This window comes from Actinomadura sp. NPDC047616, assembly GCF_040642915.1.
In the GTDB taxonomy this organism is placed as follows: Bacteria; Actinomycetota; Actinomycetes; order Streptosporangiales; family Streptosporangiaceae; genus Spirillospora; species Spirillospora miaoliensis.
The window spans coordinates 55475-111176 of record NZ_JBEYTB010000018.1; the positions used below are offsets into that span (position 1 = coordinate 55475).

Consider the following 55702-nt stretch of genomic DNA (forward strand, 5'->3'; position numbering starts at 1 on the left):
CCACCATGATCACCGGAAGAGGTGGACGTCTGGTCGCGGCCGCAGGGTGAGTGCTGCGCGCCCGGGGGAGAGAGACATGCCGGCGCCGGGTGCCGCCGGGCCGATGACTACTGCCTCGCACTATCCGGAGAGCTGGCAGACCCGCACTGGAACGAACCTAGAAGGGCACGTGACGCGGACCGGCCCGGATTACGCCTTCTCGGGCGTCGCCGGTCTGTTGAACTCGACATAGCCGCCGTGGCGCGTCGGTGCGTGGCCTCGGCGACGGACAGGTAGATCTGGGCCCAGGTCAGTACCTCGTCGCTGGTGATGTGGAACGCCTGGCGGACGGCCGCCGTGTTGGCCAGAAGCCCGGTGGCCGCGGGCGAAGTGGGGCAGCGGCGCCGCGCGGTGGCCGCCTCACCGGCGGGAGTGCGGGAGCGGCTGGCGCGGACATCAGGTACGGCACGCCCGCCGCGTACATGATCACGGTGCATGGTGCCGACCGTGCGGACCGGGTGCGCCCGCCGACCCGTTGTGGCCGGACGCGTTCGCGCCGAGGAGCGGGTAGCGCAGCGCCTTGGCCTGGAAACCGAGGGCGCACTGGCCCTGGTCACCGCCGACCAGGGCGCCGCCGGTGGAGTGGAGCATGGCGAACTCGCCGAGGATGCCGGGGCGCAGCAGCGCGGGACGGTCGTCCGAGCCGGACACCGCGGCCGCGTACATCGCGGCCAGCCCTCGGGCGCTGCCCACGCCCCCGGCCGAGGCCTGGCCGAGTACGCGTCTTCGAGTGGGAGGGCGGCGAAGGGGCCAGCGTTGGGCGCCCGGGGAGCCGCGCTGGCGGCGACCCTCGTCAGTGCGGCACGTCGGTGCGGGGTGTCGACCGGGGAGGAGAACGGCGCGGCGGTGCTGCGGGTGGCCAACACGGGCCGGCGTCCATCCCGTGGAGGGCAGCGGAGTGTGCGGCTGAGGAGAGGGACCGGCGGGCGCCACGTACAGGGGGACGCGGTGGGGTCATGCCTGGGCGGGGCAGCGACCGAACCATCTACTTAACATAATGTGCATTATCGACCATCCGTCGAGCCTGGGCGAGAGGGGCTCTGAACGGGCGCAACGCGCACCAGTCCGCCGGCGACGTTGAACCCCCGCGCGCGGAGTCCTGTGTGCGGAGTCGTCTTGCCCGCCCGGACGAGTCGACGGTTGCGACGTGCCCGCGGCGGGAATCGCCGGGGCGACGCCGCGCACGGCCAGTGCGGCATCCGGCTGCGCCAGGTTCACCAGGCTCGGGCATCAACGGCTTCAGTCGGACGGCAACTGTTTCGCTTCGTCGGGTGTGGGCGTGGTTGTCCTTGCCGTCCTGCAGCCACCCCGTGCAGCGCGCGACGGCGTGATCGGCGTGGCGGGCGTCAGGGTGTGGCGCGGTGTGGCTGCAGGGCGTTGATGTAGTCGACGAGCCTGACGCCGATGTCGAACGGCACGTCGGGCCCGTCCAGGTCGGGATCCAGCCAGGTCTCGGAGATCCGCCGCCACGTCGTCCGACCCAGGAACGCCCCGGCGACCGCGTCGTCGCCCAGGGCGGCCCGCCACCGCGGTTCGCGGGCGCGCAGGCCGTCCAGCAGCGCCTGGTTGTCGGCCTCGCGGGGATGTTCGGCGTGCCAGCCGATCTCCAGGGCCCTCACGCGGGCGTCGGTGACGATGTCGGCGGCCACGATCTGCGCCTCGTAGTGCTCCCTGGGCGGCGCGGCGTCGCCGTACCAGACCTTGACGCCGCTCGGGCGCACCTGCACGCGCAGTTCCCCGGCCGTTCTGGGCGCCGATCCCCTGACCACCTCGCCGACCTGGTCGAACAGTTCCTGGTCCGCCATCGCGCCGCGCCTCCCCGTCCCCCGTCCGCAAGGCGGCGCCGCCGTGCCGGTGATGCCGTGGCGCCCCTTCCATGATCTCATTCCGGCAAGGTGATCAAACCATACAGAAGATGGATTCTGAGTGGTTTATTGCGTTTTGTCGGGTTTGTGGGGGTGGTGGGGTCTGTCGGTGGCGGGCGGTAACGTGCCGCGGTGTGCGTCCCCGTGATGTCGAGCGTGTCACCGTCGCCCAGGCCGTGGACCGGTACGCCGAGATGGTCCGCGCCAAGTCCGTCACCGGCGCGTTGGCGCCCGGCAGCGCCGAGGTGTACGTGCGTGACGTGCACACCTTCGCCGAGCTGGCCGGGCCCGGCCGGGTGCTGGACGACCTGACCGGCGAGGACGTCGACCAGGTGCTGCTGGCGTTCGCCCGCAAACCCGACGGGCGGCGCCGCGGCCCCTCCCCCTCCCCCGGCGGCGGTGAGCGGGCGGCGGCCACGCAGAGCCCGGCGTCGCAGGCGCGGTTCCGCCGGTCGGTGTCGGCGCTGTTCCGGCACGCCGTGATCGCCGGGTGGGTGCAGCTGGACCCGATGGAGGCGGCGACGGTGCGGCCGCGGCAGCGGGGCGGGCTGCGCGCCGAGCGGCGGGCGCTGACCGCCGAGCAGGCCGAGGGGCTGCTGGGCGCGGCGCGTCGGCTGGCCGAGACGCCGGCCGAGCAGGGGCGGCGCCGTGACCAGCGTGTGGAGCTGCGGGACGGGCTGATCGTGCTGCTGCTGGCGGCGGTGGGGCCGCGGGTGTCGGAGCTGACCCGCGCCGACGTGGAGCACTTCTTCGTCAACGACGGGGTGCGGTACTGGCGGGTGTTCGGCAAGGGCGGCCGTACCCGGGACGTGCCGTTGCCGCGTCCGGTGGCGGAGGTGCTGGACGCCTATCTGGCCGAGGGGCGTCCCCTGCTGGATCGCGGCCGTGAACCCAGGGCGTTGCTGCTGTCGTGGCGGGGACGCCGGCTGGCGCGCGGTGACGTGCAGGCGGTGATCGACCGGGTGCAGGCACGGGTGGATCCGGAGCGGCGCCGTGCCGTCACCCCGCACGGGCTGCGGCACACCACCGCGACGCATCTCTTGGCGGCCGCGACCGACATGGACGCGGTGCGGCGTGTGCTGGGTCACGCCGACCTGTCGACGCTGGGCCGTTACCGTGACGAGCTTCCCGGGGAGTTGGAGGCGGCGATGCGGGTGCATCCGCTGCTGGGGCGCGTCGACTCGCGGCCCGCCGACCAGGAGCGGTGACGGGAGGTTAAGGGGGGCGCGGCGGGGGGTGGGTCAGATCCAGCCGAGCTGGGAGGGCTGGGGGAAGCCGCCCTGCCACAGGCCGTAGGCGGTCAGCAGGAGCAGGGCGCTGGCGAACGCGGTGACCAGGACGCCGCCGAGGCGGGTGCGCGCGGTCCAGCCCCAGGCGGTGAACGCGGCCGCCACGGCGATGCCCATGACGGCGGTGCCGCCTTCCAGGGAGTTGGTGGTGAACGTCACGCCGGTCAGCAGCGCGGCGGTGTGCGCCAGGACGCGTCCGGTCGTGCCGTGCGGGGCCGGGTGGTGCGCCAGGGCCGCGGCGAGGGACGCCACGACCAGGGCCACTCCCCCGTACCAGATGTAGTGGCCGGCGGTTTCGTCCCACAGGTGTGCGATGTCACTAGGTGCGTGGTTGCCGACGGAGTTGGCGGCCAGGTGGATGCCGTGGCCTTCGACGTAGGTGAGGGCGCCGGTCAGGTAGAGGGCCCAGGTGCGGCGGCCCGCTCCCCCGGTGTGCAGGGCGGCGGCGGTCGGGAGGAGGACGGCGTAGGGGGTGAGCAGGTCGATCCAGTCGGCCCAGCGGGTGGGGCCGACGGTGCCGAGCCAGGCCATGGCGACGCCGACGTGGTGGGTGAGGGCGTAGGTGATGGCGGTGACGGTCAACCAGAACAGGGGGCGTGCGTAGGCGGGCGCGGCGGGGGTGGTGGTGCGTGCGGTGTCGGCGGTGGACGGTGGGGGCATGGGCAGGGCTCCGACTGGTTCGGCACCGTGGGCGTGGGCGTCCATCATGGCGTCGCCGTGGCGGCGGCGGAACCGGGCGTGTGATTCCCCCCGGGCGTGAGTGCTGGGATGGGGGTGGTCGGGGCGCTGGTGGGCGGGTGGTTGGCCTCACCGTGCCGGGGTGCAGGTGGCGCCCATGGACCCGGTGGACCCGGCGGGATCGGCGGGGATCGCCAGCGTGCGGGTCGGCGGCGTGGGCGCCTCGGGCTGCGCCCTGAGTGTCGGCCGCGCCCGCAGGCACCGGCGCATTTCACACGGAGTGGCCCATGGCAGTGCCCGCCACCCGACGGCGGCTTCGGGTCGGCGGCGTCGTGTGGGGGGTGCGGGTTCGGGGCTGCCGGAGTGGGGCGGCGTGGTCGGTTTTCGGGGGCCGGGTGGCGGCGGTGGAGGGTGGGTGGTGTGGGTGTGCGGGGTGGTGTGCGTCTGGGCGGTAGCGTTTTCTCGTGTCGTCACCGTCTTCTCCTGCTGCTCGTACGTCGGTGTGGTTGCGTCCGGAGCGGCCGCCGCGTGACCGCAGGTTGAGCCGGGAGCGGATCGTCGGTGTCGCGGTGGGGATTCTGGACGCCGAGGGGCATCAGGGTCTGTCGATGCGGCGGGTGGCCACCGAGCTGGGGGTCACGGCCGGAGCGCTGTACTGGTATGTGGCGAACAAGGGCGAGATGCTGGAGCTCGCGCTCGATGCGGTGTTGGGTGAGATCTCGGTGCCCGCGCCGGATGTGGAGTGGCGGCGTGCCCTGGCGGACCTGGCCGGTAGTCACCGGCGGATGCTGCTGCGTCACCCGTGGGTGCTGACGGATCTGGCCGCACAGCCGAATCTGGGGCCCAACGCGCTGGCGTTGAGCGAGGCCGGGCTGTCCATCTTGGTCAGGGCGGGGTTCGCCGACGCGGATCTGGACGCCGCGCTCGCCGCCGTCAACGATCACGTGGTGGGGGCCGTGAGCGCCGAGCTGGCGTGGCGGGCGGCGATGGGGCCGGCCGAGGGCGGTCCGCAGGAGTGGGCGGAGCAGATGGACGGCTACCTGCGGCGTCTGCGAGCGGAGCATCCCCTGCTGGCCGGGCGGATGGCGGCGGCTTCGGGGGTTGACGTGCACGCCGAGTCCGAGCGTCGTTTCGGGTTCGCGCTGGAGTGCCTGCTGGACGGGTTGGCGGCGCGTCTCCCGCACTCGTAACGCCCCCTCGCAGGCGCCCCCTTGCGCGGACGCCCTCGTGGGCCCCTCGTGGCGGGTGTGCGGTGGCCGGGCGGGTGGCTACCGGGATAGGAGGGTGCGGGCGAGGTGGTAGGCCTCGGTGAGGTCGCCGCCGCGGTAGTCGAGGCTGGCCAGGCCGGACAGGTGGTGGTCGGCGTTGACGGCGACGGTGTGGGTGAGGTGGCGGAACAGCGGCGCGTCGGACATCGAGTCGCCGTAGGCGACGCAGCGGTCGCGGGGCAGGCCGTGGCGGCGGCGCAGGTCCTCGGTGAGGTGGACCTTGTCGTCGGGGGTGAGGATGGCGGCGGGGTCGAGCGGGGCGGTGAACGGCGGTGGGGGGAAGCGGGAGGCGATGACCTCGTCGAAGCCGAGGTCGAGCAGGTGGCGGGCGAAGAAGTCGGGTGACATGGTGATGACGGCGCTGTGTTCGCCGCGGGCGCGGATGTCGGCGCAGACGTCGGCGATGCCGTCGAGCCAGGGGGCGGCCGCGTAGGCGGCGGCGACGGCGTCGGGGGTCAGGTCGCGCCACAGGCGGTGGATGGCGGCGGAGAAGCCGCGGGTGTCGAGGGTTCCGGCGGCGAAGCGGGCTTCCAGTTCGTTCAGCTGCGGCAGGGTGCCGAGCTGGCGGGCCACTTCGAGGTTGGCGGTGGAGCCGGCGAGCAGGGTGCCGTCCATGTCGAAAATGTGCAGGATGCTCACAGGTGGGTCAGTGTGGACGGTGCGTGTGGTGGGGCGCCACCCTATTTCGCCGTGGCGTCGGGGCCGCCGGGGTCGTGGTGGTCCTTGTCGCGGGGTTTGTCGGGCCACACGGCGTAGGAGATCAGGACGGCGGCCCAGATGCCGAGGGGGGCGGCGGGCCAGTAGGTCTTCCACTCCCCCGCCTGCAGGCTGGTGGCGGCCCAGATGACGGTCATGATGAGTGCGCCGGCGGCCCAGTAGCCCCATTCGTCGAACCAGGCGCGTTTGTCGGCGCGGGCGCGTGCGGCGCGGCGGGCGGCGGCGGCCTTGGCCTGGGCGGCGCGGGAGACGGGCAGGTCGGCGGTGAGCGGGGCGAGCTGGGCGGTGGTGACGGCGGTGGCGGCCGCGTCGAGGCGGCGCTGGTATTCGGTGGTGTCGAGGGCGCCTTCGGCGAGGGCGTCGCCGAGGCGTTCGATGACGGCGGTGCGGTCGGCGTCGGAGGCGCGCATCGCCGGCGCGTGCGGCACGCCGTCCGGGGCGTCGTGCGGGGCGCGGTGCCGGGCGTCGTGTGGGAGGCCGTACGGGGCGCCGTGGGGGGTGTTGTGCATGGGGTGGTTTCTCCTGGGGGCCGGCCGTTGCTGTTGGGCGGTGGTGGCGGGGTGGTTCCAGGATGTGGGGGGCGGGAGCGGTGGATCGTCCTCCGGCATGAGGAACCTGGTGTACATCGTTCGCAGGACGCGGCGTGGACCTGACGAAAGTGGGGGGTGGTGGGCGCCGTTCGTCCGATGCCGCCAAGGGTGATCGTTTTCTAGCGTCAGTCGGCATGGACGCAGTGACGGATCTGGTGGGGCAGGTGCTGCACGCCGCGGTGACCTCTCCGTGGTTCTACGTGGCCCTGTTCGCGGTGGCGGTGATCGACGGGTTCTTCCCGGCGGTGCCGAGCGAGAGCATGGTGATCACGGGGGGTGTGTACGCGGCGTCGGGTGAGCCGGACGTGGTGGCGGTGGTGGTGCTCGCGGCGCTGGGCGCGTTCGTGGGCGACCACGTGTCGTATCTGGTGGGGCGTCTGTGGGGTGGGCGGCTGGTGGCGCGGGTGCCGCCGGGGTCGCGGCGTGGCCGGGCGCTGGGCTGGGCGCGTGGGGTGCTGGGTGAGCGGGGCGGGTTGATCCTGGTGGTGGCGCGGTATGTGCCGGGCGGGCGGACGGCGGTGACGATGACGATGGGGTCGGTGGGTTATCCGGCGCGGTCGTTCACCTTGTTCGCGGGGGTGGCGGCGGTGAGCTGGGCGGTGTACGGGACGGTGCTGGGCTACGTGGGCGGTGTGGCGTTCGAGCACGACCCGGTCAAGGGTGTGGCGATGGGGCTGGGGTTGGCGCTGGCGGTGACCGTGGTGGTGGAGGTGGTGCGGTATCTGCGGCATCGCCGTGGCGGCCACCGTCGTGGCGGGGAGGCGTCCGCGGGGCCGCTGGTGGACGTGGTGGAGGCGGACGCGGTCGCCGCCATGGCCGAGGACGCCGAGGACGCCGAGGACGCCGAGGACGCTGCGGGCGCGACCGGGGACGTGACCGGGGACGTGACCGGGGACGTGGCGGGTGTGGCCGCGGGCAGCGGCGGGGCCGCGGCGGGCCGGGAGACGGACGTGGGGCGCGTGCCGCCCCGCTGATCAACAAAGCCGGTGTTACGTGACATTCTCGACATAATCGTGAACGTCGGGTGAACTTCAGCAGTCTGGTGCAGGATCACATTTCGATGTGGATGTCACATCAATCGCTCCGAGCGTGAGGGAGAGCATGCGCGCGCCTGAGTTCAGCGCTGACTGGTACCGCGAGATCACCGAGTTCGCCCATGGCACGCCGTCGTGGGTGCATTCGGTCGCCGAGATCGGCACGGACGCGGGGCTGCTGGTGTTCGCCGCGTTGTTCGTGGCGGGCTGGTGGCGGGCCCGTGGCGGCGACGCGCGGGCGATGGGGCTGGCGTTGCTGGCGCCGGTGGCGGTGGTGGCCGCGTACCTGGTCAGTGAGGTGTCCAAGAGCGCGTTGCAGGAGGAGCGGCCGTGCCGTGCGGTGGCGGGCGCGATGAACATCGTCGCGTGTCCGGCGCCGGGCGACTGGTCGTTCCCCAGCAACCACGCCACGATCGCGGCGGCGTCGGCCGCGGTGATCGTGGTGGCGTGGCGGGCGATGGCGTGGCTGGTGCTGCCGCTGGCGGCGGTGATGGCGTTCTCCCGCGTGTTCGTGGGGGTGCACTACCCGCACGACGTGGCCGCCGGGTTCGTGCTGGGCGTGGTGGCGGCGCCGCTGGTGGCGGTCGTGCTGGTGCGTCTGGTCGCGCCGCTGGTGGTGGCGTTGCGGGGCGTGGCCGCGGGTGCGGTGCTGCTGGGCACCGGGGTTCCGGTCGAGACCGTCCCGGCCCCGGTCGTGGCGGGCGGGGTCGCGCACACGCCGCCGGCCGGCGACCCGGGGACGGCGGTCACCATGCCGGATGTGATGGCCGTCCCCGGCCGCAACCCCGAACCGCCGCGTCGCTGACCGCCCGCCACCACCGCGCCCGTGTACGTGCGCGGCGCACGGGCAACGGGGCGGACGCCGAAGACAAGGGGCCGTTCTCGCGGGAGCCTTCCCGCGAGAACGGCCCCTGATCGTTGGTCGAGGGGTGACCGGGGACGCGCAGGTCAGGGGGCGGAGGCGTCGTCGCCGACCAGGCCGGCCTCGTAGGCGACGATCGCGGCCTGCACCCGGTTGCGGACCTCCAGCCGCGTCAGGATCGTGCTCACGTACGCCTTGACGGTGCCTTCCACCACGTGCAGCCGGGAGGCGATTTCGGCGTTGGACAGTCCGGCGCCCACCAGCGCCAGCACCTGCCGTTCGCGCGGTGTGAGCGCGTCGACGCGGCGGCGGGCGTGCGCGCCGTGCGCCATGCGCCCGCCGCGCATCTCGGTGATGACGCGGTGGGCGACCTTGGGTGACAGGTAGGCGGCGCCGCCCGCGACGGCCCGTACCCCGGCGATCAGTTCGTGCGGGTCGCCGGACTTCAGCAGGAACCCGCTGGCGCCGCCGGACAGGGCGCGGGCGATGTACTCGTCCTCCCCGAACGTCGTCAGGATGACCACGGCGGTGCCGGGGGCGGCGCGGCGCAGTTCGGCGGCCGCGGCCAGGCCGTCCAGCCGGGGCATGCGGATGTCCAGCAGCGCCACGTCGGGGCGGTGGCTGCGGGTCAGCTCGATCGCCTCGCGTCCGTCGCCGGCCTCGGCGACGACCTCGATGGCGGGGTCGGCGGTCAGGATGGCCCGCACCCCGGCGCGGATCATCGCCTCGTCGTCGGCGAGCAGTACGCGGATCACCTGGTTCCCTTCCCGGGCGGCCGGCCGTTGGTCGTGCGGTCACCGGCCGTCGTGCGGTCATCGTGCGGCATCGTACGGTCATAGACGGTCGTGGATCGTGGACGGTCGTGGGACGCCGCGAACGTGCGGCCCGGCCGTCTCTCCTACCGTCCCGTCCCGTCTCGTTCGGGGGTGTCAGGGGCGTTCGGGGGCCCGGGGCCGCCGGGTGCGTACAGCACCTGTTTGGACGACAGGCGCCTGTCGGCGAAGCACAGCCGGTACACCTTGTACAGGCCCAGCACGTTGGCGTCCGGCCGGTAGTAGTGGCAGTCCGCGCCGGGCGGCTCGGGGTACCAGGTGCGGTAGGCGTCGGGGTTCATCAGCTCCTCGCGCGGCAGCACCTGCATCACCTGGGCGCTGTCGTCGCCCGCGCGCAGCGCGGCGAAGTCGGACGGCCGCAGCACCGAGTTGAGCGTCATGTAGACGTAGTAGCCGACCATCACGGCCGACAGCGCCGCCAGCAGCGCGGCCGGCACCGCGATGGCGTGCACGAGCCGCTGCTGCAGCTGGCGGCGCTGCCTGGCCAGGTGACGCGCCGACTCCGACACCGCCCCCGCGCCTGAGCCTGAGCCTGGGGCTGGGGCCGGTGCAGGGTCGGCGGGGGTGGCGGGCAGGTCGGCGGTCACCTCGAACCCGCCGCCGCGGGGGGGACCGGCGCGCAGGACGCCACCGGCCAGGCGGACCCGCTCGGCCAGCCCGGTCAGCCCGTGCCCGCCGCCCGCCGGCAGCGGCCGCGTCCCGGTGGGCGGAGCCTGGTTGGACACCGTCACCGTCACCCCCGACGCGTGATGCCTCACCCGGACCCGCACCGGCGCGCCGGGGGCGTGCTTGGCGGCGTTGGTGAGGGCCTCCTGCACCACCCGGTACACCGCCAGGCGCACCATCGGCGCCAGGTCCGCGGGCTCCTCCCCCGCGCCCGCCGTATCCCCAGCCGCATCCCCGGGAGGGGCGGCCGGCGAGGGGTCTTCGACGAGTTCGACGGGTATGCCCGACGCGCGGGCACGCGCGGTCAGCTCCGCCACGGCGTGACCGACCGGTACGTCCCGCACGGGCGGATCGTCGGCCGGCACTCCGCCGGCGGCGCCGGGCGGGGCGTCCTCGCGCAGCACGCCGATGATCTGCCGCAGGCGTTCGGTGGCCTCGGCCGCGCCGGCGCGCAGGTCGGCGGCCGCGGCGCGGTGGTGGTCGTCCAGGCCGGGCGCGACCTGCAGGGCGCCGGCGCGCACCGCCAGCAGCGCCAGTTCGTGGCCGAGGGAGTCGTGCATGTCCTGGGCGATGCGGGCGCGTTCGCGCAGCCGTTCGCGTTCGGCGACGATGCGTTGCTCGCGTTCCAGCTGCTCGGCGCGTTCCCACCCGGCGTGCAGCAGCTGGCGGTACTGGCGCCAGTAGCGGCCGACCATCCAGGGCAGCACGCCCAGCAGCACCAGCCAGATCGTCAGCGGGAACCAGACGGTGACGTCGATGCCGCGGATCAGGTTCAGCGTGGTGCCGGCCACGAAGATGCCGGTGAACCCCCACAGGACCGGGCGGGCGTGGGTGCGGCGCAGCCCGGTCTGATATGCCAGGACCGGCAGGGCGAACACGAAGTTGCCGTGGACGGCGATGAGCGCCGTCCCGGTCACCAGGGCCGTCAGCGGCCAGGCCCGGCCGACCGCGATGGCCGCGCCCAGCACCAGCACCCCGGCGAACTCCAGCCACCAGCGGGCCTGGCCCGCACGCGCGGGCAGCACGGTGCCGACCACCATCGGGAACGACAGCGTCGCCCACAACAACAGGTCCAGCCACGCCGCGCGCCGCGACGGCCGCGCCAACAGCCCCGCCGGCACCCCCCACCAGTCCCGCCGCTGCCGCCGATCCGGCCGCGGGTCGCCGTCGCGGGGTGGCCGCGGGGACGCCGCAGACGCGTCGGGCGGGGCGGGACCAGGCCGCGGCAGGGCCGGGGAGGTCGGGTCGTTCATCCGGCCCACGGTACAGGCCGTCCAACTGCGGTGATACTGCCGAAAGTCAAGCCCTGCCCGCCGGGGCGCGGGCGCCCCGGCACAGCATGTCGGCTCGCCCTGACGCACCCGGTCCGCGGCGGGATCCGGGCCGTTCGAGGGTTGATCACTGGTGGGGGCGCCGCTCAACTACGGTGGTGCCGTGACAGTGACCCGATGGGCGCGGGGACGCACCGCCGACCTGCTGGTCGCGGCGGCCACGACGGTGGTCTTCCTTGGGTGGTCGGCCGCCGTCGCGCGCCCGCAGGACCGGCCGCTGTGGCCGGGCGGCGCCGTGCTGATCGTCCTGATGTGCGGGATCTGGGCGCTGCGGCGGCGGCACCCGGTGCTGGTGGTGGCCGTGGTAACGCTGGCCGTGCCGCTGTACTACCCGATGGGCTACCCCGACGGGCCCGTGGCCCTCGTGCTGCTGCCGGCGCTGTTCAACGCGGCGACGCGCTGCCGCCTGGCGGTGCCGCTGGGCGCCGTGATCGTCGTCAACTGCGGGTTCGTGGTCGTGGGGGTGCTGCGCTCGCAGGGCCGCCTGGACGGCCGTGAGGCGGTCGTCAACGGTGAGGCGGTCGGCGCGCTGGGCGTGGTGCTCCTGGTCACCGTGGGGATGGGCCAGTACGTGCGGGCGCGCCGCGCCGAGCTGGCGGCCGCCGAGCGGCGCGCGGTCGAGGCCGAACGCGACCGCGAGGCCGAGGCGCGGCGCCGCGCCACCGAGGAACGGCTGCGCATCGCGCGGGAGCTGCACGACGTGCTCGCCCACCAGATCTCACTGATCCACGTGCAGGCCGGGGCGGCGCTGCACCGCCGTGACGACGCCGACCAGGCCTACGCGTCGCTGGAGGCGATCAAACAGGCCAGCAAGGACACCCTGCGGGAGCTGCGGGCGGTGCTGGGCGTCCTGCGGCACGTCGACGACACCGGCCCCTCACCGGCGTCCAGCACCACACCGCCGGCGCCGCCGGCGGGAACGGTGGGGACGGTGGGGACGGCGGTGGGGGCGCCGTCGCTGGAACTGGCCGGGCAACTGGTCGCGCGGACCCGCGCCGCAGGGCTGGCGGTGCGGCTGACCGGCGACACCGACCCGGAGTTCCTGGGCTCCCTGCCCGCGCCGGTGTCGGCGGCCGGGTACCGCATCGTCCAGGAGGCGCTGACCAACGTGGTGCGGCACGCGCACGCCTCCTCGGCGACCGTGCGGATCACCCGGGCCGACGGCGCGGTGGTGCTGCAGGTCGACGACGACGGCGCCGGGCCGTGCGACCCGGCCGCGCTGGAACGCGGCAACGGGCTGCGCGGCATGCGCGAACGCGCCGCGGCGGTCGGCGGACGCGTCAGCGCCGAGCCCGGGCCGTCCGGCGGGTTCCGCGTCCACGCCCGCCTCCCCCTCCCCCACGCCCCGCAACCGACGACCAGACCGGCGACCAGACCGGCGACATGAAGGAGAACAGTTGATCCGGGTGCTGCTGGCCGACGACCAGACGCTGGTCCGGGCCGGATTCCGCTCCATCCTCGAGGGCGAGGACGACATCGAGATCGTCGCCGAGGCCGGAGACGGGCAGACCGCCGTCGACCTGGCCGCCAGCCTGCGCCCCCGCGTGGTGCTGATGGACATCCGCATGCCCGTCCTGGACGGCCTGGAGGCCACCAGGCGCATCGTGTCCGACCCGCGCCTGACGGACGTCAAAGTGGTGATCTTGACGACGTTCGACCTGGACGACTACGTCTACGGCGCGATCAAGGCCGGGGCCAGCGGCTTTCTGGTCAAGGACACCGAACCGCCCGAACTGATCCACGGTGTGCGGGTGGTGGCGCGCGGGGACGCGTTGCTGGCGCCCACGGTGACGCGCCGCCTGATCGCCGAGTTCGCCGCCCGCATCACCCAGCCCCCGCCCGCCGTCGAGCTGAACCTGCTCACCGACCGCGAACGCGAGGTGCTGGAGCTGGTCGCCGCGGGCCTGTCCAACGAGGAGATCGCCGAACGGCTCGTCCTCAGCCCCGCCACCGCCAAGACCCACGTCAGCCGCATCCTGGCCAAACTCCACGCGCGCGACCGCGCCCAGCTGGTGGTGCTGGCCTACGAGAGCGGCATGATCCGCCCCGGCTGGCTCAGCTGAAAAGCACGACCCGCCCCCAACCCGCTGACAGATGCCAGCAGGTGGGGGGCGGGCCACGCGGAATGCGGTCAGGCGTCCGGGCCGGCGTCCGGGCGGGCTTCGGGGCGGCGGCGGATCTTGCGCCAGGCGGTGCGGATGTAGCCGTTGATCCGTTCGCTGACGCGCCGCGCCGCGGGGAACTCGGTGCCCAGCAGTCCCAGCCCGGCCAGGATCGCCACCACTCCCGGGCCCGGCAGCACCAGCATCGCCACACCCGCCGCGATCAACGCCACTCCGGCGATCGCGACCGCCACCTTGCGCAGCAGGCGCCAACCCATGGCACGGCCCGTCCGCGGCGCCGACGCGACCTCACCGCCCCCCTCGGCGTTCCCCGCGCCGGAATCGGCGGCGGGGTCGGCGGCGGGGGCGGGGTCGGCATGGTGGCGGGTGTGGGTGGCGGTCACAGGGCCTCCTCACTGGGACGACGGGCATCACGACTTGCTCCTACAGACGATCGAAACCGTCCCCGCGGCCCCCACCGCACCCCGTCTGTGACCATCACCACACCCCGCCGCGCCTCTCCCTGGCCCGCTCACCGAACACCGGGCACGGGACCTCGGGTACGAGACGCCGGGCACGGGACAGGGACACAGGTCGGGACAGGCAGGTGAAGGGGGGCGCGGTCAGGGGACGGGGACCTCGACGTAGCCTTCGGCGCCGCGACGCAGCTCGGCGCGTCCCCCCGTCACCTGCGCCACCCACGCCCCGAAATCCTCCAGCTCGGCCACCGCGACCGGCACGTCGGCCTCCACCAGCCGCCCGTAACGCACCTGGGAGGGCTCACGGCCCCGCCCGTGCAGGTCGCCCAGCAGCCGCCCCGCCAGCGCGTGATCGGCGCACACCGTCACCGTCACCACCGGACGCAACTCCACCACGCCCACCGCGTCGACCGCCTCGGCCACCGCCTGCCCGTAGGCGCGCACCAGCCCGCCCGCGCCCAGCTTCACCCCGCCGAAATACCGGGTGACCACCGCGACGACCCCCGTCAGGCCGCGCCGCACCAGCACCTCCAGCATCGGCACGCCCGCCGTACCGGACGGCTCCCCGTCGTCGCTGCTCTTGGTGATCTCTCCGTGCTCGCCCACCACGTAGGCGGTGCAGTTGTGCGTGGCGTCGCGATGCGCCCGCCGGTGCGCGGCGATGAACGCCACCGCCTCGGCCTCGGTCCGCACCCGGGCCAGCGTGCAGACGAAACGGGACTTGCGGATCTCCAGCTCGTGACGACCCGCCTGCTTGATCATGCGCATGGTGTGACCTCGAGTCTACGCCTCCCGGCCGCTGCATGCCGTTGACGACATATTCCGGCAGCGGCATATTGGGTGCGGCGCGGGCGCCTCACGGTGAGGGAGAGGTCATGACCGACGACGGCACCGCCCTGCACGGGAGCGGCGACGACGAGCGGGCCCTGAGACGCCGCTACGCCGACCTCATCGGCTGACCGCCGCCCCGCCACGGACAACACCGTCCGGACGACGCACTCAAGGCGGTGTCGTCAGGACGCCGGGCCGCCGTCGATCATCCCGATCACGTCGGCGATCGACGGCACCACGTGCGAGGGACGGAACGGGAACCGCTCCACCTCCTCCTTACGCGTCACCCCGGTCAGCACCAGGATCGTCTCCAGCCCGGCCTCCACCCCGGCCACGATGTCGGTGTCCATCCGGTCACCGATCATCGCCGTGCTCTCGCTGTGCCCGCCGACCACGTTCAACGCCGTGCGCATCATCAGCGGATTGGGCTTGCCGACGAAGTACGGCTGCACCCCCGTCGCCTTGGTGATCATCGCGGCGACCGCGCCGCACGCCGGCAGCGACCCCTCCATCGACGGGCCGATCGGGTCCGGGTTGGTCGCGATGAACCGCGCGCCCCGCTCGATCAGCCGGATCGCCTTGGTGATCTGGGAGAAGCTGTAGGTGCGGGTCTCCCCCAGCACCACATAGTCCGGGTCCAGGTCGGTCAGCACGTACCCGACCTCGTGCAACGCCGTGGTCAGCCCCGCCTCGCCGATCACGTACGCCGACCCCTCCGGACGCTGGTCCTGCAGGAACCGCGCCGTCGCCAGCGCCGAGGTCCAGATCGACTCGACCGGCACGTTCAGCCCCACCGCCGCCAGCCGCGCCGCCAGGTCCCGGCGGGTGTAGATGGAGTTGTTGGTCAGGATGAGGAAGCGTTTGCCCGAGGCCTCCAGCCGCCGGACGAACTCGTCGGCGCCCGGAACGGGCTGCCCCTCATGTACCAGGACACCGTCCATGTCCGACAGCCACGACTCGATCGGCTTACGCACACTCATGTCCTCATTCTCGCAGGTCTGGATCTTTCCCCGCACCCCTCGCGCGCCGCCGGCACCCGGAGTGCGACACCACACCCTGCCCCCTCGCGGCCCTCCCATGCCCGCCACCGCGATCCCGTCACCGAAAGTTCGCCGCCCCGCCGCCCGCCGTCCCGGGCCGCGGGGACCCTGCTCGCGAGTATTAGCGCTAGGCCGTGACAGCTCGTGCTGGCCGGAGCATTCGCTCGTCTTCGCTGGTCAATGCGTACGGCGGCGGGGTGCCAGGACCTCGGTGACGGCATCGGCGCCGGGTTTGACGTAGCGCAGAGCGGTGCGGGGGTTCTTGTGCCGAGTCTTGCCCATGATGAGCTGCAGCGGCACTTCGGCGTCGCCGAGGTGGGTGGCGTCGCCGTGGCACAGCTGCTAGTCGACCTGATCGGCAACCAGATCGGTGACCGTACTGGAGGCGTCAGTAAGACGGACGGACAGACGGGCACCCTTGTCAGCCTCGGTGAACACCAGCAGGGCCTGGTTCTCGCTTACTTGTCCCGAACCCAAGGCGTGGGCTGCGTGCAGTTCCCAGCCGACAGCTGCCCGAGCCGCTGCGGGCGGCCGGCGAGGACTTCCTGCCGGGCGTCGTGCGGCGCAGGCGGCCCGCCGGAGCGGACCGCCGCGACGCTCACCGCCGCCGGGCGTGCCGCCTTCGCCGCCTACCGGGCGGAGCGGCGGGCCACCGCGGAGAGCAAGGGGAACTGGCTCTGAGCCGCGAAGGCCGGCGCTACGGAGTGAGGACCACCTTGTTGCACTCGTCCTGCTTGTTCTTGAACAGCTCGAACGCGCGCGGCGCCTCGCTGAGCGGCATCCGGTGCGAGATGACGAAGCTCGGGTCGATCTCCCCCGCGCGGATCCGGTCCAGCAGCGGCCCCGTGTAGCGCTGCACGTGGCACTGGCCGGTGCGGATGGTCAGGGACCGGTTCATGACGGTGCCCATCGGGAACTTGTCCACGAACCCGCCGTAGACGCCGATGACGGACACCACGCCGCCGTTGCGGCAGGCCATGATGGCCTCGCGCAGCACGTAGGGGCGCTCGGTCTCCATCCGGGCGGCCTGCTTGCCGCGGTCGTAGGCGTACATGGCCGGAGTCGGGTGGTGAGCCTCCATGCCGACGGCGTCGATGCAGGCGTCGGGGCCTCGCCCGCCCGTCATGTCGCGCAGCGCGTCCAGCACGTTCACCTCCTCGTAGTCGAGGACCTCGGCGCCGGTCTGCTGGGCCCGCCTGAGCCGGTACGGGAACCGGTCGATGACGATGACCCGGTCCGCGCCGAGCAGGAACGCGCTGGCCGCGGCGAGCTGCCCGACCGGCCCCGCACCCCAGATCGCGATCGTCTGGCCCGGCTTGATGTCGCACATCTCCGCGCCCATGAAGCCCGTCGGGAAGATGTCCGACAGGAACAACACCTTCTCGTCCGGCAGGCCGTCCTCGATCTTGACGGGACCGACGTCGGCGAACGGGACGCGCACGTACTCGGCCTGCCCGCCGGCGAAGCCGCCCAGCATGTGGGAGTAGCCGAAGATCCCGGCGGGCGCGTGGCCCATCAGCTTCTCAGCCATCCCGGCGTTGGGGTTGGAGTTCTCGCACAGCGAGTACAGCTCGGCCTCGCAGGCGAAGCAGGCGCCGCAGGCGATCGGGAACGGCACCACGACGCGGTCGCCGGCGCGCAGGTTACGCACACCGGGGCCGACCTCGACGACCTCGCCCATGAACTCGTGGCCGAGCACGTCGCCCTTCTTGACGGTCGGGATGTAGCCGTCCACGAGGTGCAGGTCGGAGCCGCAGATCGCGGTGGAGGTGACGCGGACGATCGCGTCGCGCGCGTTGAGGATCTGCGGGTCGGGGACGTCGCGGACCTCCAGGTGGTTGCGGCCCGTCCACACGTTGGCCTTCATGCCCGTCCTCCAATCGGCTGTGCGGGATGCTGGCGGAGCTGGCGCAGGGCGCGGTGGCCCTCGGGGCTGCCCTCGGAGCGGACCACCTCGCCGGTCTCCATGACCTGCTTGAAGCGGCGCAGGTCGTCGCGGGCCTGCTGCTCGGGGTGCTCGCCGAACATCCGGGCGACGGCGGCGGCGAGCTTGCGCCCGTGCATGCCGTACTCCAGCGAGACGTCCACGACGGTGCCGCGCCCGCCGGGCCCGTCGGTGAAGCTGACCCGGCCGGCGGTGGGGACGCCGGTGCCGGGCACGGACCGCCAGGCGATGAGGTCGCCGGCCCGCTCGTCGATGATCTCGGCCTCCCACTCCAGGTCGACCACCGGGCCCTTGGCCTTCCAGCGGGAGCGGCGCTGGTCGAGGGAGCGCACCGAGTCCAGGTGGACCATGAACGAGGGCAGGTTCTCCAGCTCCCGCCAGAAGCGGTAGACCTCCTCGCGCGGCTTGTTGATGGTGATGGAGGCGCGCACCTGCAGCGGGCCCTTGGCCTTGGCGGTGCCGCGCCGGGCGCAGACGGCGTCGAGGGCGGCGATCCCGGCGACCGCGCCGAGCGCAGCCAGCGCGCGGGCGCGGCGAGTGCCCGCGCGGTTGGCGGCGGCCCTGCCGAGGACGCCGAGGTCCATCGTGTCGCCGGCGACCCTGGTCCACGCCCACCGGGCGGGGTTCTTGGCGCCGAGCAGCAGCGCGGCGTGCAGGAGCTCGCGCCCGCCGACGAGCCTGGCGACGGTCGCTGCCCCGGGCGCGTCGTCGACGCCGCACAGGCTGGTCACGGCCCTGGGCGCCGCCAGTTGCGCCGTGCCCAGCGCGAGGCTGGTCCACCCGAGCGCACGGGCGAATCTGTCGGTCATCATGCGTCCTAACACAGGTTGTGGTGGCATGTGTGTACGCCGCAGGCGGCCCCCAGTCAGCCGGCGCCCCTGCGTCCTCCGTCCCCTGCCCCTGGCAAAACCGATGACACCAGGGGATCCAGGCACGAAATTGCACGTCGCCTGAATTACCGTCCACGGCGGGCTGCACATCCCGCGCCCGGCCCCGCCCTCGCTCCTCCGCAACCACCGCATCATTACCGGGGCGGCGCCATGACGCCTGAGGTCCTCCACCAGCCGCTGCGCGCCGGCGGCCTGTCCCTGTGGGAACTGGGCGACCTGCTCGGCATTCACCCGCACCAGCTCCACCCCGACGAGCTGGCGGACCGGCCGGTGCGCGTCCTCATCGACCTGATCCCCGCCCTGGACGCCGTCCTGGGCAACCAGCGCACACCCCACCCGCACGCCCCGACGACACCTCAACCGCCGAGAGCGTCCGCATCCGCGACGCCGAGATCGTGCTCACCGCGCTGGCTGCCGCGCACCCGCAGCCCCTCAGCGCCGACCATCTGGCCGATGCCCTCGGCCGGCCCCTGCCCCGCCTCCACCACGCCCTCGCGCATCTACGAGCAGCAAAGCGCCCCCCACCGGATCGCCACCTGAGACCCCTCCGAGCCAACCGACCACCGCTGGCAGGCCTACTGCACCGCCGCACGCGTCGAGATCGACATCCACCGGCCACACCACGCCCACGCCACGCCCACGCCACCGAACTCATCGACGCCGTCGTCTCCATCAAGGCCGTCCTCCGCCGCGGCGAGCCGACCTCCGCAAAGGTCACGCCGACACCGGACCCGCCGCCCGTCGACGCACACGCTGACCCGCCACGTTGGCGATTACCGCCACGATCAGGTCCGACTCCTCCTCGGAGGCCCGCCTGCCGACGTCGCAGGAACGCCGACACGGTGGGGCGGAACGCCGGCACGGTGGGCGGCGGAGGTACGGTGACGCGGAAGATCGCTGGCCATGGGGGCGGGGCGCCTTCTACAGTGGCCCCTCGTTGATCGCGGACGGGTGGTCGGGGCGCGGGCGCCGCCGACCGGTCCCGGCCCGCGACCGCACCGTCCTGCCCACGTCGAAAGGGAACAGCCCGTGAGCGAGCCGTCCGGTGAAACCGTCCCCGGCGTTCGTGCGATCAACCCGCCGGAGCTGGCGCCCGGCCCCGGCTACAGCCACGTCATCAGCGTCGACACCCCGGGCCGCCTCGTGGTGATCAGCGGGCAGATCGCCCTGGACGCCGACGGCGCCCTCGTCGGCCCCGGCGACCTGCGCGCCCAGACCCGGCAGGTGTTCACCAACCTGCACACCGCGCTGACCGCCGCCGGCGCCGACTGGCGGCACGTGATCAAACTCGGGTACTTCGTGCGGGACGCGTCCCAGGTCATCGCCGTCCGCCAGGTCCGCGACGAGTTTCTGCCGCCGGGGGTCGCGCCCGCCAGCACCCTGGTGGAGGTGGCCCGCCTGTTCCGCGACGACCTGCTCATCGAGGTCGAGGCGCTGGCCGTCGTGCCCGCCTGACCCGCCCCACCTGCCCTGCGCCGCCGCCACAGCGCGCCGGAAAAGACAGCGCGACGGAGAAGAAAAAAGGGGGGTGCGCGGCGTGATCGCCGCGCACCCCCCCGCGCTCTGCGCCCCCGAGGACCCGCAGGCCCAGGATCAGACACGCACCCCGTAGTCGGAGGCGATGCCCGCCAGGCCCGAGGCGTAGCCCTGCCCGACCGCGCGGAACTTCCACTCGCTGCCGTGACGGTAGAGCTCACCGAACACCATCGCGGTCTCGGTGGAGGCGTCCTCCGACAGGTCGTAGCGGGCGATCTCGTTGTTGTCGGCCTGGTTCACCACCCGGATGAACGCGTTGCGGACCTGGCCGAAGTTCTGCTGGCGGCCGTCGGCCTCGTAGATGGACACCGGGAACACGATCTTGTCGACCTCGGCGGGCACCGTGGCGAGGTTGACCTTGATCTGCTCGTCGTCGCCCTCGCCCTCACCGGTGAGGTTGTCGCCGGTGTGCTCGACCGACCCCTCGGGGCTCTTGAGGTTGTTGAAGAACACGAAGTGCTTGTCCGACAGGACCTTGCCGTCCTGCGAGCACAGCAGGGCGCTGGCGTCGAGGTCGAAGTCCGTACCGGTAGTGGTCCGCACGTCCCAGCCCAGACCCACCACGACCGCGGTCAGTCCAGGAGCCTCCTTGGTCAGCGAGACGTTGCCGCCCTTGCTCAGACTGACTCCCACTGTGTCTCCCTCCATATCGGTGTCCGCGCGGGCCGCCTCGCCCGCGCGGTCTGTGTTGGGTCAAACGGTAGTCACCCGGCCACGGTTCCCCGGTGCACTTGGCAGATCTCCGCGCGCCGGACGACACGCCGTACGAAACGCCGGACGACACGTGCCCGACGATACGCCGTGGGCGGTCAGGGCACGTCAGGCGTCCAGGACGAACGAGGCCGGGGCGGTGATCTCGGCGGGCAGGTCGAGGGCCTGGGCGTACTCGGCCGCCCGCGGCATCACCTCGTCGCACACCCGCCGCCGCAGCTCCTCGACACGGTCCAGCAGCCCGGCCGCCGCCACCCCCTTGTTCAGCAGCGCCCCGGCGCGCCGCTCGGCCCACCGCAGCGCGTACAGGCGCAGCAACGGCGCCACGGCCGGGTCCGACGCGCACGCCTCGGCGGCGATCTCCAGCAGGACGCGGTCGGCGCACGCCGTCGCGGTCCGCGCGGCCAGCGCGAGGTTGTCGTTCCAGGCGGTGAAGGCGTCGGCTCCGTCCCGCCGCGCCGCCCGCACCCGCGCCGCCAGCCGCTCGCGCGACGCCCGCTCCAGCGAACGCGCCAGATGCGCCCGCCCGATCAGCGTCTCGGCGGACGGTGGGGCGGCCTGCAGCAGCGCCATGCCGCCGCCGTGGCCGTGCCGGGCCAGCACGCGCACCGCGCCCACCGCCAGGCGCGCGCCGTCGGTGACGCTGAACGCGCCCGCGCACACCAGCGCGGCGATCTCCCCGAAGCTCTGCCCGACCGCGAACGCCGGGGCCACGCCGCCCGCGCGCAGCACCCGCTCCACGGCGACCGAGGTGGCGTAGTCCGACAGCTGCGGCACGCCGGGCGTGGCGGCCGCGGCGCGGTAGGACGCCGGATCGTCCAGCAGGACGCGCCGCAGCGACGGCCATCGGCGCGGCAGCCCTTCCTGCACGGCGTCCAGCACGTCGGCGACGATCCTGCGCGCGGCGCGACCGGACCCGGCCAGCGCCCAAACCGCCGGCGCACCGGCCGCCCCCGTCCCCGGGAACAGCAACGCCCACCCGTCATCCGGCAGCGCGCCCGGTCGCCCGTCCGGTGGCGTGTCCGGCAGCGTGTCACGGGGTCTTGATCCGGGCGGTGACGGGGAGTGCAGGGACGACACGGCGGTCTCCTCACTCCGGCGGCCGGTCACCTTCGCAACTAAAGTGCGCAGAGCCGCCGAATATGGAGCAAAAGTTACAGGCGATTACTCACTCGCGAAATCGGCCTGACAACCGTCCGTACGGCACGACTTCCCGGCACCGGCGAACACCCCGGCCGACCGGCGGAAGGAACCGCCGCCCGTACCACCTTCCCCCCTTCGGGGTTCCCGCCGCGCGCCGCGAGTCAGGACTGCTCGGGAGGGGTGGTGTAGAAGGCGAAGACCCGGTCGGCCGCCGCGCGGGCCGCCTGCGGGTCCGTGCCCGCCTGGACGCTGGCCTCCCGCCACCGCTCGCTGCTCTCCTGGTAGAACCGCACGCCCTCCGGCGAGGTCATCCAGGCCGCCGCCTCCTGCTGGTCGACGGGCCGGCCCGTGGCCATGTGCAGCGCCAGGCCCATCAGCGCCCCGTCCCACCCGATGCCGACGGCGCCGGGGCCGAACCGCGCCCACATCTCGTCGTCGACGTGCGCGACGTGCTCCAGCTCCAGCCGCGTGCCGCCCTCCTCGGCGGGGGTCAGCCGCACCTCGATCCAGCTGACCTCCCCGCCGAACTCCCAGGTGGCGGTGAAGCTCTTGGGCGGGTCGCAGCGCTCGATCGTCCCGCCGGCGTTGCCCTCCAGCTGGAAGCGGCCGCCGGCCCGCAGGTCACCGGTGACCGGCAGGAACCAGCGCGGGATGCGCTCGATGTTGGTGCAGGCGTCCCACACGTCCTCCATCGGCGCCGGATAGGTCTGCGCGATCGTCAGCACCCGCGCCTCCCCCGCCTCCAGCGTCCGGGTGCCGATGGTGCGGGTCACCGCGTTGATCTGCTCACTGACCTCGATCATGAGGGCTCTCCTTGTCAGAGTCGATGGCGCCGCGGCCGGTGTCACCGCGACCCCCAGTCACCAGGGTCACCGCGACCCGGGTCCCTGCGACCCGGATCACGGCGCCGTGTCACCGCGCCCGGTGTGGTCACCGCGACCGATGTCGTCACCGCGGCCGGCGGACTCGCGCAGGCGGCGTTCCCGCCGCCCCCGCGCCAGCTCGGTGCCCAGCGCGTCCAGGTGCGGCGTCCAGAACCGCCGGAACCGGTCCAGCCAGGCGTCCACCTCCCGCAGCGGCGCCGAGTCGACCGCGTACAGGCGGCGGGTGCCCTGCGCGCGCACCGTCGCGAACCCGGACTCGCGCAGCACCTTCAGATGCTGCGACACCGCCGGCTGGGAGATCCCGAACTCGTCCCGGATCCGCTCCGACACCGCGCCGGAGGTCATCTCCCCCTCGGCCAGCAGTTCCAGGATCCGGCGGCGGACCGGGTCGCCGAGAACGTCGAACGCGTGCACGGACCGAAACTATCGACCCCAACTTATTAAAGTCAAGCCTTATATAAGGCGGTGCTTCATCCGACGGTGACGCGGTCCGCCAGCAGCTCCAGCGCGCGGTCCACGTCGGCCTCCTTCGTGTACAGGTGGAACGAGCAGCGCAACCGCCCGGCCCGCACCGAGGCCACCACGCCGTGCTCGCGCAGCAGCTCGGCCGTCCCCTCGGGCACCGGCACCGACACGATCGCCGAATCCCCCGGCTCCAGGCCAAGGCCCGCGCGGAACCGGTCGGCCATGGCCAGGTTGTGCCGGTGGACGGCGTCCACGCCGACCCGCTCCAGCAGCTCCAGCGCCGGGGCGTGCCCCGCCCAGCTCTGCCACGCCGGGGACATGTCCAGCCGGCGCGCGTCGCCGGCCAGCCGCAGCGGCAGCCCGTACAGCGACTCCCACACCTGCGCCCCGGCGTACCAGCCCGCCGCCACCGCCGGCAGCTGCGCCAGCAGCTCCCGGTCGCCGGTCAGAAAGCAGGTGCCGCGCGGGCCCAGCAGCCACTTGTACCCGCCGACGACCAGCAGGTCGACGCGGTCGACGGGCAGCGGCAGCCACCCGGCGGCCTGCGTGGCGTCCAGCAGCACCCGCGCCCCGTGCGCGCGGGCCGCCTCGATCAGATCCTCCATGGGGGCCAGGCGGCCGTCGGCCGACTGCACCGCCGACACCGCCACCAGGTCGACCGTGCCGTCCACCGCCTCGGCGATCGACTCCAGCGGCACCGGCCGCACCCGCAGCCCCGGCCGGGCCGCGAACGGGAACAGCACCGAGGTGAAGTCCTCCTCGGCGACCAGCACGGTCGCGCCGTCGGGCAGCCAGGAGGCCACCAGCCCCACGAAATACGACACCTGCGGCCCGATCGCCACCCGCTCGGCGGGCACGCCGACCAGCCGGGCGAACGCGCCCCGCGCCCGCGCCACCACCTCGTCCATCTGCCCGGTGGTCATCCGCCCGGCCGCGCGGTCACGCTCGGCCGCCAGCATCGCCTCGTGCGCCGCCCGCGGCGGCAGCCCGTAGGCGGCGGTGTTGAGGTAGGTGACCTGGGGGGCGAACTCGCGCCGCGCCCGGTCGATGTCGATCGAAGCAGTCATGCCCCGATCATCGGCCACCCCGCCGCCATAACACAAAGGACTATCTTCGAGGCCAGACCCCAACATCATTGATACCTTGCCGGCATGCTGGACCTCAACCGCGCCCGCATCCTGCGCGAAGTCGCCCGGCTCGGCTCGATGACCGCCGCCGCGCGCGCCCTGTCCTACAGCCAGCCGGCGATCTCCCACCACATCGCCCGGCTGGAGGCCGAGGCGGGCACGCCGCTGGTGGTGCGGCACGGCCGCGGCGTCCGCCTCACCGAGGCCGGGCGGATCCTGGTCGAGCACGTCGACGACGCCCTGGCGCGCATGGCCGACGCGCAGGAGCGGCTGGCGGCCATCGCCGGGCTGCGCGCCGGGCGGGCCCGCGTCGCGGTGTTCCCCACCGCGGCCGCCGCGCTGCTGCCCGACGCGCTGGCCGCGCTGCGCACCCGCGCCCCCGGCGTGACGGTGTCGCTGACCGAGGCCGAACCGCCCGGCGCCGTGGCCGCCCTGCGCGCCGGGGAGGCCGACCTGGCCGTGGTGTTCGCCTACCCCCACACCCCGCCCGACGCCGGCACGCGGCTGCGGCAGGTCCCGCTGTTCGACGACCCGATCCGCCTGGTGCTGCCCGGCGACCACCCGCTCGCCCGCGCCGACCGCGTCCACCTGGCCGACCTGGCCGACGAGACCTGGGCGTCGGGCTGCGAACGCTGCCGCGGCCACCTCCTGCGCGCCTGCCGGGACGCCGGGTTCACCCCGCGCGTGGCGTTCGCCACCGACGACCACATCGCCGTGCAGCGCCTGGTCGCCCGCGGCCTGGCCGTCACCGCACTGCCCGGCCTGGCCCTGGGCCTGCACCGCGAACCGCACGTCGCGCTGCCGCCCGCCCCCGAACTGGGACGACGCCACGTCAGCGTGCTGCTGCCCGACGCGCCCCGCCCGCCCGCGGTGTCGGCGCTGCTGGACGAACTGTGCGCGGCCGCCGACACCCTGACGAACGACACGCTGACGAACGAGCTCCCGGCGAACGAGCCCCCGGCGAACGACACGCTCACGGACGGCACGCTGACGGTCGGCACGCTGACGGTCGGCACACGGGCAGGCGGTATCCGGCCGGGCGACCCCTCGGAAACGGCCGGCACCTGACAGCCGGCACCTGACGATCAGCGCGTCAAAATCTGCCCGTCAAAACCTGCCCGTCAAAACCTGCCCGTCAAGACCTGCGCCCCGCCGGCGGCGCGGCCGCCCGCGCGTGAACGGTCAGGCGGCGGTCACATGCGGCGCCACGGGCCGGTGACGGCGAACGTGGTGCCCGGGTCGTAGACGTTGACGAACATCGTCCGGCCGTCCGGAGAGAACGTCACCCCGGCGAACTCCCCCCACTCCGGCTCGGCCTCGGTGCCGATGTTCTGCCGGTTGCGCGCCATCGGATACACCTGGCGGCCGCGCGTCACCCCGAACACGTGCTGGGCGCCGCTGCCGTCCTCGCACACCATCAGCCCGCCCTGCGGCGCCAGGCAGATGTTATCGGGCGACTCGCCCGGCGCCTGCACGTCGGTGTCCGGGCCGAACACCACCACCAGCGTCAGGCGCCGCCGCGCCGGCTCATACGACCACACCTGCCCGAAGTGGTCGGCGCCCGACCCCTCCCGGCTGCGGGCGAAGCTGGACACGAAGTACACCCGGTCGCCGCCCCAGTAGCAGCCCTCCAGCTTCTGGGCGTGCGTGATGCCGCGCGGGCCGAAGTCCTGGAACCGGATCGGCGTCCGGCGCGCCAGCGGGTCGGGCACCGCCGCCCACTCGATCCGCTCGAACACCGTGCCCGGCTCGCGCACCACCGACAGGTCCGGCACGTCCGGTACCCGCATCGCCTCCAGCCGCCCGCCCGCGCGCAGGCTGCCGAACCCGCCCCGCGGCCGGTGCGGCAGGAACCGGTAGAACAGCCCGAACGGCCGGTCGAAGGCGTCCTCGGTCTCGTACACCACGCCGTCGCGCGGATCGACCGCCACCGCCTCGTGCTGGAACCGGCCCATCGCCGTCAGCGGCACCGGCTCGGTGCGGCGGCCCCGCGGATCCACCTCGAACACGAACCCGTGGTCCTTGGTGTAGCCGTTGGTGCCCGCCCTGTCCTCGGTCTCCTCGCACGTCAGCCACGTGCCCCACGGGGTGGGGCCGCCGGCGCAGTTGACCGCGGTCCCGGCGATCGCCACGCGCTCGGCCCGCACCCGCCCGGCGGCGTCCACCTCCAGCGCGGTGCAGCCGCCCTTGCCCTCGGGGTCGTAGGTCAGCCCGTCCACGGCGGGCACACGGTGCGCGGCGTCGGGACGGTTCTCGTGGTTGCGCACCAGCAGCACCTCGCCCGCGCGACGCCCCGGGAAGGCCGCCATGCCGTCGTGGTGACTGGGCACCGGGCCCTGACCCGACCGCAGCGGCTCGCCCTCCCGCGACAGGATCGTGTAGCGGAACCCACGCGGCAGGTCCAGCACGCCCTTGGGGTCGGGCACCAGCGGCCCGTACCCGGCCGCGCCGCCGACCTCGGCGGCCTGCGCCGAGCCGGAGAACAGGGCCTCCACCGGGCCGGTGAACGCGATCCCGGCGCCGAGCGTGCCGGAACCCGCCAGAAGCCGCCGTCGGGTGACGGGCACTGCCATGGGCCACTCCGTGTGTGCGTCGCCGACGCGAACCGTTCACGGGGCAGACCCCTGCGGTTCACGTTCTGTTCCCGTGTTTGTAACACGGCCCCGCGGCACGGAAACGGGCGAACATTGCCAAGAACCCGTGCCGCGCGGCGCCGCGCCCCGGGGACACGAGGTGCCGTTGACGCACCGCCGCGGCTCCGGCGAGCGGCGTCACCACGCTCGGTGCGGCCGTGCTCGGTGCATCGCCGCCGCCTCGCCGTTCTCCCGCAGGCCCGCGGCAAGCCCGCACGCTGTCTGAACGGCTACGTCCGCTCGGCCAGGAAGGGCAGCACGACCTCCGCCATCTCCTCGGGCACTTCCTCGGCGAGGTCGTGGCCGGCGTCGAAGACGTGGCCGGTGACGTCATGGGCGAACAGCCGCATCTGGGCCTCGTTCCGGTCGCCGATGAAGGCCAAGCCGCCGAGTGCCAGCACGGGGATGTCCAGCTTCTTCTGTGCCGCCTGCCGGTTCTGCTCGGCGTCGACGAGCATTGCCCGATAGATCGCCAGCATCGAGCGGACGCCTCCGGGCATGGAGTAGCAGCGCACGTACTCTTCGATCGCGTCGGCGGTGGCGGTGTCCGGGTGACTGCGCTCGGTTTTGATCATGTAGGTGATCAGCTCGCGTTCGTGTCCGGCGATGAGCATCTCGGGTACGTCCGGCTGGAAGTAAAAGCCCAGATGCCACAGGTGCATGCCGCTCGAGACGTTCTCAGGGGTGAGCGCCGTATGGTCCTCGAAGCCGAACCCGGGGAACAGCGCCTCCACGAAGACCAGGGCGTTGACATGATCGCGGTTCCGGGCGGCGAGTTGGTAGCCGATCACCGCTCCCCAGTCCTCTCCGATCACGCTGTAGGTGTCGTGCCCGAGGTGGGCCATCAGTGCGGCGATGTCGTCGCTCATCGTCGCCGAGTCGTAGCCGTCTGCGGGATGCGCGGAGTCGCCGAGACCGCGGAGGTCGGGCGCGATGACGGTGTAATGCGGTGTCAGCTTCGGGATGAGGTGCCGCCAGTGGTAACTGGTCTTCGGCACGCCGTGCAGGAGCACCACTGCCGGACCGGACCCGGCCGTCCGGTAGTGCAGACTCGTTCCGTTGACGGCGGCACGGCCCGTGCGAACGGGCTCTCCCTGATGGTCAAATATCATTTCTTCTCCGACTTCATGGCGTGTTCCACATCCGCGAGGGCGGCTGCGGCGTGTTTCGGTGGCGACGGTTCGAGGCCGGACGGCCTTGCCGGCCTCGGCACGGGTGATCGCAGATACGGGTGATCACATGAAGGCGATCCGGCATCAACGCCGGCTCGGCGATTTATCTGGATCGTTCGTTACAGATAACGGGCGTGAAAAGTCAGTCGAGCGTGCTCAGGGCGACCTCCACGAGTGGTTCGAGGGTGCGGGCGTCCGGGGTGATCTTCGAGGAGACCAGGAGTCCGTTGAGGAACGTGACGAGGAAGGCGGCGAGAGTGTGCGGGGCGTGCCGCGTCGAAATCTCACCGCGTTCCACTGCCGCGCGCAGCAGGTCGGCGAGGGCGTCCTGGTTGGCGCCCAGCACGTCTCGAACGATGCGTCGGGTCGGCTGGTCCTCCGGCAGGCGTTCGGTGGCGGCATTGATCAGAAGACAGCCCTGGCCGCCGTGTTCGACGGCGATCCGGATCCGCTCGACCAGCAGTGTGCGGATGGCCGAGCGGGCGTCCACACCCTCGTCAAGGGCATGCAGGGCGGCCGCCGCGAAGGTGGAGCGGTAGTGCTCCAGCGCGGCCCGGTACAGGCCGTCCTTGTCGCCGAATGCGGCATAGAGGGAGCCCTGTCCGATCCCGAGATGCCGGGTCAGGTCGCGCACCGAGGTCGCCTCGTATCCGCGCGTCCAGAACAACTCCATCGCGCGGCTGACCGCCGCTTCGGTGTCGAACTCCCGGGTTCTTGCCATGCCCCCACCCTACCCAATCTGGATCGCTCGTTCAACAATCTGCCGTCGGGCGAGACCAGCCGTGTTCCGATGCTGGTCGAGCCCCCGACACCCCGCCGGCGGCGTGTATGTACCGGGTTCACGGCCGCCGGCCGTCGCGGAGGATCAGGTCTGTCCGTGGGCGCGGGAGGCCGGCGGTCAGTGGGGGTGGCGGCGGGGTCGTGATTGGCGGTTCGAGGCCACGCGGGCGCGGCGGAACCCCAGGTCGAGGTCTTCGATGTTGAGCGAGAGGTCCTTTCGGCGCGGGCGCATACGAAACCGCAGGTGATCGCGGATCTGAGCGCGGCGCCCGGCACCGTCAGCGCTCGACACGCTCGTCCATCCCCACCAGATGCCGACCCATGGGGCCGAAACATCGCGGAACCATCGGCTGGGGCGGCCTCGGATGAGGCAAACGCGTCTCTTTTGCGGCTGGTACACGTCTGTTAGCGGCGCCGCGGCCCGGGGACACGGCGGGCGGAAAGCGTGCCTGTGAACGCCTCGCCATGTCCCCGGCGGGCCGGGGTAACGCCACCCCGCCACCCCGCCCCCGTCACGCGGCCGGGGCGGGGCGGCACCGCACTATCGGGGGCACGGGTGGTGTCACGGGTGGTCAGGAGGTGGGGTCCTGGCCGACCTCGCCGCGCCAGGAACCGGTCTCCTGCCCGCCGCGCTCCTCGATGAATTCCTTGAACCGCCGCAGGTCGCCCTTGACGCGGTGCTCCACCAGGTGGAGCGCGTCGGCGGCCTTCTCGGCCATCCCCTGCGGGGCGAACTCCAGCTGCAGCATCACCCGCGTGGTGTCGGGCGCCAGCCGGTGGAAGGTCACCACGCCCGCCTGCCGCGGCTCGCCCACCGACGTCCAGGCGATGCGCTCGTCGGGACGCTGCTCGGTGATCTCGGCGTCGAACTCCCGCCGCACCTTGGCGATGTTGGTCACCCAGTGGGTGCGGGTGTCGGACACCTGGTCGATGCGCTCCACGCCGTCCATGAACTGCGGGAAGTCCTCGAACTGCGTCCACTGGTTGTAGGCGGCCCGCACGGGCACCCTGACGTCGATCGACTGCTCGATCGTGCTCATCGGAAGCGTCTCCTCTCCTTTCGTGACGGGCGTGGGCGTGCCCGCGAGCGACCACCCCAAACAGCCCCGCACGCGGGCGCCGCGCACATCACACCGCGCATCACACCCGGAGTCGCGGGCCGGACGGCGACGTCCGATAAGGTTTGCGAACAGCCGTTCAATAACCCGTGTCGGAGGGAACGCGCACCGTGGCGCGACCGCGCACCACCAGCGACGAGGCCATCCTGCAGGCCACCGGCCGCGCCCTGCTGCGGCACGGACCCGGCAGGCTCACCCTCGGCGGCGTCGCCGCCGAGGCCGGTCTGTCACCCGCCACCCTCGTGCAGCGCTTCGGCTCCAAACGCGGCCTGCTGCTGGCGTTCGCCCGCCGCGCCACCCAGGGCGCCAGCCACCCGTTCGACCACGCGCGCCGCGAGCACCCCTCACCCCTGGCGGCCCTGCGCGCCGCGCTGACCGCCATGGCCTCCAGCGTCCGCGACCCCGAGGAAATGGCCAACAGCCTGGGGTTCCTGCAACTGGACCTGACCGACCCCGGCTTCCGCGAACACGCCGCCGCCCACGCCCACGCCGTCCGCGAACAGATCACCGACCTGCTCACCCGAGCCGTCCGCGCCGGGGAACTGACCGCCGACGTCGACACCGCCGCCCTGGCCCGCGCCGTCCAGGTGACCTACAACGGCACCCTCATCCTGTGGGCGCTGGACCCCGGCGCCGCCCCGCTCGCCGACACCGTCCACGCCGACCTGGACGGCCTCCTCGCCCCCTACCGCACACACTGACCCCCGCCGCAGGGCCCCGCGGACGCCGGACGGGACGACGGCCGCCCACCGCGACGCGGCCGCTCAGGCCGGGCCGGTAGACGGACGGGACGGAGAGGGCGGCAGGGGCGGCGGGCCGGCGGCGCGCTGCAGCCTGCGGCCCAGATCACGCAGCCGGTCGGCCAGCTCCGGCGGCTCCACCACCTCGAAGTCCAGCTCCAGGAACGCCACCCGCAGCGCCGTCCACTCCAGCGACTCCACCCGGGTGCGCAGCAGGCAGGTGCGCTCGTCCACCGGCTCCAGCTCCTGGCCGGTGACGCGGAACCTGTCGGCCAGCACGTGCGCCGGGGCGTGCACCCGCAGCACCGCCCGCGCCGTGGGACGCGACGCCGCCAGCGACCGCCGCACGAACTGCGCCGCGTCCCCGCCCGGCACCTCACGCGGCGCGAACCGCACCCCCACCGCACGCGGCGCCCGCATCCGGTCCACCCGGAACGTGCGCCAGGCGGCACGGTCGACGTCCCAGGCCAGCAGATACCAGCGCCGCCCCGCCGACACCAGGCCGTGCGGCTCCACCAGCCGCCCGTCCCCCGCCTCCACCGAGCCCGCGACCTCAACCGAGCCGCTCGCGTCCACCGAACCGCCGCCCTCATCGGCGTCCCCGGCGCCGCCTTCGCCAGCGCCCTTGTCAGTGTTCGGTGCGCGGTAGGAGAAGCGCAGCCGCTCGTGGTCACGGCACGCCGCCGCCAGCACCGTCAGCGTCTCCGGCGCCACCGTCGGACCCGCCGGCGGCCCGTCGATCGGCACGGTCACCGCGTGCAGCGCCGACACCCGGCGCCGCAACCGCTCCGGCAGCACCTGCTCCAGCTTGGCCAGCGCCCGCACCGTCGCGTCCTCGATGCCCTCCACCGCACCGCCGGCCGCCGCGCCGAGCCCCAGCGCGATCGCCACCGCCTCCTCGTCGTCCAGCAGCAACGGCGGCATCGCCGCGCCCGCCTCCAGCCGGTAACCCCCCACCGACCCCAGCGTCGCGTGCACCGGATACCCCAGCTCACGCAGCCGCTCCACGTCACGGCGGACCGTCCGCACGCTGATGCCCAGCCGCTCCGCAAGCTCCGGGCCCGTCCACTCCCGCCGCGTCTGCAGCAGCGACAGCAGACGCAGCAGCCGGGCGGAGGTGTCGGTCACCCGCCCAGTATGCCCCGCCAATGAGGACCGGATCCGACCTCATTGCCTCCTAACGTGGCCACCCGGCCGCAAACCGGCCGCACCCAACATCCGTCACCGGCCGAGGAGGGACACCGCCCATGCGGGCCGCGCACCGCGACCACATCCTGATCAAAGGCGCCCGGCAGAACAACCTGAAGAACATCACCCTGCGCATCCCCAAGGAGCAGATCGTGGTGTTCACCGGGGTGTCGGGCTCCGGCAAGTCCTCGGTGGTGTTCGACACCGTCGCCGCCGAGTCGCGGCGCCAGCTCGGCGAGACCTTCAGCTGGTACGTCCGCAACCGGATGCCCCGCCACGAACGCCCCGACGCCGACGTCATCGACGACCTGGCCCCCGCCGTCGTCGTCGACCAGCGCCCCGTCGGCGGCAACAGCCGCTCCACCGTCGGCACCATGACCGACATCCACGCCGTGCTGCGCGTGCTGTTCTCCCGCTGCGCCCACCCCAGCGCCGGCGAGGCCACCGCCTACTCCTTCAACGACCCCCAGGGCATGTGCCCCGAATGCGACGGCCTCGGCCGCCTGGCCCGCCTGGACGTCGACAAGATGCTCGACACCAGCAAGAGCCTCAACGACGGCGCCATCCGCTTCGCCCCCTTCGGCGTCGGCACCTTCCCCTGGCAGCTGTACGCCGAGTCGGGCCTGTTCGACCCCGCCAAACCGCTGCGCGAGTTCACCGCCGAGGAGATGGATCTGCTGCTGCACGGCAAGGGCTTTCGCGTGCAGCGCCTCAACCGCACCGGGGAGATGGGCCACAACGCCTACGAGGGCATCGCCGAACGCTTCCACCGCCTGTACCTCAAACGCGGCCTGGAAACCCTGCCCGACCGGCAGCGCCGCGAGGCGCTGGAGATGGTCACCGACAGTGTCTGCCCCGCCTGCGACGGCGACCGCCTCAACGCCGCCGCCCGCGCCGCCACGATCGGCGGACACAACATCGCCGACTACTGCCGCATGGAGATCGGTGAGCTGATCGGCGTGCTGGAGGGCATCGACGACCCCGTCGGCGCCCCCATCGCCCAGGCCGCCGTCACCCGGCTGCGGCGGCTGGAGGCCATCGGCCTGGGCTACCTCAGCCTCGACCGCCCCACCGACACCGTCTCCGGCGGCGAGGGCCAGCGCCTGAAGGTCGTGCGGCACCTGGGCTCCAGCCTCACCGGCATGACCTACATCTTCGACGAACCCAGCGTCGGCATGCACCCCAGCGACGTCGGCCGCCTCGGCGAACTGCTCGTCCAGCTGCGCGACAAGGGCAACACCGTCCTGGTCGTCGAACACGACCCCGACGTCATCGCCATCGCCGACCACGTCATCGACATGGGCCCCGGCGCCGGCACCCACGGCGGACACGTGGTGTTCCAGGGCACCGTGTCCGCGCTGCGCCAAGCCGACACCCTCACCGGACGCCACCTGCGCCGCCGCACCCCGCCCAAACGCCACGTGCGCCGCCCCACCGGCCGGCTCGCCGTCACCGACGCCACCACCCACAACCTGCACCACGTCACCGTGGACTTCCCCACCGGCGTGCTCACCGCCGTCACCGGCGTCGCCGGCTCGGGCAAGAGCACCCTGGTCCACCGCGAACTGGTGCCCCGCCACCCCGAGGCGATCGTGGTCGACCAGTCGGCCATCGCCGCCTCACGCCGCGCCAGCCCCGCCACCTACCTGGGCGTCATGGACCACCTGCGCCGCCTGTTCGCCCACGCCACCGGCGCCGACCCCGGACTGTTCAGCCACAACGCCAAAGGCGCCTGTCCCGACTGCGACGGTAACGGCGTCATCGTCACCGACCTGGCGTTCATGGACCCCGTCACCACCACCTGCCGCACCTGCGGCGGCACCCGCTACCGCCCCGAGGCGCTGCGGCACACCCTGCGCGGCCACACCATCGCCGACGTGCTCGACCTCACCGCCGGCCAGGCCCTGCAGGTGTTCACCGAACGCCCCGTCGCGACCCGGCTGCGCGCCCTCACCGACGTCGGCCTGGACTACCTGCGCCTCGGCCAGCCGCTCAGCACCCTGTCCGGCGGCGAACGCCAACGCCTCAAGCTCGCCACCCGCCTGCACCGCACCGGCGCCCTGTACGTGCTGGACGAACCCACCAGCGGCCTGCACATGGCCGACGTGGACGCCCTGCTCGCCCTGCTGGACCGCCTCGTCGACACCGGCAACACCGTGATCGTCATCGAACACGACCTCGAGGTGATCAAACACGCCGACTGGATCATCGACCTCGGGCCGGGCGGCGGCAAACACGGCGGCCGTGTCCTGTTCACCGGCACCCCCGCCGAGCTTCTCACCGCCACCGGCTCCCTCACCGCCGACCACCTGCGCCAAAACCTCCGCCAACCCTCCGGCGAACACCCGGACGACGCGGCCCTCCCCGCCTGACTCCGTCCCCGGCGATCGTTCCCCGCCACGAGCTGGAGGCCGAGCCCCGGGCCCGGATCACCCGATCCGGGCCCGGGGCGTCTGCCGGTCGGTTCGACATGCGGGTGACATGCCGGGTGCGCAGGAACAGCCCCGGTCGTGCGCCATCACGCCGCGCGGGTCGGCCGCGTTGACCACGGCGGCCAGAGAGCCAGCGCGACCATCTGGTCGCCGTTAGTGCTGCGCGTTCGGGCCCAGGTCTGTTCGCCTGCCCGTCACCAGGGCAGCGGGCCGTCCTCGCTGAAGAACCCGGCGGTCGGGCCGTCCACGCCGAGCGTGGCCAGGCGCACCACCACCGCGGCACCCTGCGCCGGGGTGAGGTGGCCGGTGTGGTTGTTGCTGTCGGTGTCGACGTAACCGGGAGCGGCGGTGTTGACGAGGAAGCCCAGGCGCACCACGTGACGAATCCGCGCCGACCGCCGGCATGGACACCAAGGTGCCGGAGGCCACCGCAGGCAGGCCGGACGCTCGGCGCCGGGACCTCACCCGCTGGCGGCGTCCGGCCGCGGCGCGACGGGACGGGCCGCGGTGCCGAAACGGTCCCGGTACGCGGTGGGCGGCACGCCGACGTGCCGTAGGAACGCCCGCCGCATCGTCTCGGCGCTGCCGAAACCGCTCAGCCGCGCCACGGTGTCGACACCGTCGTCGCCGGTCTCCAGCAGGCAGCGGGCCGCCTCCACACGCGACTCCTCCACATACCGTCCCGGGCTCACCCCCACCTGCTCCGCGAAGACCCGGCTGAAGTGGCGAGGGCTCATGGCCAGCCGCGCCGCCATCGCCTCCAACGACAGGTCGGCCGCGGGCTCGGCGGCGATGTGGTCCAGCAGAGCGCGCAGGGCCTCACGCCGCACGGGCCGGGTCCGGGCGCGCCGGCTGAACTGCGACTGCCCGCCGGGCCGCTGCATGAACACCACCAGCCAGCGGGCGACCTCGCGGGCCAGCGCGGCACCGTGGTCCTCCTCGACCAGCGCGAGCGCCAGGTCGATCCCCGCCGTCACACCCGCCGAGGTCACCACGGGACCGTCCCGCACGTAGATCGCATCTGGCGCCACGGTGACGCCCGGATGCGCGGCGGCCAGCCGGTCGCAGTACGCCCAGTGGGTGGTCGCGCGACGCCCCTCCAGCAACCCGGCCGCGGCGAGCAGGAACGCGCCCGTGCACACCGAGGTGACCCGGCGGGCCGCGGCGGCCGCCTCGCGCACCCCCGCGACCAGACCCCCGTCGGGCGAGACGTCCGGGGCCAGGCCGCCCGCCACCACCAGCGTGTCCAGCGGCGCGGCCGCCGACAGCCCGGTGTGCACACCCAGGCGCAGACCCGACGACGTCGTCACCTCCCGGCCGTCCGGCGAGGCGAGCCGCACCCGGTACCCGCCGCGCAGCAGCCGGGCGGCGCCGTCGAACACCTCCGCCGGGCCCGTGACGTCCAGCGACTGGACGCCGTCGTACACCACGATCAGCACCTCCCGCATGCCGACAAGCATGCTGCAGGCGCCCCGGCCGGCGGACCCCGGATGTCCTGATCCGTGGGCGACCCGTCATTGATGACGCGCCGCCGCCTGCCCGAAGCTGAAACCGCCCTCGATCGAGCCCGCCCCGATCGAGCCAGACGACCATCACCGGAAGGGGACCGCCATGGACGCGGCCTTCGTGCTCTACGACAACATGACCGCCCTGGACCTGATCGGCCCGTACGACGCGATCTCCGCCATGCCCGAGGTCACACCGCACTTCGTCGCCGCCCGCCCCGGCCCGATCCGCTGCGACTCCGGCCTGGTGATCCAGGCCGACACCGCATTCGACGAACTGCCCCGCCCCGAAGTGATCGTGGTGCCGGGCAGCTCGACATGGCACGCCGCCCTGGACGACGAGCCGCTGCTGGCGTGGCTGGCCACCGCCCACCCCACCGCCACCTGGACGACCTCGGTGTGCACCGGCTCGACCCTGCTGGCCAAGGCCGGCGTGCTGACCGGCCGCCCCGCCACCACGCACTGGCTCGCCCGCGACCTGCTCGCCGACCTCGGCGCCGTGGTCAGCACCGAACGCGTGGTCGTCGACGGCGACGTCATCACGGCGGCGGGCGTGTCGGCCGGCATCGACATGGCCCTCACCCTGATCGCCAAGCTCTGGGACGAACACCGCGCCCAGCTCGTCCAGCTGATGTTCGAGTACGACCCGCGGCCGCCGTTCGACGCCGGATCCCCCGAGACGGCGCCGCCGCAGGTCGTCGCCTTCGCCCGCAGCCTGCCTTCCCACAACTGACCGCCCGGATCGCCCCCACGGCAGGCGCCGTCCACCCCAGCGACCGTCCCCCCACCTCCCGCAGCCGTAGAAGGGCCGCCATGCCTGGGCCCGGCCGGGAACGCCCTCTCCGGAGCGCCACCTGACGGTCGTGTCGACGCGCTCCCGGCCGCACGCGCGCAGCGCCGGCAGCCCGGCGTGGGACCTGCCGCCCTTGCCGCCCACATCACAATGACGGGCACGAGTCGGCGTTCGTGCGGGCGATGATCGAGTTCGGGATGGAGTACGCGGCGGTGGTGCGCGACGACCACCGGCTCTTCGTCGACGCTTTCCGCAACCACCAGATCCCGGGCCTGTGAACGGGACGGTGACCGGCGTGCGGCCGCCGCTGTGACCGGCGGCGGCCCGTCATCGCCGTTAGCCGTTCACAGCCCTCGGCCGGGCACTCGGTTTACGTTGCCGTGCCCGGTCGTCCGTATCGGCATGACGCTCAATCGACTTTGGTCGATGGCGGTCGGACCCATCGGCCGATGCCGCCCTCCCCCTGCTCCCGGCACGCTGAACCCAGTCGATACGGGAGGATCAGTGTCCACGACCAGGGGGAGCGTCATGACCGACGCGGCTGCCGGCGGCCGCTGGCTGCTCGACCACGACGGGCATCGCCTGCAGGTCGAGACCGAACGCGTCGGCTGGATGCGCATCGTCCGCCTGTACGTGGACGGCGTCCAGCAGGCCGAGACCCAGGCCCTGCACCAGGCCAAGCTGCCCTACGGCGACATGTCCGTGCTGGTCGCGTTCGACCCCCTCGGCCTGCTGGACGGCCAGGCCGCCCGCTGTGTCCTGGCCCCGCCCCGCCCCGACGACGACACCCCCGACGAGAAGGACGGCGCCGAAGACGGCGAGGCGAAGAAGGACGCCGACGACGGCGAGGGAGAGGACGGCGGCGACTCCGGGCGGGAGAAAGTCCCGTTCACACCTCCGGAGGGCACCCGCGCCGCCCGCCGCGAACGCCTGGCCCGCGAGCACCCCGCCCTGTACGCCTCACGGCACGTCGTGGTGGCCACCGGCAAGGTGGTGTTCGGGATTCTGGGCATCAGCGCCCTGATCAGCGCCGTGGTGCGGCTGCTGGTGTCCTACCTGCCGCGCCCCGACGTCGACCTGCCCGACATCGACCCGCCGGACCTGTCCCTGCCCGACATTCCCTGGCCCGATATCCCCTGGCCGGACATCGACCTGCCCGACGTCGCCCTGCCCGCCTGGCTCCAGGCGATCCTGGCCACGACCAAATACTGGATACCGATCCTGATCGCCATCGGCGTCGCCGTCCACGAGGTCGACCGGCGCAAGAAACAGGACCGTGGACGCCGCGAACCCGCCGCCCCCGAGAACACCGACGCCAAGGACGCCGCAGACAAGGACGCCAAACGGGGGAAGGGCGAGAAGGGCGCCGGGGAGCCGAGCGACCGGCGGTCGTGACGTCGGCGTGTGCGGGAGGGTCAGGGCCACAGGCCGGTCCTGTCCAGGGCTTCGGCGGCGGTCGCTGCCCGGCGGACGGCGTCCAGCGGGCGGCCGTGCTCGTCCAGGACCTGCCAGCCGCCCAGCTGCACCACCGGCACCCCGCCGCGCCGCACCGCCAGCGCCACCTCCGACAGCGTCCCCCACGATCCGCCCACCACGATCACCGCGTCCGCCGCGTTGACGATCACGTTGTTGCGGGCCTCGCCGAGCCCCGTCGGCAGCACCACCGTCAGGTCCTCACAGGCCCCGCCCGGTCGTCCGCCGACAGCACCCCCACCACCACGCCGCCCGCCCGGTACGCCCCGGCGGCCACGGCGGCCATCACGCCGCCGTAGCCGCCGCACACCACCACCGCGCCCCGCTCGGCCAGCAACCGCCCCACCTCACGGGCCCGCTCCCACTCGGGGCGCGAGCACTCACGCGGCCCGCACACCGCCACCTGCACCGTCACCGGCGCCTACTGGGCGCCGTGCCGGGCCGCGACCTCGTCGATCCGCCGCGCCAGCGCGAAGTCCCGCTCGGTCAGGCCGCCCGCGCTGTGCGTGGTCAGCGTGAACGTCACCGTCCGCCAGCGGATGTCGATGTCGGGGTGGTGGTCGGCCTCCTCGGCCGCCCGCGCCACCTCGCCCACCAGGTCGATCCCCGCCATGAACGACGGCGCCTTGAAGCGCCGGTGGATCTGGTCGCCGTCGCGCGCCCAGTTCGGCAGGTCCTTCAGACGGGCGGTCACGGCGGAATCGTCGAGCCTGTCGGCCATCGCTTGCCTCCCCTTGTCGCATGACGCGGCCAGCCGTGCTGCGCCGGACGCGGTCCGGCGTCCCTGCGCCAGGTGCCGTCCCTACCGACGTTAACCGCCGTCCACCGCGCCGTCCCGGCGGGCACGGGTCACCGGGCCGTCAGGTCGTAGACGGTGACGCCGCCGACCGTGCGGGCGGTGAAGTTGGCCTGCACCCACTGGGCGATCCGCTGGGCGGCGTCGCTGCCGCCGGCCGCACCCCCCATGCCCCCGCGCCCCATGCCCATCCCGTCGCCGACGAAATAGTGGATCTTCTTTTGGGTCACGTACGCCTGGAAGCGCTCCAGTGTCGGGGCCGGATCGGTGCCGTTGAACCCGCCGACCGCCATCACCGGCGTGCCCGTGGCCAGCTGGTACCCGGCGGCGTTGTTGGACCCGACCGTCGCGGCCGTCCACCGGTAGGAGCCCGCGTTCGCCTTCAGCAGCGCCACCAGATCAGCGCTCGGCGTCGGCGAGTTCAGCAGGCCCCCCGGCCTGCCGCCGCCCGGGACGCCGCGTCCCTGCCCCGAGCGGAAACCGCCGCCGTCACCGCGAGCACGGCCCGGCCAGCCCCCGTCCAGGCCCCCGTTCATGCCCCCGCCGGGCGACCCGGCCTGCGGACCGCCCTGCGGCATGCGCCGCGCACCACCCGCCATACCGCCCGCCATACCACCGGGCATACCGCCGCCGGGCATGCCGCCCGGCCGTCCGCCGCGGCCGGAACGTCCCGGCCCGAAACCCGCCGACGGCCCGGCCGTCACGATCGCCCCGGTGTGCGGGGTGGTGACCGTGTCGCGAGCGTAGGCGGCCGGCCCCGCCAGCGACGCCGCCACGGCCACCGTCGCCGCCACCGCGACGGCACGTCCCGGCAGATACGCGGCCCCCAGCAGCACCCCGGCGGCCACCATGCCACCCACCAGCACCACCGGGGCCAGCCACGGAAGCCAATCCGGCGTGCGGTGCAGCAGCGTGTACGACCACACCGCCGTCACCGCCACCACCGCCGCCAGCGTCGCCGCGGCCGCCGCCCGCCGCCGGCGCGGCCACAGCAGCCCCGCGCCGACGCCGGCCAGCGCGGCGACCGCCGGAGCCAACGCCACGGTGTAGTACTCGTGGAAGATGCCCTGCATCAGGCTGAACACCACGCCGGTGACCAGCAGCCACCCGCCCCACAGCCCCAGCGACGCCCGCGCCCGGTCGGTACGCGGCGCCCGCCGCACCACCCACAGCCCCGCAACCAGCAGGATGAGCGCGGCGGGCAGCAGCCAGGAGATCTGGCCGCCGTTGGCGTAGCCGAACATGCGGCCCCATCCGGCGTCCTGGTTGGTGTTGCCCAGCCCGCCGACCTCGTTGCCGTTGAGCCGCCCCAGCCCGTTGTAGCCCAGGGCCAGCTCCAGCACGCTGTTGTTCTGCGACCCCCCGATGTAGGGACGCGACCCCGCGGGGACCAGGGCGACGATCGCCACCCACCACCCCGCGGCGGCCACCATCGCGGCCGCCGCCAGCGCCAGCTGCCAGATCCTGCGGCGCAGCGGCGCCGGCGCGGCCAGCAGGTACACCAGGCCGAACGCGGGCAGGACTAGGAACGCCTGCATCATCTTGGCCAGGAACCCCAGCCCCACGCACGCCCCGCACACCACCAGCCAGCGGGTGCTGGCCTGCGCCTGCGCGCGCACCAGCGCGTACGCCGCCACCGTCAGCAGCAGCACCAGCAACGCGTCGGGGTTGTTGAACCGGAACATCAGCGCGGCCACCGGAGTCAACGCCAGCACCGCACCCGCCAGCAACCCCGCCCCGGCCTCCACGCGCGGGGTGACGGCACCGGCGAGCGCACGCCGCACCGCCGCGTACACGGTGGCGACGGTCGCCACGCCCATCACCGCCTGCGGCACCAGGATGCTCCAGGAGTTCACCCCGAACACCCGCGCCGCCAACGCCGTCGGCCACAACGCCGCGGGCGTCTTGTCCACGGTGATGGCGCCGGCCGCGTCCGAGGAGCCGAAGAAGAACGCCTTCCAGCTGGACGCCCCGGCCTGAACGGCGGCCGAGTAGAAGGAGTTCGCCCACCCCGAGGCGCCCAGGTCCCACACGTACAGCACGGCCGTGGCCGCCAGCAGCACCAGCAGCGCCGGACGCGCCCACACCGGGTCGCCGCCCAAAGACCGTTCACGCGCCCGAGGGGCGGGCACGGCCTCCAACACACTCGCCATGGATTCTCCTCAGCCCAACCGGTACAGCTGCCCGCCGCCCATGGGCGACGTCGCACTACCCGACGTCGAGTCGCCGCTTGAGCCGCCGTACTCGCTCGGGTCGACCTGCTCGCCGTGCTGCTGCACCCAGGACGAGACGTCCGAGCCGCCACCGGAACCACCGCCGCCCGGGCCGCCTGCGCCGAAGCCCCGCCCGCCGAGCAGGATGTAGCGGAGCCTGCCCTCCTTGACGTACCGCTGCAGCTTGTCCACGGTCATCGCCGGGTCACGGCCGCTGAAGCCGCCCATGGCGATGACGGGACGGCCGGTCTGCAGGATGATCGAGGACGCCTCCATCGCGCTCGACACCGCCACCAGCCACTCGGCCGACCCCTGGTTCTTCTCCAGGTAGGAGATCATCTGCTGGTCGACCATGCCGCCGCGTCCACCACCGGACCCGCCAGGCCCGCCCGAGCCGCCAGGTGCGCCACCGGGCACGCCCGCCGAGCCGTCGCCGCCCAAACCCGCACCCGGCCCAGGCATGGGCATCTGCTGCGGCATGCCACCACGAACCTCACCGGAAGCCCCGCCCGGCATGCCACCCCGCGCGCCATCACCCCGGTAACGGAACCCCTGCCCGCCCGGGAACCCTCGGCCACCGGGACGGCCGAACCCGCCGGGCCCCATCTGCGTGCCGGGACCCGCCAGCGGATTGCTGCCGTTCACCGGGGACGACGCCGCCGACGCCGCGTACGCGCCCGGCCCCGCCAGAACCGCCACCAGCCCCAGCACCAGCCCCGCGACCGTCACCGACCGTCCCGCCCGCGCGCCGAACCGGGCGACCAGCAACGCGCCCACGGCCAGCACGGTCACCGCCGCCACCAGCCACCGCAACCACGGAAGCCACTCCGGAGTGCGGTCGAGCAGCACGAACGCCCACCCGCCGGTGACCGCCACGCCCGCGGGCAGCACCCACGCCCACGCCGCCGAACGCCGGTACGCCTCGTACAGCAGCACCGCTCCCGCACCGGTCAACGCGCCGATCGCCGGGGCCATCGCCGTGACGTAGTACGGGTGGAAGATGCCCTGGGCGAAGCTGAACACCACGAAATGCACCGCCAGCCAGCCGCCCCACAGCACCAGCGCCGCACGCTGCGGGTCGGCGCGCGGCCGCCTGCGCAGCAGCACCAGCCCCGCCACCAGCGCGACGGCCGACAACGGCAGCAGCCAGGAGATCTGCCCCCCGACGATCTGGTTGAACATGCGGTCCGCGCCCGCGGCGCCACCGAAACCACCGCCACCGCCCGGCCCGCCGCCGGGGCCACCGCCGGGGCCGTCGCCCTCACCGAACACCCGGCCCAGGCCGTTGTAGCCGATCACCAGGTCCCACACGCTGTTGTTCTCGCTGCCGCCGATGTAGGGGCGGCGGTCGGCGGGAACGGCGTCCACGATCGCCATCCACCACCCGGCGGCCACCACCAGCACGCCACCGGCCGCCAGCAGGTGCCACACCCGCCGCACCGGCCCGGGCCTGCCCGCCACCAGGTACGCCAGCGCCAGCGCGGGCACCACCACGAACGCCTGCAGCATCTTGGTGTTGAACCCGCAGCCGACGAACACCGCCGCCAGCGACAGCCACCGCAGCCGCCCCGACTCGACGGCGCGCTGGCACGCCCAGGCGGCCAGCACCAGGAACAGCACCAGCAGCGTGTCGGGGTTGTTGTCGCGGTTGATCGCCACGGTGATCGGCGTCAGCGTCAGCACCCCGGCCGCCACCAGCGCCGCCACATGCCCGAACGCGCGCCGCACCGTGGCGTGCAGCACCGCGACGGCCGCCACGCCCAGCAGCGCCTGCGGCAGCAGCATGCTCCACGACCCGAACCCGAACACCCGCGCCGGCAGCGCCATCGCCCACAACGCCATCGGCGGCTTGTCCACGGTGATGAACGACCCGGCGTCCAGCGACCCGTAGAAGAACGCCTTCCAGCTCTGCGTCGCGCTCTTGACCGCCGCCGCGTAGTAGGTGTTGGCGTAACCGTTCTTCGACAGCCCCCACGCGTACAGCGCGAAGGCCGCGAGCAGCACAGCCCACAGCGCGGGCCGCGACCAGCGCGGGTCGTCCGGGCCGCCCAGGGCCAGCCGCCGCAGACGGCCGGACCCGCGTGGCGCACCACGGCCGTCACCGGTGGCGGGGGTCTGCTGCGACGCCGCGGGGAACGTCTGTGTCGAATGTGCGGGGGTGGTCATCGGGTCTCTTCCGTGTCGGGACGACTCTGGGCAGGATCACGCGAAAACGAAGCCGAAGCGGGAGCCGAAGCAGGAGGCGAAGCGGGCGCGGCGGCAGACTCGGAGACAGGCGCGGCGGGGTGTCCCAGGCGCCGCGGGTGGAAGATCCAGGCGCGCATCAGCAGGAACCGCACCAGCGTCGCCACCCCGTTGGCGCACACCAGCGCCACCACCTCCACGGCCCGGGACGCGCCGGGCGTCAGCGCGTGCAGCAGCGCCAGGCCCCCGGTGCTCAGCGCCAATCCCAGCAGGAACGCCAGCCCGCCCTCCAGCTGCTGGCGCAGCGCCCGCTCGGGCCCGGTCACCCCGAAGGTGAAGCGGCGGTTGGCGGCGGTGTTGCCGACCGTGGTGACCACCAGGGACAGCGCGTTCGCCCACAGCGGCCCCATCACCGTGCGCAGCAGCACGAACAGCACCAGCTGCGCGATCGTGCTGAACACCCCGATGATCGCGAACGAGGGGAGCTGCCGCGCCATCCCGGCCGGCAGCCGGGGCCTGGGCCGCCCGCCCACCGGCGCGCGGAACGCGCCGGTCAGCATGCGGCGTCCCACACGCGCCATGCCTTTCAGGTCGTCCAGCGCGGTGCGCAGCACGTCCACGCGGCTGTCAGGGTCGTCCACCCAGTCCACCGGCACCTCGTGGATGCGCAGCCCGTTGCGTTCGGCCAGCAGCAGCAGCTCGGTGTCGAAGAACCACTGCTCGTCCTCCACCGACGGCAGCAGCGCTTGGGCGATCTGCGTGCGGGCGGCCTTGAAACCGCACTGCGCGTCGGTGAACCGGGCCGCCAGCGTCGTGCGCAGCAGCAGGTTGTAACACCGGGAGATCACCTCCCGTTTGGGGCCGCGCACCACCGCCGACCCACGCGTCAGCCGCGACCCGATCGCCAGGTCGCTGTGCCCGGAGATCAGCGGCGCGACCAGCGGGAGGAACGCGTCCAGATCGGTGGACAGGTCCACGTCCATGTAGGCGACCACGTCGGCGTCGCTGGCGCCCCACACGTGCCGCAGCGCGCGGCCCCGGCCCTTCTGCTCCAGCCGCACCGCCCGCACTCCCGGCAGTTCGGCCTCCAGCTCCCGCGCCACCCGCCAGGTGCCGTCGGTGCTGGCGTTGTCGGCCACGGTGATGCGGAACCGGTACGGGAAGGTCTGCTCGAGATAGGAGTGCAGCCGCCGCACGCTGCGCGCCAGCACGTGCTCCTCGTTGTAGACGGGCACGGCGATCTCCACCAGGCGTCCCCGCCCGCCCGGACCGGGCGGGGACGGCGACGGCCCGGCGGGGTCGGCCCGATCGGTGACCAAGTGACTCATGGGAACACGCTGACCGGGCGGTGTGGGAAGGCCCTGAGTCCTTCCTTAACCCCGGATGAGAAACCCCGCCCGCCCGCATCACAATGGCGGCGGCCCCGGGGGCGCGTGTCAGTCCGGGCGGGACGGGGAGCCGGGCAGGCGCACGCGCACCAGCGTGCCGCCCCCGTCCGCCGGGTCCAGGCTCACCTGGCCGCCGCTTTCGCGCACCACCCGCGCCACGATCGACAGGCCCAGCCCCGACCCCGGCAGGCTCCGCGCCGACGGCGAACGCCAGAACCGGTCGAACACGTGCGGCAGCTCGTCGGCGGAGATGCCCGGCCCCTGGTCGCGCACGGTCAGCTCGCCCGCGCTCAGCCGCACGTCCACCGCGCCGCCCGGCGGGCTGAACTTCACCGCGTTGTCCAGCAGGTTCACCACGGCCCGCTCCAGCGACCCCGGGTCGCCGCGCACGAACCACGGCTTGACCTCCGTGCCGATGCGCAGCCCCGGGCCGCGCAGCCGGGCACGTTCCACCGCGCGCCCCACCACCTCGTGCAACGCCACGATCTCCCGCGAGGGCTCCTGCTCGGCGGGACGGGCCAGCTCCAGCAGGTCCCCGACCAGGCTGGACAGCTCCTGCATCTGCGCCTTGACGTTCACCAGCATCCGCCGCCGCGTGTCCGGCGGCAGCTCCCGCCCGGTCTCCTGCGAGCGCAGCAGCAGATCGATGTTGGTGCGCAGGCTGGTCAGCGGCGTGCGCAGCTCGTGCCCGGCGTCGGCGATCAGCTGCTGCTGCCGCTCCCGGGAGGCGGCCAGCGCCGCGGTCATGGTGTTGAACGACCGGCTCAGCCGCGCGATCTCGTCACGGCCCTCCTCGGGGATGCGGGTGTCCAGGTCCTCGGTGCGGGCGATGTGCTCGACCACCTCGGTCAGCTCGTCCACCGGACGCAGCGACGCCCGCGCGATCACCAGCCCCGCACCGGCCGACGCCAGCACCCCCAGCGCCGTCACCGCCACCAGGAACAGCGCCAGCGTGTTCAGCGGCGCGGTGACCTCCTCCAGCGGGATCGCGAACGACACCGCCGCGCGGGTGCCGTCCTCGGCCAGGAACGGACGGGTGAAGATCCGCACGTCCCTGCGGTTCCCGTCGGCGTCCACTCCGGTGCCGTCGTGCAGCGCGTCCGGCCGCGCCCCCCGCGCGACCTGCGCGTCCGCCGGCGTCACCGTCAGCGCCCCGGCGCCCGGCACCGTGCAGGGGCCGCCCTGCGGGGTGACCACCTGCATGATCGTGTACGGGCCGGGCAGCGGCCGTACCTGGCCCTCGCTGGTGGCGGTCGGCGTGCACGCGGCCAGCACGAACGCCAGGTCCCGCCGCATGCGGAACACGCTGGGCCCACCCGGGCCGCCGGGACCGCCGTGTTCGCCCATCAGCGGCCCGCCGATCCCCATCAGCCGCTGGTCCAGCTTGTCGTACAGCTGGTCGCGCACCAGGAACCAGCTGGCCGACGCGCACACCGCCACCGCCACGGCCACCGCCAGTGCGATCAGCAGCGCCAGCCGCCCCCGCAGCGGCAGCCGACGCATCATGACGCCGATCTCAGCACGTACCCCACGCCGCGCACGGTGTGGATCAGCCGCGGCAGGCCGCCGTTCTCGGTCTTGCGGCGCAGGTACATCACGTACACCTCCAGGGAGTTGGAGGCGGGCTCGAAGTCGAAGCCCCACACCGTCTCCAGGATCTGCTCGCGCGTGAGGACCTGCCGGGGATGCCGCAGGAACATCTCCAGCAGCATGTACTCGGTACGGGTCAGCTCCAGCGAATTGCCGGCGCGCGACACCTCGCGGGTCAGCGTGTTCATCCGCAGGTCGTCGAAGGCCAGCAGGTCCTGCGCGCCGTCCCCGCCGCCGGCGGCGCCGGCGGCCGCCACGGCCATGGCGCTGCGGCGCAGCAGGGCCCGCACGCGGGCCAGCAGCTCGTCCAGCTCGAACGGCTTGACCAGGTAGTCGTCGGCGCCGGCGTCCAGCCCGGTCACCCGGTCGCCGACCATGTCGCGGGCGGTCAGCATCAGCACCGGCATCATCGCGCCCCTGGCCCGCATCCGACGGCAGGCGGTCAGCCCGTCCATGCGCGGCATCAGCACGTCCAGCACCACCAGGTCCGGGCGGGCGCGCTCGACCTCCTCCAGCGCGGCGACGCCGTCGGCGGCCCCGGCGACCCGGTACCCCTCGAACTCCAGGCTGGTGGTCAGCGACTCGCGCACCGCGGGCTCGTCGTCCACGACCAGAATGCGCGCACCCGCCGCCGCCTGCTGCGTCCCCGGCTCCATGCACACACCGTAACCAGCGGGCAGCGGTGCCCACGCACGGCGCGGACCATTCTCATGGATCTTTCAGGAACCCCCAGGACACCCTCAGGACGGGGCGTCCGGCGGCAGCGGGACGAACACGGCGGGACGCGGCGGCGCGGCGGGCACGGGACGGCGCCGCAGCCCCGCGCTGTAACGCGACGGGTTCCGCAGCGCGCCGACCTTGAGCTTCGGCACGGCGGGCACCGGGTCGCCGGTGGCCGCGCCGAACACCTCCGAGGTGACGGGCCCGGCCAGGGACGCGGTGGCGCGTGCGGCGCGGGTCAGCAGGTCGGCGACCGACACCTGGCCGTCGCGCCGGGACGCGGGCTCGGGCGCCGGACGGGTCGCCGCGGCCCAGCCGCCGCGCATGACGTCGATGACCACCTCCCGCGCCACCTCGCGCATCAGCCCGCGCAACGCGACCTTCATCGCCTCGCGCAGCGCGTCGCGCAGCAGCTCGGCCATGACCGCCTCGATCGCGGCGGTCGCGGCGCGCGTGGCGGCCTGCGCCGCCAGGTCGCGGGCGGTGCGGGCCACGGCGCTGCCCGCGACGGCGGCTACCAGGTCGCCCGCCGAGCGGATCCCGGCGTTGCCGGACGCCCGTCCCGCGGCCTCGGCGGCCGCGTCGGCCACCTCGACCGCCATGTCCGCCACGGCCGAGGTCACCGGTGTGATCCCCGCCCAGTCGGCCGCCTCCCGCGCCCGCGCCCGGGCGGTCCCGGCCAGCTCGCGGGCGGCCTCGCGCGCGGTCTGCCGCACGACCCGTACGACGATGTCGCGGCCGGCGACCAGCGCCACGTCCACGGCCGCGTCGGCGACCGTGTCGAGCGCCGAGTCGACGATCTGGCGGGTGGCGGCCTGCACGACCGGCGAGGAGGCGGTGCGTTCGGCCATCTCCAGCGCGGTGGCGGTGGCGGCGCGGGCCAGCGGGCTGCGCGCGGCCAGCCGCCACGCCGCCTCGGCCATCGGATGGGACGCGGCCTGCTCGACGATCTCCACCGCGGCGGTGCCGACCTCCAGCGCGGTGCCGGTCAGCACGTGCGACTCGGCCGCCGCGCGGGCCTGCGACACGGCCCGGTCGGCCGCCTCCCGCGCCAGCCGCGTCGCGGCCTGGCGGGCCGCCTGTTCCACGGCGTCCATCGCGGGGCTGTGCGACACCTGCTCCACGATGCGGGTCGCGGCGCGCTCGGCGGCCTGGCGTCCCAGCCGCCGCACGGGCCCGGACGCGGTGGCCGCCAGCCGGGCGGCGTCGGCGGCCGACGGCGCCAGCACGCCCTGCCACACGTCCTCGATCCGCTCGGCCGCCGCCCGGTCCAGCCGCGCCGGCAGCGCCACGGCGTGCGGGTCGGGACGGCCCTGCCCGGAGGGACGGTCGGCCGCCACCTCGGGCACCACTTCCGGCGCCGCCTCGGGCACCGCTTCGGGCACCGCCACGGCCTTGCCCGTGCCGGTGTTCTCGCCGCCGGTGTCCTCGACCTGCTCGTCCACGGCCACGCCCCCTATGACGTACTGGTCTTCACCTTCACCATAACTTCCGTTGACCCCAAGTCGAGATCGATCTCGAGTTCGCCCGGACGGCGCCGCCGACACGTCGCCGCTGTATATGCCCCCGAACCCGGCCCGCTCTCACCCCGCGTCGGAAACGCGCGAAGAGGCGCCGGCGAAGGCGCGGCGGGCGTGGGCCAGGAAGGCGCGCACGGCCGGGGTGTGGGTGTTCTTCCAGACCAGGGCCAGCATGGCGGGCGCGTCCACGTCGTCGATGACCCGCGCGGTCAGGCGGTCGCGGTAGGCCCCGGCCATAGAGCTGGACAGGATGCCCACGCCCAGGCCGCGGCCCGCCAGGTCGGCGATGGCGTCGGCGGCGCTGACCTCGAACGCGATCACCGGGTGGACGTCGCGGGCGGCGCACGCCCGGTCGAACACCGTGCGCAGCCCCGTCCCGGGCGGCATGCACACGATCGGATGGGCCCTCAGGTCCTCCAGCGTGACGTGGGGCCGGTCGGCCAGGGGGTGCCCGGCGGGCACGGTCGCGACCAGCCGATCGCTGGTGACCGTCAGCGCGGGCAGCCCGCCCGGGGCGGCGGTCGCGGTGCCGACCAGGGCCAGGTCCAGCGCGCCGTCGCACACCCCGTCCACCAGCCGGTCCGAGCCGTCCTCCAGCAGCGCGATCTCGACCCCGGGATGCGCCCGGTGGAACCCGGCTAGGGCGTCGAACAGCGGCGTGACCGTGCAGCCGACCACCATGCCGACGGCCAGGCGGCCGCGGATCAGGTCGCTCACCTCTCCCACCGCCTGCTCGACCGCCCGGGCGGCGGCCAGCGCGGCCCGGGCGTGCTCCAGGGCGGCCTTGCCCGCGACGGTCAGCGTGGCGGTGCGGCCGGAACGGTCGAACAGTTCGGCGCCCAGCTCCCGCTCCAGCTGCCGGATCTGGGCGCTGACCCCCGACTGGCTGATGCGCACCCGCTCGGCCGCCCGCGTGAAGTTGCGCTCCTCGGCCACGGCCACGAAGTACTCCAGCTGCCGCAATTCCATAACTGCTGATTCTAGTTTCCATCAGAACAATCTGTTGGACTTCTGGCAGCGGCGCGGGCAGGCTGAAGAACGTTCCACCCGAACCCACCTCGAAGAACCTCGAAGAGGAGACGTCATGGCCGTGTACGAGAAGGCGATGCGCCCCGAAGACCTCACCCGCCTGTTCGTCGAACGCGCCAACGCCGGCGACGCCGCCGGGATCGCCGCGCTGTACGAGGAGGACGCGGTGATGGCCTACCCGCCCGGCGCCCAGACCGTGGGCCGCCAGGCCATCCGCGAGCTGTGGGAGAAGGTGCTGGCGGCCCGGCCCCGCTTCGAGCCCGAGCCGCCGCTGCCCACCCTGATCAGCGGTGACATCGCCCTGACCAGCACCCCGCCCAAGGACGGGGCGGGCGCCCGCGCCCAGGTGGTCCGCCGCCAGCCGGACGGAAGCTGGCTGCGCCTGCTCGACCAGCCCGAGTTCGTCCCCACCGCGGGCTGACGCCCGGCAACCCGACGCCCGGCAACTCGGCGGCGGGCACCCCGGCGGCTGGCTCGTGGGGCTGGCTCGTGGGGCCGGCGACGTCAGCGGCCGCAGGAGCGGCAGGCGGTGCGGGTGCGGCGCGCGTACCCGGCCGCCGCGACCGCCATCGCCACGCCCCACAGCAGGTAGGACGGCACGGCGACCCAGAAGAACGCCTCGGGCAGCACCAGCCCTCCGCTCGGCGGGAACGGGTTGCGGCCTTGCAGCCGCTCCCCGACCATCAGCACCAGCATCAGCCCGAAGTACACCACCATGCCGCCGGAGATCCCGGCCGCGGGCCACAGCACCAGCGGCCGGGGCACCCGCCGTCCCGCCGCCAGCGGAACCCAGCGCGGCCACACCCGCCCCCAGCCGTGCGCCAGCGCCAGCGGCAGCACCGTACCGGCCAGCACGAACCCCGCCTCGAACAACACCGCCGACACCCCGCCGGTCATCGGGTTCTCCCCGAACCCCACGCACGCCTGCGCGACGAGCCGCAGCGCGCACCCGGCCACCGCCAGGTAGGCGGCGACGAACACCCAGCGCGGGGTGTGGCCGAGCGCGGCGGGCGCGTTGTCGCCACGGCCGCACACGGCGCAGCCGTCCCGGGTGCGGCGCTGGTGCGCCAGTGTCGCCAGGCCCACCAGGACGGCCACGCCCAGGCACGCCGCCCTGCTCAGCGCCCCAAGCGGGTAGAAGCGGACGCCCAGCCCCGGCAGGATCCCGCCCACCACGTCCAGCAGGAACAACGCCGCCGACGCCACCATCGCCGCGCTCACCGCCCAGCCGGCCGCCAGCAGCCCGCGACGCGGCAGCCCCGCGGTCACCGCCTTCGGCGACGCCCACAGCAGCCCCGACACCACCGCAGCGGCGCCGCACAGACCCGCCGACGACCAGCCGGTGAACACCACCAGGTCCCCGTCCACCGGCGACAGGGCCTCGGGCATGTGCCCCGCCCGCCAGTACACGCGCAGCATGCCGTACAGCGCAGCGCCCACCAGTGCCGCGCCCGCCAGCGCCGGACGCGCCGGCGCGGCACCCGGCGGTGCGGCGCCCGTCCGCCGTTGCGGCCGTGCCGCTGATCGAATGGTCGACTCCATGACCGCCATGTTCCGGCGCGCCCGCCCGCCGCCACCTCCCCGTCGCGGCCGATCCGCCTCCCCCGCGCGGGGGGGCACAAGGGGGGCACAACGGAGCACATGAGAGCACGCGGGAGCACGGCGCAGCCGCTTGACCCCAGGTTCGGTTGACGTTGCAGGCTCGCCCCCGACGACACCGACACGTTAAGGAGTGATCATGGCCGTGCTCGGCATCGGGGTGATCCTGCCCGGCGTCACCGTGCAACACCGGCAGCGCCTGGACCTGCGGCAGGCCGCCCGGCACGCCGAGGACGCGGGACTGGACGGCGTGTGGCACGGCGACCATCTGGCCACCGGCGCCCCCGCCCTGGACCTGACCGTGGCCCTGGCCACCGCGGCGGCCGCGACCTCGCGCATCCAGGTCGGCGCGAGCGTGTTCGTCCCCGCCATCCGACCCCTGGCCTGGGCCGCCAAGCAGATCGCCGGCCTGCGCTACGTCTGCGGCGAACGGCTGGTGCTGGGCGTCGGGTCGGGCGGCGGGCCCGGCCAGTGGGCCGCCGCCGGAGTCCCCTACGGCGAGCGCGGCCCCCGCACCGACACCGCGCTGGAACTGCTGCCGCGCCTGCTGGCGGGCGAGCGGGTGCGGCTGCCGGGCGAGCCCGGCGAGCCGCACGTCCAGCTGGCGCCCGCCGTGCCGATGCCGCCGGTGTGGGTGGGCAACGCCTCCCCGGCGGCGATCCGGCGGGCCGCCCGGTTCGGCGACGGCTGGTTCCCCTCCCTGATCGGCGTCCGGCAGGTCGCCGAGGGCGCGGCCCGGCTCGCCGAACTGGCCGCCGCGCACGACCGGCCCGTCCCGCGGATCGCGGTCGGCGCCACCGGAGCCGTCGGCAAGGAGGAGGACCTTCCCGGACGCGCCGACATCGCCGCGGGTATCGCCGGCGCGTACGGGCGGCCGGTCGAGGAGGTGATGGACCTCCCGCTCACCGGCGAGCCGGCGCGGGTGGCCGACCGGCTGGCCGCCTACGCCGACGCCGGGGTCCGGGACGTCGTCGTGGGCGTGGCCGGAGGGGACTGGCGCGAGCAGTGCGACCGGCTCGCCGAGGCCCGCGCGCTCCTGCAGTGAACCCCGCAGGGAATCCGCAGTGAACCGGGGTGAGTCCCGCGTCCGCGCGGGTTCTTCACACAAAGAGTGTTAACAACGGGCGATTTGTCTGATAAATGATGAAGGTGACGGCAGTCACACCAGGGAGTGTCCATGGCCGTTCACCTTCCGTCCCCCGCCGACCCTTCGTCTCCCCGAACCGCCCCCACCCACGACACCTCCGCCCCAGACACCTCACCTCACCACTCGTCCCCCGCCACGCCCCTGCCCCGGCGGACCGTGCTGCGCGCCGCGGCCGCCGCCGGGGGCGGCGCGCTGCTGTTGGGCGCCTGCGGCACCCGCAAGGACGCGCCCCGCCGCGCCACCGGCGACCCCTGGCGGCAGTTCGCCGGAACCACCCTGAACTTCATCTCCGAGAACACCGCGCCCACCGCCGCCATCGCCGCCGACCTGCGGCCGTTCACCCGGCTCACCGGCATCCGCGTCAACATCGTCACGCTGGAACTGTCGGCCCTGGTGCAGAAGGTCGCCCTGGACCTGGCCTCCGGCGAGGCCCAGTACCAGGTCATCTACGCCGACCCCTACCAGGTGCTCGCCCCCTACTCCAAGGGCCTGGTCGAGCTGCGCGAACTGGCCGCCGACCCGAGCCTGCCGCCCCTGCCCGGCGGATTCGGCGACTTCATCCCCACCCAGCTGGACGCCGCCGGACGCTTCGCCGCCTCCGACAAGGTGTTCGCCCTGCCCTACGACTGCCCCACCATGATCTGGCAGTACCGGCGCGACCTGTTCGACAAGTACCACGACCGCATGGCCGCCGACCTGGGCTTCGACCCCACCCCCGGCGACGACTCCACCTGGGAGCAGTACTACGCCATCGCCAAGTGGTTCACCGACAACGTCGACGACGTCCCCTACGGCACCGGCCACCAGGCCAAACAGCACGACTCGCTGATGAACGACTTCTCCAACGTGCTGTGGGCCCACGGCGGGAGCTACTTCGACGACGACCCCGCCGTCGGACGGCTCGGCACCGTCGACCCCGGCCCGTGCCGCCTGGACGCCGACGCCGCCGTCACCGCCGCCGAGTTCTACCGCAGACTGCTGGCCGTCGCCGACCCCGCCTCGCGCACCTGGGACTGGGACGGCGTCGGCGCGGCGTTCCGCGCCGGACGCCTGGCCATGTGCCCCAACTGGCACGAGTTCGCCGCCAGCAACGAAGAGGTCATGCCCGGCAAGGTCGGCTACGCGCCGCTGCCCAAGGGACCGGCCCGCCGCGCCGGCATGTACGGCGGCACCGGCATCGCCATCAGCGCCAACACCCTGCCCAACGAACGCCGCGCCGCCTGGCTGTTCCTGCTGTGGGCCACCTCCCCCGACAGCCAGCTGCGCGGCCTGGCCAGCAAGGTCGGCGGCGGCACCCCCACCCGCCGGTCGGTGTACGAGCGTCCCGACGTCAAGGCCGCCGCCCGCCGCCCGTCACCGATGCCGAACCTGCTGACCACCGACGCCGTCGAACGGACCTGGCGCACCGAGAACATCGGCCTGCGCCCCAAGATCCCCATGTGGAACGAGTGCGACACCGCCATCTACACCGAGGTGTCGCGGATGCTGGCCGGCGACGCCTCGCCCGCCGAGGCGATGCGCTCGGCACGCAGACGCTTCGACCGCATCATCGCCAGGGGGTGGGCGGCATGACCAGCTCCACCGCCCCCGCCGACAGCGCCACCGGCACCGCCCGCACCGCACCGCGCACGCGACGCGCCCGCCGGCTGCCCGGCTTCGAGGGACGCATGATGGCGCCCGGCCTGCTGCTGCTGGCCGCCCTGTCGATCGTGCCGTTCCTGGCCATCATCGTCATGAGCCTGGCCCGGGTGCGGCTGCTGGGCGGCGTCGGCCTGGAGTGGGTCGGCACCGACAACTGGACGCGGTTCTTCACCGACCCCGACCTGGGCTGGACCTGGGTCCGCACCGCCGTGTACTTCACCCTCACCGTCGGGCTGGAGATGCTGCTGGGCGTCGGCCTGGCACTGGCGGTGTGGCGGCTGGCGCGCGGCCGCAACGCGGCGCTGACACTGCTGCTGCTGCCGATGTTCGTCGCGCCCGTCATCGTCGGGCTGCTCGGCCGGTTCCTCACCGACTCCACCTTCGGCCTGTACACCTGGGTGCTGCGGCAGGTCGGCTACGACGGCGACATCATGGGCTCGAAGGTGTCGGCGTTCACCGCCGTGGTGCTGATGGACGTGTGGGAGTGGACGCCGCTCATCACGCTCATCGCGCTGGCGGGCCTGACGTCCATCCCCGCGAGCCTGCGCGAGGCCGCCTCCATCGACGGCGCCGGCGGCCGGAGCATGCTGGTGCACATCATCCTGCCGTCCATCTCCAACGTGCTGCTGGTGGCGCTGCTGATCCGCTCGATGGACGCCATCCGCTACTTCGACGTCATCTGGGTCACCACCGGCGGCGGACCCGCCGACGCCACCAAGACCGTGCCGGTCCGGCTGTACGAGACCGCGTTCCGCTTCTTCGACCTGGGCTACGCCGCCGCGATCGGCCTGGCCATGCTCGCCGCGTCCATCGTCGTCGCCCGCGCGTTCATCCGCGTCCTTGACCGGGAGGGACTGACCCGATGACCCGCGAAACGCCCCTGGAGCGCGGCAGCCGCCGTTCCCGCGTCGCCGCCACCGTCGTCGTCGCCGTCGGGCTGGTCTGGACCCTGGTCCCGCTGGCCTGGATGGCGCTGTCGTCGGTGAAACCGTCCGAGCAGGTCACCGCCGCCACGCCCGACCTGCTGTTCACCCCCACCCTCGGCAACTACCGCGAGCTGTTCACCGGCGCCAACGACCTGGCCCCCTACATCTGGCACAGCATGCTGGCGGCCGGGGCGGCGGCGGTGCTGGCGGTCGTGCTCGGCGCGCCCGCCGGGTACGGGCTGGCCCGCACCCGCACGCGCGGCAAACGGCACCTGTCGTTCTGGATCATCTCCACCCGCATGGCGCCGATCGCCGCCGTCGTGCTGCCGCTGTTCCTGATCTACCGGCGGCTCGGCCTGCTGGACTCGGTCCCCGGCCTGGTGCTGGCCTACCTGACCTTCAGCCTGCCGTTCGCGATCTGGCTGATGAGCGCGTTCTTCGCCCAGGTGCCCTACTCCCTGGAGGAGTCGGCGCTGGTCGCCGGCTGCTCGCGGTGGCAGGCGTTCTGGTACGTGGTGCTGCCGCTGACCAAACCCGGGCTGGTCACCACGTTCGTGCTGTGCCTGGTGTTCTCCTGGAACGACTACGCCTTCGCGCTGGTGTTCAGCGGCCCCGGCTCCCAGACCCTGCCGATCGCGGCCAGCCAGTTGGTCACCCAGACCGGCATCGACTGGGGACAGCTCACCGCGATCGGCACCATCGTCGTCGTCCCGATGATGCTCGTAGGAATCGCCGTCCGCCGGTGGCTGGTCACCGGCCTCACGCTAGGAGCGGTCACAGGTGAGTGAGA

56 protein-coding genes (1 of these 56 only partly in view) are annotated in these 55702 nt (G+C 73.6%); 21 read left to right on the forward strand and 35 right to left on the reverse strand.

Annotated features, from left to right (window positions below; translation table 11 throughout):
• Positions 1-465 precede the first annotated feature (465 nt).
• Together ABZ801_RS33805 and ABZ801_RS33810 are read right to left on the reverse strand one after the other, a co-directional pair.
• The gene (locus tag ABZ801_RS33805) at positions 466-732 is read right to left on the reverse strand and encodes a hypothetical protein (protein WP_360705831.1); all 267 of its coding nucleotides are present in this window, start codon (positions 730-732) and stop codon (positions 466-468) included.
• A gap of 653 nt (positions 733-1385) precedes the next feature.
• Entirely contained in the window at positions 1386-1844 is a 459-nt protein-coding gene (locus tag ABZ801_RS33810) for a hypothetical protein (protein ID WP_360705834.1), read from the reverse strand.
• 194 nt (positions 1845-2038) lie between these two features.
• On the opposite strand from ABZ801_RS33810, the gene ABZ801_RS33815 reads away from it, so the two are divergent.
• Positions 2039-3112, forward strand: coding sequence for a tyrosine-type recombinase/integrase (locus ABZ801_RS33815; RefSeq protein WP_360705837.1), 1074 nt, complete (start codon positions 2039-2041; stop codon positions 3110-3112).
• 33 nt (positions 3113-3145) lie between these two features.
• Here ABZ801_RS33815 and ABZ801_RS33820 read toward each other — a convergent pair whose 3' ends face one another.
• Complete coding sequence (locus ABZ801_RS33820) at positions 3146-3853, reverse strand: hypothetical protein (RefSeq protein WP_360705840.1); 708 nt, start codon at positions 3851-3853, stop codon at positions 3146-3148.
• A gap of 587 nt (positions 3854-4440) precedes the next feature.
• Between ABZ801_RS33820 and ABZ801_RS33825 the strand changes: the two genes are divergently transcribed.
• A complete protein-coding gene (locus tag ABZ801_RS33825) occupies positions 4441-5061 on the forward strand; it encodes a TetR/AcrR family transcriptional regulator (RefSeq protein ID WP_344942928.1) in 621 nt (206 codons plus the stop codon).
• 78 nt (positions 5062-5139) lie between these two features.
• Here ABZ801_RS33825 and ABZ801_RS33830 read toward each other — a convergent pair whose 3' ends face one another.
• Together ABZ801_RS33830 and ABZ801_RS33835 are read right to left on the reverse strand one after the other, a co-directional pair.
• On the reverse strand, positions 5140-5778 hold the full coding sequence (locus ABZ801_RS33830) for an HAD-IB family phosphatase (RefSeq protein WP_344942925.1): 639 nt from the start codon (positions 5776-5778) through the stop codon (positions 5140-5142).
• A gap of 41 nt (positions 5779-5819) precedes the next feature.
• Positions 5820-6365, reverse strand: coding sequence for a DUF1707 domain-containing protein (locus tag ABZ801_RS33835; protein WP_360705843.1), 546 nt, complete (start codon positions 6363-6365; stop codon positions 5820-5822).
• A 215-nt stretch (positions 6366-6580) separates the two neighbouring features.
• On the opposite strand from ABZ801_RS33835, the gene ABZ801_RS33840 reads away from it, so the two are divergent.
• Positions 6581-7420: a DedA family protein gene (locus tag ABZ801_RS33840; RefSeq protein ID WP_360705844.1), complete on the forward strand. Its 840-nt coding sequence runs from the start codon at positions 6581-6583 to the stop codon at positions 7418-7420.
• Between the two features lie 127 nt (positions 7421-7547).
• Positions 7548-8285, forward strand: coding sequence for a phosphatase PAP2 family protein (locus ABZ801_RS33845; protein ID WP_344942916.1), 738 nt, complete (start codon positions 7548-7550; stop codon positions 8283-8285).
• A 143-nt stretch (positions 8286-8428) separates the two neighbouring features.
• Here ABZ801_RS33845 and ABZ801_RS33850 read toward each other — a convergent pair whose 3' ends face one another.
• Positions 8429-9097: a response regulator transcription factor gene (locus ABZ801_RS33850; RefSeq protein WP_360705847.1), complete on the reverse strand. Its 669-nt coding sequence runs from the start codon at positions 9095-9097 to the stop codon at positions 8429-8431.
• A gap of 143 nt (positions 9098-9240) precedes the next feature.
• A complete protein-coding gene (locus tag ABZ801_RS33855; RefSeq protein ID WP_360705850.1) occupies positions 9241-11094 on the reverse strand; it encodes a histidine kinase in 1854 nt (617 codons plus the stop codon).
• Positions 11095-11275: 181 nt separating this feature from the next.
• On the opposite strand from ABZ801_RS33855, the gene ABZ801_RS33860 reads away from it, so the two are divergent.
• The gene (locus ABZ801_RS33860) at positions 11276-12559 is read left to right on the forward strand and encodes a sensor histidine kinase (protein ID WP_360705852.1); all 1284 of its coding nucleotides are present in this window, start codon (positions 11276-11278) and stop codon (positions 12557-12559) included.
• A gap of 10 nt (positions 12560-12569) precedes the next feature.
• Complete coding sequence (locus ABZ801_RS33865; protein ID WP_344942903.1) at positions 12570-13235, forward strand: response regulator transcription factor; 666 nt, start codon at positions 12570-12572, stop codon at positions 13233-13235.
• A gap of 68 nt (positions 13236-13303) precedes the next feature.
• On the opposite strand, the gene ABZ801_RS33870 is transcribed toward ABZ801_RS33865, so the two are convergent.
• Positions 13304-13678 (reverse strand): PGPGW domain-containing protein, encoded by a 375-nt coding sequence (locus ABZ801_RS33870; protein WP_360705854.1) that lies wholly within the window; start codon positions 13676-13678, stop codon positions 13304-13306.
• Positions 13679-13897: 219 nt separating this feature from the next.
• Positions 13898-14521, reverse strand: coding sequence for a YigZ family protein (locus ABZ801_RS33875; RefSeq protein ID WP_360705856.1), 624 nt, complete (start codon positions 14519-14521; stop codon positions 13898-13900).
• A gap of 41 nt (positions 14522-14562) precedes the next feature.
• Here ABZ801_RS33875 and ABZ801_RS33880 point away from each other — a divergent pair, with 41 nt between their 5' ends.
• Positions 14563-14712: a hypothetical protein gene (locus ABZ801_RS33880; RefSeq protein WP_360705859.1), complete on the forward strand. Its 150-nt coding sequence runs from the start codon at positions 14563-14565 to the stop codon at positions 14710-14712.
• Between the two features lie 54 nt (positions 14713-14766).
• Here the strand turns inward: ABZ801_RS33880 and ABZ801_RS33885 are convergent, their stop codons facing one another.
• Entirely contained in the window at positions 14767-15564 is a 798-nt protein-coding gene (locus tag ABZ801_RS33885; RefSeq protein WP_344942892.1) for an HAD-IIA family hydrolase, read from the reverse strand.
• Positions 15565-15804: 240 nt separating this feature from the next.
• Here ABZ801_RS33885 and ABZ801_RS33890 point away from each other — a divergent pair, with 240 nt between their 5' ends.
• On the forward strand, positions 15805-16305 hold the full coding sequence (locus ABZ801_RS33890) for a hypothetical protein (RefSeq protein WP_360705862.1): 501 nt from the start codon (positions 15805-15807) through the stop codon (positions 16303-16305).
• Positions 16306-16321: 16 nt separating this feature from the next.
• Here the strand turns inward: ABZ801_RS33890 and ABZ801_RS33895 are convergent, their stop codons facing one another.
• Both ABZ801_RS33895 and ABZ801_RS33900 read right to left on the reverse strand, forming a co-directional pair.
• Entirely contained in the window at positions 16322-17491 is a 1170-nt protein-coding gene (locus ABZ801_RS33895) for a zinc-dependent alcohol dehydrogenase (protein WP_360705864.1), read from the reverse strand.
• Positions 17488-18378 (reverse strand): SRPBCC family protein, encoded by an 891-nt coding sequence (locus tag ABZ801_RS33900; protein ID WP_360705867.1) that lies wholly within the window; start codon positions 18376-18378, stop codon positions 17488-17490. The genes ABZ801_RS33895 and ABZ801_RS33900 overlap by 4 nt, the downstream gene beginning before the upstream one ends.
• Before the next feature lie 231 nt (positions 18379-18609).
• On the opposite strand from ABZ801_RS33900, the gene ABZ801_RS33905 reads away from it, so the two are divergent.
• Positions 18610-18999 (forward strand): hypothetical protein, encoded by a 390-nt coding sequence (locus ABZ801_RS33905; protein ID WP_360705870.1) that lies wholly within the window; start codon positions 18610-18612, stop codon positions 18997-18999.
• Positions 19000-19488: 489 nt separating this feature from the next.
• On the forward strand, positions 19489-19914 hold the full coding sequence (locus ABZ801_RS33910; RefSeq protein WP_344942880.1) for a RidA family protein: 426 nt from the start codon (positions 19489-19491) through the stop codon (positions 19912-19914).
• A gap of 138 nt (positions 19915-20052) precedes the next feature.
• On the opposite strand, the gene ABZ801_RS33915 is transcribed toward ABZ801_RS33910, so the two are convergent.
• The 5 genes from ABZ801_RS33915 to ABZ801_RS33935 form a co-directional block, all read right to left on the reverse strand.
• A complete protein-coding gene (locus ABZ801_RS33915; RefSeq protein WP_344942877.1) occupies positions 20053-20628 on the reverse strand; it encodes a TerD family protein in 576 nt (191 codons plus the stop codon).
• A 186-nt stretch (positions 20629-20814) separates the two neighbouring features.
• On the reverse strand, positions 20815-21786 hold the full coding sequence (locus ABZ801_RS33920) for an acyl-CoA dehydrogenase (RefSeq protein WP_360705872.1): 972 nt from the start codon (positions 21784-21786) through the stop codon (positions 20815-20817).
• A 224-nt stretch (positions 21787-22010) separates the two neighbouring features.
• The gene (locus ABZ801_RS33925) at positions 22011-22652 is read right to left on the reverse strand and encodes an SRPBCC family protein (RefSeq protein ID WP_360705874.1); all 642 of its coding nucleotides are present in this window, start codon (positions 22650-22652) and stop codon (positions 22011-22013) included.
• A gap of 96 nt (positions 22653-22748) precedes the next feature.
• Complete coding sequence (locus ABZ801_RS33930; protein WP_360705877.1) at positions 22749-23147, reverse strand: metalloregulator ArsR/SmtB family transcription factor; 399 nt, start codon at positions 23145-23147, stop codon at positions 22749-22751.
• 56 nt (positions 23148-23203) lie between these two features.
• Positions 23204-24265, reverse strand: a complete 1062-nt coding sequence (locus ABZ801_RS33935; RefSeq protein WP_360705879.1) for an aminotransferase class V-fold PLP-dependent enzyme — start codon at positions 24263-24265, stop codon at positions 23204-23206.
• Positions 24266-24349: 84 nt separating this feature from the next.
• Here ABZ801_RS33935 and ABZ801_RS33940 point away from each other — a divergent pair, with 84 nt between their 5' ends.
• Positions 24350-25393 (forward strand): LysR family transcriptional regulator, encoded by a 1044-nt coding sequence (locus ABZ801_RS33940; RefSeq protein ID WP_360705882.1) that lies wholly within the window; start codon positions 24350-24352, stop codon positions 25391-25393.
• A gap of 125 nt (positions 25394-25518) precedes the next feature.
• On the opposite strand, the gene ABZ801_RS33945 is transcribed toward ABZ801_RS33940, so the two are convergent.
• From ABZ801_RS33945 to ABZ801_RS33960, 4 genes are all read right to left on the reverse strand, one after another.
• Positions 25519-26898: an alkaline phosphatase PhoX gene (locus ABZ801_RS33945; protein WP_344942857.1), complete on the reverse strand. Its 1380-nt coding sequence runs from the start codon at positions 26896-26898 to the stop codon at positions 25519-25521.
• A gap of 290 nt (positions 26899-27188) precedes the next feature.
• Positions 27189-28070, reverse strand: a complete 882-nt coding sequence (locus ABZ801_RS33950) for an alpha/beta fold hydrolase (RefSeq protein WP_360705885.1) — start codon at positions 28068-28070, stop codon at positions 27189-27191.
• A gap of 202 nt (positions 28071-28272) precedes the next feature.
• Complete coding sequence (locus tag ABZ801_RS33955) at positions 28273-28851, reverse strand: TetR/AcrR family transcriptional regulator (protein ID WP_360705887.1); 579 nt, start codon at positions 28849-28851, stop codon at positions 28273-28275.
• A gap of 631 nt (positions 28852-29482) precedes the next feature.
• Complete coding sequence (locus tag ABZ801_RS33960) at positions 29483-29950, reverse strand: SRPBCC family protein (RefSeq protein ID WP_344942855.1); 468 nt, start codon at positions 29948-29950, stop codon at positions 29483-29485.
• A 188-nt stretch (positions 29951-30138) separates the two neighbouring features.
• On the opposite strand from ABZ801_RS33960, the gene ABZ801_RS33965 reads away from it, so the two are divergent.
• On the forward strand, positions 30139-30729 hold the full coding sequence (locus tag ABZ801_RS33965) for a TetR/AcrR family transcriptional regulator (protein WP_360705890.1): 591 nt from the start codon (positions 30139-30141) through the stop codon (positions 30727-30729).
• A gap of 63 nt (positions 30730-30792) precedes the next feature.
• On the opposite strand, the gene ABZ801_RS33970 is transcribed toward ABZ801_RS33965, so the two are convergent.
• Positions 30793-31896: a WYL domain-containing protein gene (locus ABZ801_RS33970; RefSeq protein ID WP_360705892.1), complete on the reverse strand. Its 1104-nt coding sequence runs from the start codon at positions 31894-31896 to the stop codon at positions 30793-30795.
• A 119-nt stretch (positions 31897-32015) separates the two neighbouring features.
• Here ABZ801_RS33970 and ABZ801_RS33975 point away from each other — a divergent pair, with 119 nt between their 5' ends.
• A complete protein-coding gene (locus ABZ801_RS33975) occupies positions 32016-34328 on the forward strand; it encodes an excinuclease ABC subunit UvrA (protein WP_360705894.1) in 2313 nt (770 codons plus the stop codon).
• Positions 34329-34582: 254 nt separating this feature from the next.
• Here ABZ801_RS33975 and ABZ801_RS33980 read toward each other — a convergent pair whose 3' ends face one another.
• Together ABZ801_RS33980 and ABZ801_RS33985 are read right to left on the reverse strand one after the other, a co-directional pair.
• On the reverse strand, positions 34583-34765 hold the full coding sequence (locus ABZ801_RS33980; RefSeq protein WP_360705897.1) for a hypothetical protein: 183 nt from the start codon (positions 34763-34765) through the stop codon (positions 34583-34585).
• A gap of 84 nt (positions 34766-34849) precedes the next feature.
• Entirely contained in the window at positions 34850-35836 is a 987-nt protein-coding gene (locus tag ABZ801_RS33985) for a DJ-1/PfpI family protein (protein ID WP_344942840.1), read from the reverse strand.
• Positions 35837-35999: 163 nt separating this feature from the next.
• Between ABZ801_RS33985 and ABZ801_RS33990 the strand changes: the two genes are divergently transcribed.
• Both ABZ801_RS33990 and ABZ801_RS33995 read left to right on the forward strand, forming a co-directional pair.
• The gene (locus ABZ801_RS33990) at positions 36000-36626 is read left to right on the forward strand and encodes a DJ-1/PfpI family protein (protein ID WP_360705901.1); all 627 of its coding nucleotides are present in this window, start codon (positions 36000-36002) and stop codon (positions 36624-36626) included.
• A 588-nt stretch (positions 36627-37214) separates the two neighbouring features.
• A complete protein-coding gene (locus ABZ801_RS33995) occupies positions 37215-38081 on the forward strand; it encodes a hypothetical protein (RefSeq protein ID WP_360705903.1) in 867 nt (288 codons plus the stop codon).
• 20 nt (positions 38082-38101) lie between these two features.
• On the opposite strand, the gene ABZ801_RS34000 is transcribed toward ABZ801_RS33995, so the two are convergent.
• The 10 genes from ABZ801_RS34000 to ABZ801_RS34045 all read right to left on the reverse strand — a co-directional run bounded on the left by ABZ801_RS34000 (position 38102) and on the right by ABZ801_RS34045 (position 49539).
• Entirely contained in the window at positions 38102-38350 is a 249-nt protein-coding gene (locus ABZ801_RS34000) for a hypothetical protein (RefSeq protein WP_360705906.1), read from the reverse strand.
• Positions 38351-38352: 2 nt separating this feature from the next.
• On the reverse strand, positions 38353-38574 hold the full coding sequence (locus ABZ801_RS34005; RefSeq protein ID WP_360705908.1) for a hypothetical protein: 222 nt from the start codon (positions 38572-38574) through the stop codon (positions 38353-38355).
• Positions 38575-38580: 6 nt separating this feature from the next.
• Positions 38581-38880 (reverse strand): 4a-hydroxytetrahydrobiopterin dehydratase, encoded by a 300-nt coding sequence (locus tag ABZ801_RS34010; protein WP_344942830.1) that lies wholly within the window; start codon positions 38878-38880, stop codon positions 38581-38583.
• A gap of 128 nt (positions 38881-39008) precedes the next feature.
• Entirely contained in the window at positions 39009-41108 is a 2100-nt protein-coding gene (locus ABZ801_RS34015; RefSeq protein WP_360705912.1) for a glycosyltransferase family 39 protein, read from the reverse strand.
• Positions 41109-41117: 9 nt separating this feature from the next.
• A complete protein-coding gene (locus ABZ801_RS34020) occupies positions 41118-43334 on the reverse strand; it encodes a glycosyltransferase family 39 protein (RefSeq protein WP_360705914.1) in 2217 nt (738 codons plus the stop codon).
• Positions 43331-44680 (reverse strand): bifunctional glycosyltransferase family 2/GtrA family protein, encoded by a 1350-nt coding sequence (locus ABZ801_RS34025; protein WP_360705917.1) that lies wholly within the window; start codon positions 44678-44680, stop codon positions 43331-43333. Before ABZ801_RS34025 ends, ABZ801_RS34020 begins: the two co-directional genes overlap by 4 nt.
• 108 nt (positions 44681-44788) lie before the next feature.
• Complete coding sequence (locus ABZ801_RS34030) at positions 44789-46246, reverse strand: HAMP domain-containing sensor histidine kinase (RefSeq protein ID WP_360705920.1); 1458 nt, start codon at positions 46244-46246, stop codon at positions 44789-44791.
• Positions 46243-46986, reverse strand: coding sequence for a response regulator transcription factor (locus ABZ801_RS34035; RefSeq protein ID WP_360705923.1), 744 nt, complete (start codon positions 46984-46986; stop codon positions 46243-46245). Before ABZ801_RS34035 ends, ABZ801_RS34030 begins: the two co-directional genes overlap by 4 nt.
• 84 nt (positions 46987-47070) lie before the next feature.
• Positions 47071-48495 carry a hypothetical protein gene (locus ABZ801_RS34040; protein ID WP_360705925.1) on the reverse strand — a complete coding sequence of 475 codons (1425 nt, stop codon included), beginning with the start codon at positions 48493-48495 and terminating at the stop codon, positions 47071-47073.
• A 138-nt stretch (positions 48496-48633) separates the two neighbouring features.
• A complete protein-coding gene (locus ABZ801_RS34045; protein WP_360705928.1) occupies positions 48634-49539 on the reverse strand; it encodes a LysR family transcriptional regulator in 906 nt (301 codons plus the stop codon).
• Positions 49540-49654: 115 nt separating this feature from the next.
• Between ABZ801_RS34045 and ABZ801_RS34050 the strand changes: the two genes are divergently transcribed.
• Entirely contained in the window at positions 49655-50020 is a 366-nt protein-coding gene (locus ABZ801_RS34050; protein ID WP_360705930.1) for a nuclear transport factor 2 family protein, read from the forward strand.
• A gap of 83 nt (positions 50021-50103) precedes the next feature.
• On the opposite strand, the gene ABZ801_RS34055 is transcribed toward ABZ801_RS34050, so the two are convergent.
• Positions 50104-51141, reverse strand: a complete 1038-nt coding sequence (locus tag ABZ801_RS34055) for a hypothetical protein (RefSeq protein ID WP_360705933.1) — start codon at positions 51139-51141, stop codon at positions 50104-50106.
• Positions 51142-51337: 196 nt separating this feature from the next.
• On the opposite strand from ABZ801_RS34055, the gene ABZ801_RS34060 reads away from it, so the two are divergent.
• The 5 genes from ABZ801_RS34060 to ABZ801_RS34080 all read left to right on the forward strand — a co-directional run.
• A complete protein-coding gene (locus ABZ801_RS34060; protein ID WP_360705935.1) occupies positions 51338-52243 on the forward strand; it encodes an LLM class flavin-dependent oxidoreductase in 906 nt (301 codons plus the stop codon).
• A gap of 132 nt (positions 52244-52375) precedes the next feature.
• Positions 52376-53917, forward strand: coding sequence for an extracellular solute-binding protein (locus ABZ801_RS34065; protein WP_360705938.1), 1542 nt, complete (start codon positions 52376-52378; stop codon positions 53915-53917).
• Entirely contained in the window at positions 53914-54852 is a 939-nt protein-coding gene (locus tag ABZ801_RS34070) for a sugar ABC transporter permease (protein WP_360705941.1), read from the forward strand. The genes ABZ801_RS34065 and ABZ801_RS34070 overlap by 4 nt, the downstream gene beginning before the upstream one ends.
• Positions 54849-55700 carry a carbohydrate ABC transporter permease gene (locus ABZ801_RS34075; protein ID WP_360705944.1) on the forward strand — a complete coding sequence of 284 codons (852 nt, stop codon included), beginning with the start codon at positions 54849-54851 and terminating at the stop codon, positions 55698-55700. Before ABZ801_RS34070 ends, ABZ801_RS34075 begins: the two co-directional genes overlap by 4 nt.
• Positions 55693-55702, forward strand: the 5' portion of a protein-coding gene (locus tag ABZ801_RS34080; RefSeq protein WP_360705947.1) for an NAD(P)-dependent alcohol dehydrogenase. It continues 1040 nt past the right edge of the window; only the first 10 of its 1050 coding nucleotides appear in the window; it begins with the start codon at positions 55693-55695; its stop codon lies beyond the right edge, outside the window. The genes ABZ801_RS34075 and ABZ801_RS34080 overlap by 8 nt, the downstream gene beginning before the upstream one ends.

Bases quoted from the DNA above. Each gene is read 5' to 3' on its own strand.
- ABZ801_RS34050 (WP_360705930.1), top strand. From the start codon at position 49,655: ATGGCCGTGTACGAGAAGGCGATGCGCCCCGAAGACCTCACCCGCCTG.
- ABZ801_RS33905 (WP_360705870.1), top strand. From the start codon at position 18,610: ATGACGCCTGAGGTCCTCCACCAGCCGCTGCGCGCCGGCGGCCTGTCC.
- ABZ801_RS33960 (WP_344942855.1), bottom strand. From the start codon at position 29,950: ATGAGCACGATCGAGCAGTCGATCGACGTCAGGGTGCCCGTGCGGGCC.
- ABZ801_RS34065 (WP_360705938.1), top strand. From the start codon at position 52,376: ATGGCCGTTCACCTTCCGTCCCCCGCCGACCCTTCGTCTCCCCGAACC.
- ABZ801_RS34025 (WP_360705917.1), bottom strand. From the start codon at position 44,680: ATGAGTCACTTGGTCACCGATCGGGCCGACCCCGCCGGGCCGTCGCCG.
- ABZ801_RS33985 (WP_344942840.1), bottom strand. From the start codon at position 35,836: ATGCGGGAGGTGCTGATCGTGGTGTACGACGGCGTCCAGTCGCTGGAC.
- ABZ801_RS34055 (WP_360705933.1), bottom strand. From the start codon at position 51,141: ATGGAGTCGACCATTCGATCAGCGGCACGGCCGCAACGGCGGACGGGC.
- ABZ801_RS33820 (WP_360705840.1), bottom strand. From the start codon at position 3,853: ATGCCCCCACCGTCCACCGCCGACACCGCACGCACCACCACCCCCGCC.
- ABZ801_RS34060 (WP_360705935.1), top strand. From the start codon at position 51,338: ATGGCCGTGCTCGGCATCGGGGTGATCCTGCCCGGCGTCACCGTGCAA.
- ABZ801_RS33935 (WP_360705879.1), bottom strand. From the start codon at position 24,265: ATGACTGCTTCGATCGACATCGACCGGGCGCGGCGCGAGTTCGCCCCC.
- ABZ801_RS34010 (WP_344942830.1), bottom strand. From the start codon at position 38,880: ATGGCCGACAGGCTCGACGATTCCGCCGTGACCGCCCGTCTGAAGGAC.
- ABZ801_RS34015 (WP_360705912.1), bottom strand. From the start codon at position 41,108: ATGGCGAGTGTGTTGGAGGCCGTGCCCGCCCCTCGGGCGCGTGAACGG.
- ABZ801_RS33885 (WP_344942892.1), bottom strand. From the start codon at position 15,564: ATGAGTGTGCGTAAGCCGATCGAGTCGTGGCTGTCGGACATGGACGGT.
- ABZ801_RS33925 (WP_360705874.1), bottom strand. From the start codon at position 22,652: ATGATCGAGGTCAGTGAGCAGATCAACGCGGTGACCCGCACCATCGGC.
- ABZ801_RS33955 (WP_360705887.1), bottom strand. From the start codon at position 28,851: ATGGCAAGAACCCGGGAGTTCGACACCGAAGCGGCGGTCAGCCGCGCG.
- ABZ801_RS34035 (WP_360705923.1), bottom strand. From the start codon at position 46,986: ATGGAGCCGGGGACGCAGCAGGCGGCGGCGGGTGCGCGCATTCTGGTC.
- ABZ801_RS33945 (WP_344942857.1), bottom strand. From the start codon at position 26,898: ATGGCAGTGCCCGTCACCCGACGGCGGCTTCTGGCGGGTTCCGGCACG.
- ABZ801_RS33975 (WP_360705894.1), top strand. From the start codon at position 32,016: ATGCGGGCCGCGCACCGCGACCACATCCTGATCAAAGGCGCCCGGCAG.
- ABZ801_RS33810 (WP_360705834.1), bottom strand. From the start codon at position 1,844: ATGGCGGACCAGGAACTGTTCGACCAGGTCGGCGAGGTGGTCAGGGGA.
- ABZ801_RS34020 (WP_360705914.1), bottom strand. From the start codon at position 43,334: ATGACCACCCCCGCACATTCGACACAGACGTTCCCCGCGGCGTCGCAG.
- ABZ801_RS33840 (WP_360705844.1), top strand. From the start codon at position 6,581: ATGGACGCAGTGACGGATCTGGTGGGGCAGGTGCTGCACGCCGCGGTG.
- ABZ801_RS34045 (WP_360705928.1), bottom strand. From the start codon at position 49,539: ATGGAATTGCGGCAGCTGGAGTACTTCGTGGCCGTGGCCGAGGAGCGC.
- ABZ801_RS34030 (WP_360705920.1), bottom strand. From the start codon at position 46,246: ATGATGCGTCGGCTGCCGCTGCGGGGGCGGCTGGCGCTGCTGATCGCA.
- ABZ801_RS33895 (WP_360705864.1), bottom strand. From the start codon at position 17,491: ATGAAGGCCAACGTGTGGACGGGCCGCAACCACCTGGAGGTCCGCGAC.
- ABZ801_RS34070 (WP_360705941.1), top strand. From the start codon at position 53,914: ATGACCAGCTCCACCGCCCCCGCCGACAGCGCCACCGGCACCGCCCGC.
- ABZ801_RS33940 (WP_360705882.1), top strand. From the start codon at position 24,350: ATGCTGGACCTCAACCGCGCCCGCATCCTGCGCGAAGTCGCCCGGCTC.
- ABZ801_RS33890 (WP_360705862.1), top strand. From the start codon at position 15,805: ATGCGTACGGCGGCGGGGTGCCAGGACCTCGGTGACGGCATCGGCGCC.
- ABZ801_RS33875 (WP_360705856.1), bottom strand. From the start codon at position 14,521: ATGCGCATGATCAAGCAGGCGGGTCGTCACGAGCTGGAGATCCGCAAG.
- ABZ801_RS34075 (WP_360705944.1), top strand. From the start codon at position 54,849: ATGACCCGCGAAACGCCCCTGGAGCGCGGCAGCCGCCGTTCCCGCGTC.
- ABZ801_RS33950 (WP_360705885.1), bottom strand. From the start codon at position 28,070: ATGATATTTGACCATCAGGGAGAGCCCGTTCGCACGGGCCGTGCCGCC.
- ABZ801_RS33855 (WP_360705850.1), bottom strand. From the start codon at position 11,094: ATGAACGACCCGACCTCCCCGGCCCTGCCGCGGCCTGGTCCCGCCCCG.
- ABZ801_RS33990 (WP_360705901.1), top strand. From the start codon at position 36,000: ATGGACGCGGCCTTCGTGCTCTACGACAACATGACCGCCCTGGACCTG.
- ABZ801_RS33835 (WP_360705843.1), bottom strand. From the start codon at position 6,365: ATGCACAACACCCCCCACGGCGCCCCGTACGGCCTCCCACACGACGCC.
- ABZ801_RS33845 (WP_344942916.1), top strand. From the start codon at position 7,548: ATGCGCGCGCCTGAGTTCAGCGCTGACTGGTACCGCGAGATCACCGAG.
- ABZ801_RS33900 (WP_360705867.1), bottom strand. From the start codon at position 18,378: ATGACCGACAGATTCGCCCGTGCGCTCGGGTGGACCAGCCTCGCGCTG.
- ABZ801_RS33995 (WP_360705903.1), top strand. From the start codon at position 37,215: ATGACCGACGCGGCTGCCGGCGGCCGCTGGCTGCTCGACCACGACGGG.